Raw genomic sequence first — 57,671 nt, 5'->3', positions numbered from 1 at the left:
TCATCCCCTACCTCGCCACCCACCTCACCGACAACCTGGGCATGTCGGCGGCCGTGGTCGGCATCGTCCTGGGCGTGCGCAACCTCAGCCAGCAGGGGTTGTTCATCCTCGGCGGCTCCGCCTCCGACCGGATCGGCGCGCGCGGGGTCATCATCGCCGGCTGCGCCCTGCGCACCGTCGGGTTCGCGCTGTTCGCGCTCGGCGACGACCTGGCCGTACTGCTCGCCGCGTCCGTCCTCAGCGGGCTCGCCGGGGCGCTGTTCAACCCCGCCGTGCGCACCTACATCGCCCAGGAGGCCGCCGAGCGCAGGGCCGAGGCGTTCGCTCTGTTCAACGTGTTCGCCACCACCGGCGCGCTGATCGGTCCGCTGCTGGGCAGCGCGCTGCTGCTCGTGGACTTCCGCACGTCCGCGCTGACCGCAGCCGGTGTCTTCGCCGCCCTCACCGTTGCCCAGGCCATGGTGCTGCCCACCCGGACGGTCGAGCCGAGCAAGGGCACGGTCCTCGCGGACTGGCGCGAGGTCCTGGGCAACCGCGCCTTCCTCGCCTTCGCGCTCGCCATGGTCGGCATGTTCACCCTGGAGAACCAGCTGTACCTGCTGCTGCCCGACGGAGCCCGGCAGGCCACGGGCTGGGACGGCGCCGCCGGACTCGTCTTCCTCGTCGGTGCCTTCGCCAACCTGGCGTTCCAACTGCGCGTCACCCGCGCCCTCAAGGAGCGCGGAGACAGGGCACGTTGGATCGCGACCGGGCTCGGCCTCATGGCAGCTGCGTTCCTGCCGCCCGACCTGGTCACGGGCTCCTCCGGCAACCCGGTGCTGCGCGCCCTGCCCGTCGTGATCGGCGCCCTGCTGCTCCACCTCGGCGTGATGGTCGCCCAGCCGTTCGTGTTGGAGCTGATCCCCGGCTTCGGCCGGCCCGAGCTGACCGGCACCTACTTCGGCATCTTCTACGTGGTCTCCGGCGTCGCCGCCGCCGTCGGCAACACCGTCGTCGGCTGGGCCATGGACATCGGGAAGCGGGGCGACGCCGACTGGCTGCCGTGGGCGTGCTGCGCCCTGTTCGGAGTCGCGTCCGCGCTGGGCGTCGCCTGGCTGCGCCGGCTCGGGTCGCTGCCGACGCCGTCGAAGCCCGCCGTACCGGCCGCGGCCTGAGGAAGGAAGCGCCATGACCGCTACGAACCTGCTCACCGACAACCCCGAGCTGTACGAGGCCCGCTTCCCCGACCCCGACCGGCTGGCCGCACGCTGGACCGAGGGCTGCCTCCGTCGGCACCGCGCGGGCCGGCGCGTCCTCGACATGGGCTGCGGCACCGGCCGCGACGCCGCCCACCTCCACGCCGTCGGCCGCACGGTCACGGGTGCGGACATCTCCGAGGCGATGCTCGCCCACGCCCGAGCCCACCACCCCGGACCCGCATACGTCCACGCCGACCTGCATGGCTTCGACCTGGGCCGGGACGTGTTCGACGCTGTCGTGTGCCTGGACAGCGCTCTGCTGTACTGCCACACCAACGACCAGCTCGATGCCTTCCTGACCTCCTGCCGCCGCGCCCTGGCCCCCGGCGGACTGCTGGTCGCGGAGATGCGCAACGGCGCGTACTTCCTCGGCCGCACCGACCTGCTGGATGCGCCCACGGTCAATTCCTTCACCTGGCAGGGCACCGCCTACCGGTCCCACACCACGCTCACCGTGGACCGCACCGCCCAACTCCTGCACCGTACGCGCGTATGGACCGCGGACGACGGCTCGGAGCCTGTCGAGCAGCGTTCCGCATGGCGGCTGCTGTTCCCCCAGGAGCTGCGCCACCTGCTGACCGCGCACGGCTTCGAGGTCCTCGAACTCCACGACGGGCCCGGCCCACGCACCGAACCGCCGTGGCAGGACGGTCAGTTGGCCGGCGACAGGACGGACAAGGACCGGCTGCACGTCGTCGCACGCCTGAACACCACCCACTGACACCCACACCCCGAGGACGGTCATGTACGACAATCGTTTCCCCGGCCTGCACCGACGCGGCTTCCTTGCCGCCACGGGCGCCGCCTCGCTCGGCGCGCTCGCCCTCACCGGGTGCGGCGACTCCGGCAACGAGGACTCCGACGCCAAGGGCGCCGGTACACCGAAGCGAGGCGGCCGACTGCGCGCCGCCTTCGCGGGCGGCGGCGCCGGCGAGACCCTCGACCCCCACCTGGCCAACCTGTTCGCCGACGTCGCCCGCGCCAAGGCACTGTTCGACAAGCTCGCCGACTACGGCGCAGACCTGTCCGCCGAGCCCCGTCTCGCGGAGAAGTGGGAGGCGAACAAGGCACTGGACCGCTGGCAGGTCACCCTGCGCGAGGCGACCTTCCACGACGGCAGGCCGGTCACCGCCGCGGACGTGCTCTACAGCTACCGCCGCATCGCCGACCCGAAGCAGGCGTTCCGCGCCAGGGCGTCGCTGGAGCCCATCGACCTCGACGCCAGCCGCGCCACCGGCGAGCGGAGCATCGAGTTCGTCCTCAAGCGCCCCACGGCCGAATTCCCCAACATCCTCGCTGCGTTCGGCGCCTACATCGTCCCGCAGGACGCCTCCGACTTCGACAAGAAGCCGATCGGCTCCGGCCCCTTCCGGTTCGTCTCGTTCGCGCCCGGACGTTCCGCCGTCTTCCGCCGCTACGACGGCCACTGGGACGGTGCCCCGCACCTCGACGAGGTCGAGTTCGTCGTCGCCAACGAGGAGTCCGCCCGCGTCAACGCACTCCTCGGCGGACAGGTCGACTACGCCCACGAGCTCAACCCCACCACCGCCCGCGCCCACGAGGGCAAGGGACAGATCGAGATCGTGAGGCTGCGCAACAGCGCCATGCAGGCGTTCTGCATGAAGACCGACCGGGCCCCCTTCGACGACAAGCGCGTGCGCGAGGCGTTCTTCCTCATCGCTGACCGCCGGGAACTCGTCGACGGTGCCCTGTCCGGCGCCGGTGTGGTGGGCAACGACCTGTTCGGCAAGGGCTACGAGTACTACGCCGGCACCCTCCCCCAGCGCGAACAGGATCTCGACAAGGCCCGCGCCCTGCTCAAGCAGGCCGGCGCCGAGAACCTGAAGGTCACCCTCGACACCTCGGCCGTCGCCGCCGGATTCACCGAGGCCGCCAGTATCTTCCGCGACCAGGCGAAGAAGGCGGGCGTCACCATCGACGTCAAGATGGGCAGCAAGGACTCCTACTGGGCCGACATCCTCGACAACGGCACCCTGTGCTGCTACCGCTCCGGGGCCATGCCCATCGAGGCCCACATCTCCCAGCGCCTGCTGTCCGACTCCACCACCAACGCCACCAAGTGGAAGCACAAGGACTTCGACGCCCTCTACCAGCAGGCCCAGTCCACCCGCGACAAGACCGAACGGGCCGCCGTCTACGAGCGCATGCAGCGTCGCCTCCACGCCGAGGGCGGCTTCCTCATCTGGGGCTTCGCCGACTGGATCCTCGGAACCGCCCGCAATGTGAAGGGAGTTGAGACCAAGGCGCCCGCCAACACGCTCGACTGGGCCCGCTTCGACAAGGTCTGGCTCGCGTGAGCGGACTGCGTTCCTTCGTCGCCCGGCGGCTGCTCCTCGGCGCCCTGCAGACCGTGGCCGTCGTGCTGCTGGTCTTCGCGCTCACCGAGGCGCTGCCGGGCGACGCCGCCGTCGCCCTGGCCGGCGACCAGCCCGACCCGGCCCGGATCGCCGCGATCCGCGAGGCCATGCACCTCGACCGGCCCGCGTACGAACGGCTCGCCGCATGGGCGACGGGCCTGCTCCACGGTGACCTGGGCACCTCCCTGACCTCCGGCCGTCCGGTCAGCCAGTACATCGCCGACGGCTTCGGCCCGACGCTCCTGCTGGCCACGCTCACCGTGGCCCTGCTCGTCCCGCTCGCCTTCGGCCTCGGCGTGCTCGCCGCCCGCCAGGAAGGACGCCTCGTCGACCGGCTGATCAGCTCGGTCACGCTCGCCGTCTACGCGGTGCCGGAATTCGCCCTCGGAGTCCTGCTGGTGACCGTCCTCGCGCTGAAGCTGGCCTGGCTGCCGCCGACCGCCGTCGGCTACGGCACCGACCTGCTCGGCCATCCGGCCGCGCTCGTCCTGCCCGTACTGGTCCTGCTGTCCCGCCCGGTCTGCTCCCTGTCCCGCCTGGTGCGGGCCGCAATGATCGACGCGCTCGCCTCCCCCTACGTGACGCAGGCCCGCCGCTACGGCATCTCGGGCGCCCGTATCCGCTACGGCCACGCCCTTCCCAACGCCCTCGCCCCCGCCGCCCAGCAACTCGCCCGCACCATCGACTGGCTGCTGTGTGGCGTCATCGTCGTGGAGGCCCTGTACGTGATCCCCGGACTGGGCACCGTCCTGCTGGGCGCCGTCGCCGAACGCGACGTGCCGGTGATGCAGGGGCTCGCCGTGGTGTTCGGCGTGCTGACCGTCGTACTGAATCTGGGCGCGGACGTCGTCGCCCACCGGCTCACGCCCCGCGCGGGGGTGGCCGCATGACGAAATCGCGCACGGGCCGCTTCACCCTCGGTGTCACGGTCGTCGCCGTACCCCTCGTACTCGCCCTGCTGGGCCCGCTGTTCGTAGGCGAAGCGGGGCCGCGGTCGGCGTCCTTCACGCTCGGCGAGGGACACTGGCTCGGCACCGACTTCGTGGGCCGGGACGTGTGGCAGCAGGTGCTGCACGGCGGCCGGCCAGTCGTGCTGACCGCCCTCGCCGCCACCGCCCTGTCGTATCTCGTCGCACTCCCGGTCGGCCTGGTCGGCGCGCTCACCCACCGGCGCTGGCTGGAGGAACTGCTGATGCGACCCCTGGACGTCCTGCTCGCCGTGCCGTCCCTGTTGCTGATCCTGCTGGCTGCCACGGTCTTCACCCCCGGCGCCGTCGGTCTCGCCCTCCTCGTCGCGCTGATCAACGTGCCCGACGCGGCCCGCCTGGTACGCGCCGCCGCCACCGAGGCCGCCGCCCGCCCCGCCGTCGAGGCGCTGCGCATGCAGGGCGAGACCTGGTGGCGCATGGCCGTCGGCTACGTCGGCCGTTCCATGCTGCGTACCCTGTCCGCCGACGTCGGCATCCGCCTGACCGGCGTGCTGTACCTCGTCGCCACGGCCGCCTTCCTCGGCGTCGGGGTCGCCCCGGACGCCGCCGACTGGGCGGTCATGGTCGACCGCAACCGCACCGGCCTGTTCGTCCAGCCCTGGGCGGTCGTCGTCCCCGCCCTGCTGATCGTCGCTCTGACGATGGGCACCAACCTCCTCTTCGACGCCGCGCTGGCGGGCGACCGCCGAAGCGGCCGGAACCATCCGCAGCCCGGCAGGGAGTGAAGCGCACTCGTGAACCACACAGACGACGCCTCCGGGGAGCCCGTGGCCGAGGTCCGGGATCTGCGTGTCGAGGTCGGCGGCAGGGCGATCGTGGACGGCGTCAGCCTCAGGGCCCTGCCCGGCAAGGTCACCGCCCTGGTCGGCGCCTCCGGCAGCGGCAAGACCACTACCGGCCTCGCCCTGCTCGGCGAGTACCCGTCCGGCGCCCATGTCACCGGCGATGTGCGCCTGACGGCCGACGGCCCGGCCGGCTACATCCCCCAGCACCCGGCCGCCGTCCTCAACCCCGCCCGCCGCATCTCCGCCCTCCTGACGGACATCGCCCGCACCCAGGTACGCCACCTGCCCCGCAACCGTCGCCGGGCAGCGGCACGCGAAAGCGTCCTGCACGCCCTGACCGAGGCCCAACTCCCTGACGACGAAGCCCTGTTGGGCCGCTACCCACACCAGCTCTCCGGCGGTCAGCAGCAACGCGTCGTCCTCGCCCAGGCCCTGCTGCTGGGCGCCCGGCTGATCATCGCCGACGAACCCACCACCGGTCAGGACGCCCTGACCAAGAGCCGTGTCGTCGATCAACTGGCGGCCGTCGCGGCACGTGGCATCGCCGTCGTCCTGCTCAGCCATGACCTGGACGTCGTACGGGCACTCGCCGACGAGGTGCTCGTCATGCGCGCGGGCCGAGTCGTCGAAGCGGGCCCGGCACACCGCCTGTGGCTCGCGCCCCAGCACGCATGGACACGCGAACTGCTCGCGGAGTCGCCGCAGTTCACGGAACGGGGCAGCACGACCGGTCACCCTGTCCTGCGCATACGTGACCTGACTGCCCGCCACCACAACAGCACACGCGGCACGACCGAAGTGCTACGCACCCCCGAACTCGACCTGCACGCCGGCGAATGCCTGGCCGTCATCGGCCGCTCCGGCAGCGGCAAGACCACTCTCGCCCGCTGCCTCGCCGGGCTCCACCGCGACCACGGCGGAGAGATCCTCCTCGACGGCACCCCACTGCCGCGCAGCCTGCGCGACCGCGGCCGCGCACAGCTGGCGGCCGTGCAGTACGTCTTCCAGGACGCACGCGCCGCCTTCGACGAACACCGTCCCATCCTGCACCAGATCGCCCGCACCGCGATCCGACTGCGCGGCACCGAGACCTCCGCCGCGACACAGGAGGCCCTGGCCACCCTGGCCGGCCTCGGCCTCCCCGAGAACCTAGCGCACCGACGCCCCGGACAGCTCTCCGGCGGCGAACTCCAACGCGCCGCCCTCGCCCGCGCCCTCCTCGCCCACCCCCGCGTCCTCATCTGCGACGAGATCACCTCCGGCCTCGACACGATCACCCGCCGGAGCATCCTCGACATCCTCACCACCCTGCTCCATGACCGCGACGACCTGTCCCTCGTCCTGATCACCCACGACCTCGACACCGCCGCCCTGGCCCACCGCATCGCCGTCCTGGACGCCGGCACACTCGTCGAACAGGGGCCGGCCCGACGAGTCCTCACCGCACCGAGCCATCCGTTCACCGTGTCACTCATGGAGACCACGACACGCCTGGGGGCGGGAACACCGCGGGCCCCGGCGTCGTCGACCACCAGGACCAGCACGACGCATTGAGCAAGGCCGAGGCGCGGATGCAATGGGCCTGCGCCGACCCGGCCCGACTCGGCCGCCGGCGGCACGGCGTACAGGTCCTCGCCTCCCCCACGCCCAGCGGTCTCCCGCCCGGGATGTGCGACGAACTGCCGCCCGCGTACCAGGACACGCCTGCCGGACTTGGTGCTCAACGCCTGCCCCAGGTCGAGGAGTGCCGGCTCAGCCTCGTCCGGTTGTTCTGACTTCCGCGGGGCAGCCCCCGGACCGCGCGGCGCAGCCGGCCCCTCACGCGCCCGGTCGCGGCGGGGTGGCAGGCGCCGCGGACGACGAGGGTGAAAGGACGGCCCCGAGGGTCGTGTGCAGCTTCACCAAATTAGTAATGGGATTCATTTTCATGTAGCGTGTGGTGCCGCGCCGTTCACCCATCCAGGAGGAGCCATGGCCGTCCCCAAGCGGAAGATGTCCCGCAGCAACACCCGCCACCGCCGCGCCCAGTGGAAGGCGGTCACGCCCACACTTGTGCCGATCACGGTCGACGGCGTCCAGCACCTGGTGCCGCAGCGGCTGATGAAGGCGTACGAGCGCCGGCTGCTGCGTCCCGAGGGCTGACCGTTCATGCCTCACGACCGACTGCCCGTCACCGTCCTGTCCGGATTCCTCGGCGCGGGCAAGACCACCCTCCTCAACCACGTCCTCGGCAACCGCGACGGACTGCGCGTCGCGGTCATCGTCAACGACATGAGCGAGATCACCCTGCGCGACGACCTGCTCCAGGAGGTCGACCGACTGGCCCGCGAGGGCCGGTTCGACTACCTGCTCATCGAGTCGTCCGGCATCTCCGAACCCATGCCGGTGGCCGCGACCTTCGCCTTCGCCCGCGACGACGGCGCCACGCTCGGCGAGATCGCCCGCCTGGACACCATGGTGACGGTCGTCGACGCCGCCAACTTCCTGCCCGAACTGGCAGGCGGCGACGAGCTGGCCGAGCGCGGCCTGGACCAGTACGAGGACGACGAACGCACCGTCAGCGACCTGCTGATGGACCAGATCGAGTTCGCCGACGTCATCGTCCTCAACAAACTCGACCTCGTCGACGAGGAGTCGGCCGACCGGCTGCGAGCAACGCTCAACCGCCTCAACCCGGGTGCACGCATCGTCCCTGCCGTCCACGGCCGTGTGCGGGTCGACGAGGTACTGGGCACCAGTCTGTTCGACCTCGAACGCGCCCAACAGGCCCCCGGCTGGGTGATGGAGCTCAACGGCGACCATGTGCCCGAGACGGAGGAGTACGGTATCTCCTCGACCGTTTTCCGCTCCCAACTTCCCTTCCACCGCGGTCGGCTGTGGACGTTCGTAACCCGGTTCTTCACCCTGGCCGGCCGCCCGCACGTGACGGGCCTGTGGTCACAGGCCGGCTCCGCCGCACGCGACACCGACAGCCCCGTCGCCCAGGAGCTGGTCTTCATCGGCACGCACCTGCACGGAGATGCGCTGCACGCGGCACTGACCGACTGCCTCGTGATCGACGGCGAGAGCTTGCCGCCCGTCGACCCGTTTCCCGCCTGGGACACCTACGGCATCGACGACGCCTGCGTCCACGAGCGCCCGGAACTTGCAACGGGCGCCTGAAGATCCCCCTTAGGGTGGTGGACGCAGCCACGGCGCCGCGCGGCTCGGACACCGCTTCGGAAGTATCGCAGCCGGCCGTCGCTCACAGGTTGCTTTGAGGAAGAACCCGACCGGCACACAGGTCGCCTCACTACCGTGGGCACGTTGTTGGCGTCGTACAGCAAGCGGGTGGCGTGAGCGATCAGGAGTACACCGAGCCCAGGTACGGGTTCTTCGACGCCGCGCGCCTGGCCGCCCGGACCCTCGTGCATGTCGTCCTCGGCGGCGTCGCGCTCGTCGCCATCGCCACGGTCGTACAGGTCCTCGGCCCTCTGGTCGCCCTCGATCTCTACACTCCGCCCGTCGCCGCCTGGTGGACGGTCTTCACGGCCGTCGTCGTCCAGGGTGTTCCTTTCCTGCTGCTCGGGGCACTCGTCTCCGCAGCCATCGGTGCCTTCGTGCCCGAGCGCGTGTTCAGTCGGCTGCTGCCGCGCAGCCCCGCGCTCGCCGTGCCCGTCGCGGGCGTGGCCGGTGCCGTACTGCCGGGCTGCGAGTGCGCATCCGTACCGGTGGCCGGAAGCCTCATGCGGCGCGGGGTGGCCCCGGCTGCCGCACTCGCGTTCCTGCTCTCCGCGCCCGCGATCAATCCCGTGGTCCTCGTCGCCACCTCCATCGCCTTCCCGGGCCAGCCACTGATGGTGGCGGCCAGGCTCGTCGCCTCCCTCACCGCAGCCGTCGTCATGGGCTGGCTGTGGGCCCGCTTCGGGCTCAAGGAGTGGCTGCAGCTACCCGCGACGCGTACGGCCGGCACGGCCACCTCACGCGCACGGGCCTTCACCTCCGGGCTTCAGCACGACTTCCTGCACGCTGGGGGCTTCCTCGTGCTCGGCTCGGCGGCCGCGGCGACCTTCAACCTCACGGTGCCGCGCTCATTCCTGAACGTCTTCACGGGATCTGCCTGGCTGTCGGTGCCCCTGCTGGCGCTGCTCGCCGTGGTGCTGTGCGTGTGCAGCGAGGCCGATGCATTCGTGGCAGCGTCTCTGAGCGGCTTCTCGCCGACCGCTCGGCTGGCGTTCATGGTGGTCGGGCCGATGGTCGACCTGAAGCTGATCGCCCTGCAGGCGGGCACGTTCGGGCGCACCTTCGCCGTCCGGTTCTCGTCGGCGACCTGGGTGGTCGCGGTGGTGAGCAGTGTGCTCGTGGGGTGGTGGCTGCTGTGAGGAGGTACAGGCCGGCCGTGCTGTTGCTGCTGGTGGGCGCCGCGGTACTGCGGATCTCGCTGTTCAGCGACCTGTACCTGCGGTACGTGCAGACAGGACTGCGGCCCTACCTGATCGCGTCCGGGATGCTGCTGGGGCTTCTCGGGCTGGTGACGGCGGGGATGGCAACGCACGCGGCCCGAGACGGCGCCCTGTCCGCGGACGGGGATGCGCACCCGGACGAGGACGCGCACGACCACGGCCACTCCCACCCGGGCGGCCCGCGCTTCGCCTGGCTGCTCACGCTCCCCGCCGCCGCCCTGCTCCTCTTCCCGCCACCAGCGCTCGGTTCCTACAGCGCCGCCCGCGAAGACGCCCAGCACGCGGCGGAGGGTGTCGGCGCCTTCCCGGCGCTGCCGGCCGGCGACCCCGTGGACCTGAGTGTGGCCGCCTTCTCCTCCCGCGCCATTTACGACAGCGGACACTCGCTGAAGGGCCGCACGGTCCGGCTGACCGGCTTCGTCGCCCACGCAGACGACGGCATCTGGTACGTGACCCGGCTCCTGGTCTCATGCTGCGCGGCCGACGCGACGACGAGCAAGGTACAGGTCCGGGGCGCGGACGCACCGGAGACGGACACCTGGGTGACCGTGACGGGCACCTGGCACCCCAAGGGCAGGCTGGGATCGTCAGCGGCCTGGCCGCCACTGCTGGACGCCAGGACGGTCAGACAGGTCGCCGAGCCGTCGGATCCGTACGAGAAGCGCTGACGCGGGACGGCGCGGGCCGCCCGCAGACGCCCCGCGGCGGGGGCGCGGGGAGCGCCTATGTCGTCCACTGAGGCGCGCTGCCGGAACAGACCCTGGCCCAGGAAAGGGGTCCCGGCATGCTCGCGCCAACTGCCAGGTGGCGGTCAGTGTCCACACCGCGACCCACACCACCTCCTGCCCGCTGCAGTGGCGGCGGTTCCTGCGCGAAGAGTGGGGACGGGATCCTGCCCGGCTGCCGGCTGGCTGCTGATCGAATGGCCGGCCGCTGCCGAGGCGCCGACCGATTTCTGGCTGTCCAGCCTGCCCGCCGACACGCCGATCGCTGACCTGGTCCGTTCAGTGGCGTCCGTCAAAAGCGCGGGGCGTGTTCGACGTTCACGACGTCTCCGCGCGGACCGTACGTGAGTACGGTGCCCTCCCACTGGCCGAAGTCCAGGCCTGATCCGGCCGAGCCGAGGGTGTACTGCTGCGTCGCCGTGGAAGCCCGGACCGACGTGTTCAGCGTCTGTGCCATTCTGGAGCAGAACACGTTGCCGTCGTTTGGCCCGGGACCGATGAACGCCGCAGAGCAGCTGAAGAGATCGACGCCCGCGCGGAACTTGTCCCGCAGCACGGCCAACAGCGGCAGGTTGGCCAGTGACAGGTTCTCGCGGCAGAACTGTACGAACGCGGGCGCGCCGTGGGCCATGAGCTTGAGTCGCACGGGCTCCGCAGTGTGCGCAACCGTGTCGGCGGCACTGTCCAGGAACCACTGCAGTGGGGTGTCGAAGTTGACCTCGATCACCGTGTCACCCGCTGGCCGGTTGCCGAGCAGCCGTACGTCCCGATACACGAGCCGATGCTGGCGGATCGCGGCGGGACCAGCAACAGCCTCGTCCGGGAACGCATCTGGTGCGGTGAAGAATTCCTTGAGGGTTCTGAAGGTGAGCCGGCCCGGTTCAACGAGTCCGTCCTGGAAACCGAGTCGAACTTGTTGGAATCTGCGGATCGCCCCAATCGTGTTCGGACCCACGAGCCCGTCGACTTGCAAGGGCGGGTTTGGCCCACCCGATCCTGGGCCCACGTGGTTCATCAGCATCTGAACCGTGAAGACGTCGTCGGCTGCGTTGACGCCCGATTCCCCCACGCTCCCGGACAGTTCTCTCACACTCACTTGGCACTCCGTTCCCCGAAGTTTCCGCAGTCCCGCCGGATCCCTCAGCGCAGCATGTCGGGCCCGTTCCTCGCAAGTCGTTCCGCATAAGACACACCGCACGGGTAGGCATACAGTCATCGAACCGCCGGCGATCTGGTGGTCACTGCCGATTGCCTCGCAGCCCCCATCACCAAGGGCCGACCGGAAGCGTCACCACGTCCACGAAGACCACACGTTCAGCGAGCTCATCCGATGTGCCACCCAGGGCGGAGGATGCGGAGTCCACCGGGATCGGCTCAATTTCACGCACGTACAGCCGCACTGCCTCGCCGACACGAGGCACAACGGCTTCGATCTCTTGGTCCAGCTCGGTGACGTGTGAGCCCTGTGGGTAGCGCCGCCAGGCCCGTAGCTCTGCCGCGCCGTCTCCCAGGAACGTCACGTGCGCTTCCGGAGCCGGGCTCGTCTCGACGTACATCTCGACCCGCGAGGATCCCGGTGCTGGGCGCGCGCTGCCCTCAAGCCTGGCCGCGACCCGGTCGGGCCGGGACTGGGTCACTGTCAACGTTCGGCCCGGCAGAAGGGTGACCGGTTCGGTGGTCGTGACGGACGAGAGCGCACACGTGGGCAGGCTGTGCTCCTGGTAGCGAGCGAGCGCCAGGCGCAGGAAGGGGCGGTAGGAACCCGCCGTCACTTGCGGATCGAATTCAATGTCGGCGTAACAGCGCTTGTCCTTGAACCACACGTCATGGGGCACCAAAGTGACGTGGCCGCCGTCGGTGCCGAGCGTCACGGTCGGCCCCCCGGACCGGATGTCATCGGCGGTCGGCCAGCGCTTCGGCGGCGGGGATGTCCAGATCGGGTCCCGCCCCAGTTCCGTCACGGGAACGCCGGAAGGTGCTGCCATGCCGTCCGGCAATACCAGCACCGCAAGACGCTCCCCGGCACCGGTGCCGAACCATGGCGTGGCCAGTTCGACGCGCACCGAGTTGCTGAAGCGGGATCGCGTCACCTCGAAGGGCGCTTTGCTCTCCCTCCATCGGAAAGTCGGCAGCACCGACCGGACAACAGGAGCCACAGGCGGGGCCGAGCTCGGAATGTCGACCTGCTCGGGCTCCGTCCCCTCGAGCTGGAAGTCATCTGGTTCGCCCTCGTGGAAATATTGGCGGAACCGGCTTGAGGCGGTAAGCCCGTAGGACACACAGCGGTGGCGAGTGTCCCCGAATTCCTGTCGCAGCACGCCGTCGACCACCACACCACTCTCTCCCACCATAAGTGCGTGCACGTGCTGCGAGATCTTCGTCGGCTCACCCGTGGAACCGTCGACCTCCACCCATCCGGCTACGACGTCGACCGTGCCGGTACTCGCCGCGTCCACCTCCAGTCGGGGTTCGAAGACCACATGGGTCTGGCCGATGTCGACGCGTGCGGGGTTCATCGTCCCGCGGGGACGGGCCAGCGGCTTGCGCACGGCGTGGACGAGGTCCAGACGGAGCGGAGGCGTCACCATCGGATGCCGCCCGCTGATCACGGCTGCGGGGCCGACTCCGTCCAGGGCGGCGACATGGAAGTCGCCGGCCTGTACACGACCAGCAAGATCCGGACTGGAGGAGAGTTCGAGGACACGGTGCTCAGCCGGGCGCAGTCCGACATGCACCGTCTGGTCCCCTTCGGCGGACAGGACGGGTCGCTGCGGACTCCACTCGCTCAGGCGGAGTGTTTTGACCGGCACATCCGGATAGTCGTCATGGGCCCACGTAAGGATCGTGATGCCGTCCACGCCTGCGATACGGCCGTGCATCCGCGCGGCCGCGGGGTCTGGGAGCCCGCGCGGAACCCGTCCCGTTTGCGCGTCATGACGAGCGGTCGCCGAGGCGCGACGGAAGCAGGCGAGGGCCAGGTCGTCGGAGTCGTCGAGGACACCGTGAAGCTCCACGATCGACAAGGTCGTTTCCGGCGGGTGGAGGATCCGACGGTCGTTGGCCGGATAGTCCGGATGGGTGGCCCGGAACTCGGCCGCCGGCGGTGCGTCGAGTCCGCCCTCACTGCGGATGACGAGCCGGTGCACCGCGCCACCCGGGCCGAGAGCGAGTTGTTCGGCGGCTCCTGTCGTGTTGGGGATGTACGCCAGGTCTTCGGGCAGCTCGATCAGCGGAGGAGCCAGTGGCTCATGCCGCAGGAAGGCGACCAACTCGCTGGCGTATTCCTCGCGTTGATCCGTGTGGCTGCGACCGCCCCCGGCGATGTCCGCGATCCGTACACGCAGCCGGTACTCGGTCCCGAATCGCAGACGTGGCTGGGGGGCGTCCACCCGGTCGTAGCGCCAACCGAAGGGCAGCGGCTTGCGGTGGCCCGGTTGTGTCGCGGGAGGGCGCGCGAACGCAGAGGGCAGGGCAAGGCTCCAGCCGTTCCACCGGACGACGACCTCGTCGCCCCGCAGAATCGCGGTCGTGGCCTGCCTCTCCTGCTGATGCCCGGCACGGGCCGGGGCGACGTGCTGTACAGCGAGCGCATTGGCTTTGACGTGGGCCTCCTCCGCGACCGGAGCTCCTAGTGAGCGTTCGCCCTCGCCAGTTTCGAGCAGGTATTCCGCGGTCCGCCGACACACCGACGTCCAGCCGAGGTCCGGCTGCCAGATGTCCAGCCGATAGCCGAGCACCAAGTCTTCCGCGGTCAGCCCCGCGTCGTTCAGCGTCCCGAGCGAAGCGTTGACGGCGGCCGCACGATTCCTCGCTTCCAGGTCCGCGTCACGCCCGGCTCGCAGCAACAGGATCCCAGCCGAGCGCAGGCCGGGGAGAGCCGCGCGGTCGGTACTGGTGAGCGTGGTCTTGGCGGAGCCGAGGGCGTCGGTCGCGGCGTCCACGTCGAAGGTCACGACACTCCAGGCCGGCGGTTCACCCGGTGCCAGCAGGCCCGCTCCGGCAATGTCGAGGAACCCGTCGTACACGGCATCCGAGCGCCGTACCTGATCCGGTGTCGTGGGCAGGAACATGCCGTCCCGGAGCTCGAACCAGGTCGCGGGCGACCGAACCGTGAACTCCGGTGGCACCCCGGCACAGGACACCCGGATTCGCCCCGTTCCCCGCGGGACGTCCGGCGGCAGCGGCAGGTCGACGACAAGCCCCAGTACCCGCTGCAGCGCCGGATGCTCCCGCAGAATCGACACGGCCTGGTGGAACTCGATCGGTCGATCGGTGCGGGCTGCGTCCTCTTGATCCGCCCTCACGCCGCTGACGGGCATGCGCCCTTCCCAGCTTCCCGCTCGCAGCCGCTCGCGTACGACTGCCGGATCCCCAAGGGCCCGCGCACATGTCTGGTAGGTGCCGACAATGTCCGCAGCGCGCCGGGAGGTTGGGTGGACCTCGCGGTTGAGGGCCCCGTAGTCGGGCCGCGCCCCCAGGGCGACAGGCGTGGTGCGCGGGAACACCGTTTGCCACGTGTGGGAGTCCGGAACGGTGAGCCCGGCCGGAACGTCCCACTCCCACTCGACGTCGGTTGAGACATGCACGGAGAAGCGCAGACGGCGAACGGTGTCGGGCCAGTCGAGGAGCGCCGGATGGTCGGCCAGGGTCGCGCCGTCCGCCAGCTTCGGGACCATGACCACGGCGAGTGACGCCGTGCCGTTCCCGAATGGGCCGGAGGGTACCGAAACCACCACCAACTCGTTCATCGCCTCATCCCCGCCTCGTGAAGTGCTGCCGGTAGCGCTCGAAGGCCGCCTCGTCCGCATCCGCCCGGTCCAACTCGCGGACATTGTCGCCCGAGGGGCCGGGTCCGCCGCCGGCGAGCCGCCACACACCGGAGTCGATCTCGACCGAGGTGGCATAGAGCGTCAAGTCGATCTCGAGCACGAGGGTCGCCCGGCCCAGGAGCTCACGGGTCGCGCTGTCGTAGGTGAGCCCGACGGTGAGCTCCACCGAGACCGACACCAACCCCAGTACCTGGATCACACCACCGAACCTGATGTAACCGCTCAGCCTCAGGTCGTCGCCCACCACCACCGCACGCACGCCGCCCAGTGCGTGCACCTCGCCGCTGGCGACGACGAAGTCCACCGCGACGAGGGCGCCGAATTCGAGGCAGAGTTCCGCCCTGCGGATTCCTGCGGGGCCCAACTCAAGGTACGCGTATCCGCCTCCGCCGAACATCAGAACGCTCAGGCTGAAGGGATTCTCACGGCTCGCGAACGCCAGGGAGACCGAGATCGGCCGGTCGGGTGTCGGCTGGAACGGTACGACCAGCTCCGCCCGGAAACGGATGTTCCGCAGCACCAACGCGCCCGCCGGTGCACTGGGCAGAGCGAGCTCGAACCTGCCGGTGACCCCGCTCGGGCCGACATCGACAAGGGGCGCCGCGCTGCCCAGACCGAATGCGGCGAGCGCATCTGTCAGACCGGCGAGGAACTTGAGGTCGGAGCCGAACTCTGCCCGGACGTTGCGGATCCTCACCTCCGGATCCGTCCCCGGCCGGTGCTCGAAGGAGACCTCGTCGAACCACAGGTCGATCACCGGCAGTGACAGCCCGAAATTGGTGATCAGGCAGCTCACCTTGGCGTCGATCGCCTCCGGCGAGGGCAACTGTGCGTCGAGTGATGTGGCGGACGGGCCGGGCACGGCCAGGCGTACGTCCAGGACGACCTCCGACACGGACGGCGCCTCCGCCACGACGAAAGGCCCTGTGCCCTTCAGCCGTGCCGTGAACCGCAGTGACGTCGTAGGACCGTCCGCCAGTATGGTCGGAGCGTCGAACCGGGCAGCGGTGTCGATCAGGTCGGCCAGAGGGAACCCGAAGAGCGTCGCCTGGTCCAGGAAGAGCCGCCTCGGATCGAGGGATATCAGGCCCGCCCGGTTGCACAGCCCCCGCTCGCGGGAGATCCCGTCCGCCACGAAGGTGGGCACGACCAGCCCCCCAGCCCGTTCGGCGTTCTTCGCGAAGTCCACGGTCAGCCCAGCAGCCTCCTCGCCGGTTCGGGCGATGTCGAAAGGAATGGTCAGGTCGCCTTGGGTGAGATACGCGTCGTTGTAGACGAGAGGCACGGTCAGGGCCTGCTCGGTCAGTGCGCGCAGGGCCGGAAGGGCTACTTCGAAGCGTGAAATACGGGGCCAGACCTCGCCGGTGGCGTGGTCCCGGCCGGCCTCGACGGCGAGCCGATGTACCTCCAGGACATCTGCGGGGGCAGCTCCGTCGCGATGCGCGACCAGGTCGATCCGAGTGCCCGGCAACGGAATGTCCCCAAGGGATGCGTAGAGATTCGCCAGCTTGTCTGCGATCTCGTCATCGGTCAGGGACGAGAAAGGCTCAGGGACCTCGGCGTCGGGCGCGAGGCGGATGTCCGCAACGAAGATCATCGGCACGACGGTGTCGATGTCGCCGTTCGCGCCCGACAACCGCACGGGCAGCTCCAGCCCATGCCCGTCTTCGGGGAAGAAGACGTCGATCCTGTACGGCGCTTCAGCGGCCGCCTGCTGCTCCAGGCGGTCAACGGCCTCCTTGAGCGGTGCCCACTGAGCGACCACAGCGGCATGGAGCTCATGGCTCGGGTCCGTCAGGATCGTCTCACCCAGCGCCAGCATTCCTTCGGGACCGAAGAATTCGATGAGATGCTGCGGGGTTTCCCCCGTCGTCGGTGCAGCCAGTTCCGCCAGAACCCGGATTGCCTGGTCCTGCGCTTGCCGGATGCGCCGACGCAGGACGCCGGTCGCATTCGCGGGTAGATGGTGCTGGTACCACGTGTGGCCCTGCACCGACAGATCTACAACGGTCCGAACCACCTCCGCCTGGGAGAAGGGGAACTGACGACGGACGGCCGGGTCTTCAGCTGTCGTCCGCACCGGTTCGGTTACGACCAACCGCTTCACCTTGCGCAGAGCCGCCACGGCTTGGCCCTCGGCCGGGTCGAACCGGCGCTCGGTCAGTTCCTGGTAGACCGCCCGGTGACCGAAGGGGTACAGGATCCCCTTCCATTGCACCTCCACTTCGGCGTCCCGCCCGAGTGCCGTCCGGTGTTTCCACTGGAACCCGGGCCAATCCCCCTCTCCTACGAGCGTCCCGCCGAGGGCGGTGAGCTCGAGCCGGGACGCGGACGCCGGTCGGAGTCGACCGTGCTGGGCCACATTGGTCCGGCCGGCGCGGGACAGCGGTGGGGTCAGGCCCGGAGGATCGTCGGACGCCGCGAGGCCGGGGTCGACCGGGCGAAGGAACACGCGTTCCGATTCGTGGGGACCGGACCGGCCGGACAGCCGCGTGACCCACAGCCCGACGGCCCCTGAGGCCGGGTGTTCAACCGGGGTGGTCGCGTGCGTGCACCGCACCGCTTCGTTGCCCTCGGCACCGGGCGCCATCCGCATCCGAAACGGAATCTCCACCACACTGCGGATCGCGAGATCGGCCTGGCCCGGCTCGGCGAGGACCAGCGGCCCCTCGGCAAGCGCGGTGAGAATGCCCTCCTCTGTCAGGGGAATCGGGGTGTCGCCCTGCACGTCGAAGGCCAGCCAGCTGAGTCCGGCGAGACGTGCCTCCGCGTGCCCGGTCTCGCGATCGAGTTCGTAACCGGGCCCGAAGGTGTTCTCGGCGACATGCTGTGGCGGGAAGCTCACCACCACGCGTGCGTCGGGATCGGTGCGAACCAGACTGGCCGTGTTTCCGGAGTTACGGACCTCCATCCCACGCCATCGGATCCCGAGTACGACCATGTCGTGCGGGCGGACCAACAGCAGGTCCGGCGGCGTGGGGAAGAGCCGGACCTCGGGCGTGCGCGGCAGTGGCTCCTGCCAGCCGTCCCAGTTCATCCAGTGGAGGACGGCACCGTCCTCGCCACGGGCGAACACCTCGATGCCGAAGTCCTCAGCGCCGGAGCTGTAGGCGACAGCCGCGGGTGCAGAGTCCAGCGCCATACCGAGATCGTCGGGCTCCGGCCAGGAGTACGGCGGCGACGCCAGAGCCGCGTCGCTGAGCTCGGGTGACTCCCAGGCCCAGTGCAGGAGGGTGCCCGTGTCGCTCCGCGCGAAGACGTCGATCCAGTCCTGCCCCCGGGACACCGCGCTCGGGGACAGCGTCACCGCACCGGGGAGAGTGTCGTTCCACGGGCCGTGCTCGCCCTCCCATGCGAATTTGTAGAGCTTCCCGACTCCGCCGGGCGACCACTCGTCGGGGAGCTTGAGGATCACATCGGCCCTGCCGGGGAACTCCGCCACGGCGGTGGGGGCGTTGAGCTCGCCGAAGTCCGGCCCATGGAAACTGCCGCCGTGTTCGCGCAACGACGTCATTCCCTCGCCGTACCACTCGACCAGGACGTGGTCGAGGCCCAGAGCGAAGACCCGGGTGCCGGCCATGTCCGCATGCCCGGTGATGATCGCCGGGTCGGTGGCGAGGTACCCACCAAGGTTTTCCGGGCCGATCCATGCGTGCCCATCGTGGCGCCACCGCTGCAACGACGCATCCGCACCGCGGGCGTACACCACGTTCCGGTCGGCAACCGGACTTCCGACGACGACACCGCCCAGGCTTTCGATCTGCCATCCCTGCGGCGTACGCCGCCAGCACCGCAGGCTGCCTCTCGGCAGGGCGGAGCCGTCATCGAGCCGCACGCCGTCGTCGACGACGGCGAACGCGGTGAGTGTGCCATCGGGAAGGACCGCCGCGGCAGGCGCCGACAGCAGGCGGCCGCCGAGATTCTCGACCCGCCACGTCCCGTCGTCGCGCCACCAGTGTTGCAGTGAGCCATCCGATTCCCGCCCGAAGAGCTCGACAGTGCCATACCCGGTCAGCACCACGGCCGGCGTCAACGAGGAATCCATGGTCAGCGGCCTCGGATCATCGGCGGCCCAGACGGCTCAGGGCGATACCGACAAGGGTGCTTGCCTCCACCTCCAAGGAGGACGCCGCCTCCACGCGACCCACCGCCTCGAACGCCCGCGCGTGATCCACGAGGTCAGCGGAGAGGAGGAGCATCTGGGCTGGGCTCGCGGTCGTCTTCAGAGACTCCATCGACTCACGCAACGCGCCGACGGATTCATCCGTGATCGTGGCGTAGTCGATGTCCGTGCGGTCGACGCCTGTCAGGGGATGTGGGTCCGGGATCACCCACTTGATCACCCAGGTGCCAGTGACCGGGTCGAACACCACCACTGGTTGTGGCTCCTCCGCGGGAACGGCGCGAAGATCGCGAACTATGTTGCCGACATCTGTGATCGTGAGCTCGAACTTGTCCATGAGGCGTCTCCTCCTCAGATGGAGTCAGCACGACGGCTGAGGCTGCCCGGACGGATGAGGAACGCAGATGCCCGTGCCAAGGCGCTGCTGCCGACGCTTCGCTGATAAATACCACAATTCATCAGCCTCCCAAGCAAAATCGCCATAACGTATGCGGACGACGTGCCTTCCGCATGGCGCCGAACGACGTGTCAGCCCTCGATTACAGTGCCGTGGGCCCCCAACCCCAGATCGGGGGGCTGCCCATTGATCCCCGCTCCCGCACCCAGCTGCTGCGTACGGGGCACAGCGACTCCGGATGCCATCCAACCTGCTGCCCGAGCTGATCCGCCTCGTCGTGGCCTACCTGGCGAGCGCGGAGCCCTGCCCATTCGGAATTCGCGTATGGGTTCCCATGTGCTGCGGCTCAGAATTCCGGGACCCGCACGTAGTGAGCACGCGCGGGTTCCCAGAGGCAACCTGGGAGCGGAGAACCACTTTCAACAGGTAGATCGCACAGTCAGCGCCGTTCTCCCGTTGACGTGGATTCTCGGCAGTAACTCGTAGAGTCTGCCAGTTGCTGTCACAAGTTGCGGGATCATGCAAGATTCCGAAAGTCGAATGGTTGATTGAACTTCTTCGAGCCGGCCGCCGATCAGGTGAACGTCCACAAAGCGCAACGAGCGAGGCCCCGGGCTGTTGATCGAGATGCCTGACGTCTCAACCACGCTGCTCGGGCGCCTCGTTGGTCATCTGTCCTGCCGCACTCAATGTCGCCCATGCACTCGCGCGATGGCGGCACTGGCGAACGTGCGCCAGGGCTGCTCAAGGTCCTGCGGGAGGGGCGAGGCGGACTTCGTCCCGCTGGACGGCACTCTCGCCGAGTGCTCCGGGCAGGCGGCTGTTGTGGCCCGGGGGCCGAGCCGTGGGGACGCCGGCCGCGGCACGAGTACCGGTCGAGCGTGGCGTCGCGCACCTGAAGTCCTGACGGATCTTGAGCAGATCACGGTGCAGTCCGAACCGTATGACGTCATTCGTCAAAGGTGTCCTCACCTTGGAGCGGCAACGCTGAGGAAGCTCATTCACCGGCGGGCCCTGCGCAGCCCATCGGCCAAGCTCAGGGCCGCCGACCGGTCGGCGGCGAAACCAGCGGTCAGCCGTTCCAGATGCATGCGGGCTCCGTGTGCGGCATAGACATCGATGGCGGCCTCCACCGCGGCACGAAGACCGTCAGGCGCGAGGAAGACCCCGTCCAGCAACTCGATCGCCTGGAGTAGGTCGTTGGTTTGCGCCCGCGGCAGGTCGGGCGTCTGCGCACCGTCGGTGAAGTAGTAGACGTCGCTGAGTTCACCCCTCGGGGTTATGTCGTCGATGTGGATCGAACATCTACCAGCACGGCTCAACGTCGCTGGGAGGCCGTGGACGGCGTGCAGGGTGGCGAACAGCCGCTCGGCGAACCCGCGCGGGTGCACCTCGGACGGACTCGTCCCGAGCGGCTGCAGCGATGAGATGACTGCCGTCAGGGTCGCCAACTCGGCGTACTCCGGCAGGGGCAGGGGTGAGCGGACATCCAGGGCCTCGACCTCGGCGACGTGCAAGAAGACCGGCACATGTGGCCGATCGGCCGATGCTCCGATGGCGCCCGCGAGTCGCTGCATCAATCCGGCGAGAGACACAGCCCGGCTACGGGACATCAGTGAGGTCCGCGCCCACCTGCCGTCCAGTGGATGGATGTGATCGACCCCGACGAGCCGGTCGAGGTCCGGCTCATAGATGATGTCGAGCGTCTCTTGGCCGCTGTCCCGCAGCACGGCCAGCAGTTCGGCGTCCGAGGCCGAAGCTACGGCCAGGATCGCCAGATCGGGCGCGAACAGCTCGCCGAGCAGCCGCGGGACCAGCGGCGAGTCAAGTTCGGTGAGCGCCAGGCGCTCCTCGTGGGCGTCGACGACCGTGATCGGGTCGGCCGCCAGATCGTAGACGAACAGTTGCAGGACGGCGTGCCCGGTGGGATGGAGCAACTTCGCTGTCCACACGGTGGAGTACTGGCGGGCATGGGCGAACAACAGCCCTGCCGCGAGCGAGCCGAACCCTTCGTCGGCCAGGAAGGCGCGCAGTCGTTCGGCCATGCGCTCCCGCGGGCCGGTCCGCTCATCGTTCACCGGTACCGCCGATCGCGACGTAGGAGCCCCAGTAGTGGGGGTGGGAGAACCGAGGCGATGCGAGCAAAGCCAGTTGACCGGCTCGCAAGGCGGCGGCAGGATCGTGCGGGTCGCGCGCGTAGGCATCGTAGAACGACGCCATCAGCGCGGTGGTCGAGGCGTCGGGCACCTCCCACAGTGCGGCGACCACGGCCCCCGCGCCCAGCGACAGGAACGGCCGGATCAGCCCCAGCATCTCATCGCCTGGCAGCCGTTCGGCCAGGGCCGTCTCGCAGGCGCTGAATACAACCAGCCGCGGACGCACCCGCAGGTCCGCCAGCTCATACCCATAGACCGGCCCGTCGGACAGGTAGAACCGCGACAACAGCGGGTCACGGGCGTCGAACTCGGCGTGACAGGCGAAGTGCAGGACATCCACGGGGCCGTCGAGTGACAGCAGCGCCCGCCGGTCGGCCCGGCCGCGTTCGAGCCGCTCCAGCCTGGGCAACACCCGCTCCAGCGCGTCGAGTTCCTCGGGTACGCACGGCAGCGCGGGAAGCGGCAGGTAGGACACGCTCTCCAGGCCCAGCGCGCACGACCCCGCCCCGTCCGGCCTCTCGCCGAGCCGACGGCCGGCCCGGACGGCCACCGCCGTACTGGGTGCCAGCACGACCGTCCTATGCTCGATGAGATACCCGCTGCAGCCGCGGAGCGCGGCAAACGGCACTGCGTGCAGGACACCGTGCGGCACAACCAGCAGACGCCGCATCGCGGCCAGCAGGCCTTCAGCTGGTGCGATCAGCCCCTCATACAGCGCGGCAAGGCTGTGCGGCGTGGCTCGGATCCGCCGTTCGGCGTCCCATACCTCCAGGTGGTCACGCACGTCCTGCGGCGTGATGTCCAGCCGCACCTGACGGGCGACCTGATCGACCACGACGACCAGGGTGATCCGATCGGGCCCGCAGAAGTAGTGCAGGACTGCGGTTCCGTCCGTCGCCGCCTCGACAGCCTCGCGAGGCGTGGCCGCCGCGCGGGCACCGAGCGGGCGCCGCTGCCGCCCCCGGTACAGCGAAGCCAGTCGCCGGGTCAGTGCCTCGACTTCCGAGGACTCCCATGGACGCCCGAACCCGCGATGCAGTGCTCGGATGATCCGCCCGCGCAGGGCCTCGGCCTCACCTGCTTCGGCCGCTCCCAGTCTCTGCAGACCTGGGCCGCCTGCCTCTGCCTGGTCGAACAGCGTCCGTGCCTTGGCCCGTTCGAGTACGCGCAGCGCCTCATTCAGGTCGCCGTCGGCCAGCGCGGCCTCCAGCAGCTGGGCGTACACCATGTCCTGCTCGGGCAGGGCGTAGAGCCGCAATTGCTCGTCCCTCAGCCGATCTCGCAGCCCCTCGATCAGATCGGCGGCACGCTCCAGGTCGGCCCGCCACCTGGGCAGGCCGGCTCGCTCGTTCCAGCGGGCTGAGGCGAGCAGCGCTGCGAAGGAGACCGCGTGGTTGTTACGGACGGACGCCGCCTCCAGGGCTCGGCTCAAGGACTGCGACGGGTCCTGGCCCAAAGCCTCCTGGGCAGCTGCACAGCGTAACCACAGATCCGCGCCGAGGCCGGACCCGGTTCGGATCGCCCGCTCGGTGGACAGGCGTACTAGCCGGTCCGCAACGGTGTCGGGGAGGCCGGACCACATCTCGCGCCAGCCTTTCACCTCCACAGGGGTGAGGACCTCCTCCAGCGCGGCCGTGAAGTGCTTCAACGCCCCTGCGGCGTCGCCATGCGCCATGCACACCTCGCCGCGTACGCGATGCCAGACCGCGACCAAGCCTCGGTCGCCCAGATCGTCCGGGCTGATGTCGGGAAACTGTGCCGCGGCCGGATCACTCAGAGCCACCGCGTGCACCCACGTCAGCCGTGCCCAGTGGACGTCGTCGGGGTCGTGAGGACCTTCTTCGCCGAGATCCGAGGCGTGCACCGGCACATGCAACGACGCCTCCGCGAGCGCCCGCAGGCTTCGCATTAGCATGCTCGAACGCGGCTCCTCCGAGAGGACGTTGAGTGCCTCCGCCGGCTCGCCCTCGCTGATCAGCAGGCTCGCCGCCTGCGCCTTCACCCGGCTCCGCAGTTCTGGTTCACGATCGCTGGACAGCCAGTGGAACTTCGACAGCGCGCTGTCGGACCGGCCTGTGCGCTGCAGGGACACGGCGTACCAGAACCGGGCGCGTGCAAGGACAGCTGCCCCTTCGGCCGAACGCGGCCGTACAGCCAGGTGGTCGCGAAGCACGCTCAGCGCCGACTCCGGTGCGCCCAGTCGGGCCAGCAGCACACCCAGGTGGTGCGCGCACGCGGTGGACAGGTCCTCCCATCCGCTCTCCCGCAGCATCTTGTGCATGCGGGCGATGGCCACCGCGCCGGATGGGCGAGGACAGGGGGCGTTGCTCAGCGTCCCAGCGAGCACGAGCAGCCGGGGGACAGCCAGACTTCCGGGCAGCAGAGGAGCGGCCATGGTGGACTGTCCAGCCTGCGCCAAGGCACCTGGCACGGACTGCAGCGTATCCATCACGCGGTGAGCGCGGAGGGAGCTGTCGTCGATCAGTCCCCGCTCGGCCAGGGAGACCGCTGCGTGCAGCCGGGCGTCTGCCGCCCGCAGCGGCTCGCCGACGGCGTCGAGCGCAGCCGCTGTCTCATCAACCCGTTCCAGTGCCTTGTCGGAGTGCCGGCGATCGAGGTCCATCGCCGATAGCAGCGCGTCACGTCGCAGACGGGCTGTCGCTGCCAGTTCCTCGGCGCCCGCGGCCCGGGCCGCACGGACGGCGAGCTCCAACACGGTGATCATGGCGCTCGGCGAGAACATCTCTTCCAGCCGATCGGCCAGATCGAGGAGATGCCGGGTCGGCGCAGTATCGTCGCCTAGGCCCGACAGCACCGTCTCCAGCTCGGTCTCCGACGCGGCGGCCGCCATGTGGGCCCATACCTCGTTCATTCGGCGTCACCATCGATCTGTCGGGTAATGAAGGCGAGCGCGCCCGTGAACCGACCCTCGTCCGGCTCCAGCGCGGCGGCCTGGGCGAAGCACGCCTGCGCCCGTTCCAGGTCGCCGGCTGATCGCGTCAAGAACTGTCCCAGCTGGTAGAGCACCTCTGGGTGCGGCGGGTGCTCCTCCAGATAGATCTCCAACGAGGTGATTGCCCGTTCCCAATCTCCTGCGTCCGACATGCCGATCGCGAAGTGCACCCAGACCAGCGGGTCGTCCGGCGACCCCACTGTGCGGAGCACGTCGAGGAAGGCCTCCTCCATGCCGGCTTGGGGTGCCAGGACCGCCGCGGATGCGAACGCCGCGGCCGCGTGCCCCAGTAGCCAGGCCTCTCGGCTGTCAATCATCGAGCCAAGGATCGTGTGATTGGCGAACACCGACCGATGGGCCATCCGGTAGCAACGTTCGCCCTTGAGTTTCAGTGCCGAGGGACGGAACTCCTCGTCCATTGCGACCAGCCGGTCGAGCTCGACCACGGACTCTTCGACCCACGACCACGCGCTCTCCCACGCCTGAAGCCGTGCGGTGCGGTCCTCCTCGACGGCGGGACCGAGTCGAGCATCGTCCATGACTCCCGGATCGGCCTCCGGATCGCTCTCGTCGGGCAGGGAGTCGAACAGGCCTGCCAGCTGGGACTGATAGGCCTCCAATGGGGCCTCGATCTCCTCGTCCGTGACGGGCATAAGTTGCGTCGCGGTATCCGACAGAATCTGGCACAGCGCGTACTGGTAGTCCCACACCTCGCTGTCCAGGCGGACCGCCTCCCGTGCCTCCCGCACGGCGTCCTCGTGCCGGCCGAGGCTCACCAGGAGCACGGCCAGGATGAGGCGCGGGAACGGATCGAACGGGTCATCGGCGATCGCCATTCGGTAGGTCCACAGGGGGGTGTCCAGATCGCCCAGTCCCCTCCAGGAGTTCAGCATGTTGCGGTGCAGGCGCGTCAACCGCGGCGCCAGGGCCCGGCACCGGTCGTAGGCCTCCAGCGAGGCTTCATAATCGCCGGATTCGTTGAGGACGAGCCCGAGCTGGAACAGCCCTGCCACGTTGTCGGGATGTGCCCTGACGAACCGCTCGGCGACCTGCCGGGCCTGGGCGTGCTCCTGCGCTGCGATCAGCGCGCTGGTCTCCCGGACCATAGCCAGCTCAAAGTCCGTCGGCTCGATCCGTGTCGGAGGAGGCCTGCGCGGTACCGGTGCCTCGGGCTGCGGCGCCGGCACGACGCCGGGTGGGGCGGCAAGTGGCACCACCTGGTTGAGCAGCTCATCGATAGCCACCGCCCGTCGCCACTGGCCCAGATGCAGAAACAGATCGCGCAGCCGCCGGTGCTCTTCGGCGAGCCGCTCGGCGTCGCCGCTGTTCTCGGCGACCCGGATCGCCTCCTGCCGCAGCTCGATCGCACGATCCCACTGACCCAGCGAGGTGTGCGCGGTTGCCAGGTTTCCCAGGTCCATACCGACTGACTCGGGGTTCGCAGTGCGGTGCGACAGCGCCAATGCCTCGCTGTGCAGCCTTACGGCCTCCTCCGCGTCACCCTCCAACAGCGCAATGCTGCCGAGGTTGCCGAGCCAGTCGCTCTCGTCCTGGGCCCTGCCGGCCAAGCGGGCGTAGTCGAGCGCTCGGCCAGAGGCCTCACGCGCGTCCGGAAGCAGACCCAGTTGCATCCTGACCAGGCCGATCAGCCCCCAGGACGAGCTGAGCAACGCAGGGTCCTCCAGCCGCAGCGCTACCTCGAGCAGACGCCCGACGACGAAGTCATGTGCCCGGACAAAATCGCCCAGCCGCAAGAAGCAGTCGGCTGCCAAGCGCAGCAGGCGCCAGGTCGTGGCCGATTCGGGATCCGCTGCCCGCGCGCCCTCCAGGAAGGCGCCCAGCGCTTCGGAGAGGCGTTCCTGCGCCTGCAGTGCCCCACCGAGAACTTCGTAACTCGCAGCCGACAGCCCCGAAGCATGATGTCGGCGGTAGGCGAGCAAGGTCTCCTCAGCCGTCCGCGGATCGCCCAGCTCCACATATGCACCGGCCACACACCGCATCGCGCCCTCAGCCAGCTCGGAATCGCCGCCGACCAGGGCAAGTACCGCCTCAGCCAGCGCGATGGCCCGGGCCGGCGAGTTCCGAACCGTGGACCGCTCGACCTCGGCCAACAGCCGGCCCAGAAGCTCCGACCCGAGCCCGTCCAGTAGGAATACCTCCGCCGGAAGCCCCCCAGACAGGTCGCCGCCGCCAAACAGAGCCACGTCCGCGACGATCGACGCTGCGATCGTTTGCCCAACTGTCCCCTCGGCGAACAGATCGACCGTCGGCTGGCTCACGACACGCTCAAAGAGACCACGCCGCCGCCCAGTCCGCTGCCGCTGCGCCGCGTCACCAAAGGCAACCGGAACGGGACGTCCCGCAGCTCTGCCTCGGCAGCCACCGTCAACGACGCCTCAGCCCGCACCCCGAACGGAACCGCGATGACCAGTGACAAGAGAAGATCACCGGTGACCTCGGGTGCAGCGCTCGTCTGAGCGAAATGCCACGCGGGCTGCGAACCGAACCGGCCGAACGTCATGACACGGTGCTGCAGGCGAGCCACCTCCGACGTTGTGGTCGCCGTCCTGCTCAGCCCCGGACCGACGGGAATCCCGAGCGCCTCCACCGACAGATCCGCGCTCCACTCCAGCGTCCGCACCTCCGGTACTCGGTCATCGGTCCGCTCGGGAAAGAACCCGCACGCCACCGGGCGCGGCGCACCAGCAGGAACATCGTCGCCCAGCGACACCTCCACCCGTACCCAGGCGAACCTGCATGCCGGATCCGGCACGCAGGCGACCGAGGCCAGCAGCACCACGAATCGTGGATCCGCAAAACCCACCCGCTCCAGGATCCCAGGATCAGGCACATCCTCAAACGGCCGAACCACCGGTCCCGCGACCGCCACCCGGTTCCGCTTGCCCAGCAACAGCCGCAGCTCCCTTTGCCGGTCGCTCCCTCGCACCTCCTCCAGAACCTCGTCGAGCGGCTCCAACTCAACCTCACGTCGCCGTTCCCCCAACACGGAAACATCGACCAGCACCGGGCCTCCCCACCCCTCCGTTGTCGCCGCTTGACCCCTTCGCGGTCTCTCCCATCTCCGATTTTCACGGTTTTTCCCGCTCTCCGTCGCTAATCTCCGAAAAGACATAGATGCAGCCGCGCGCTCCTGGAGGCCGGCGACTGGGCAGCCCTGACCGTGGCGGCCGGCTTCCAGCAGCTCGGCAACCTTCTCCATCGCGAAGCCCAGCCATTGGGCAGCCTTGATCCCGCGCAGCGCGGTCACCGCCTCGCCCCCTACGAGCGGCGGCCGGACGGGCTGCGTTCGGGTTCGGCCAGCAGGCCACGCCGCTCGCAGGAACGCAGGTGCTTCCTCACCGGTAGCGCCCGCCCGGGCCGCCAGGGCCTCCGGGACCGGTGCATGCACCTCGTCCACCGCGATGTCCAGCAGCAGGGCACCGGCGTCCGTGGTGAAGGTGAAGGTGGTTGCAGCCGCACTCGCGTTCCGCGCCAGTGCAGGTCAGAGGCACATCGAAGGTGGCGAACCCGGTCGTGGTCGCCGCGGTGAACGCCGTGGACGCCCAGAACGCCGAGGCAGGCGACCATCCAAGGCCGGCAGTGGCATCGCGACTGCTGCCTCGCGTTCGTACGCCTCAGGGTCCGCCACGCGGCCCCGCAGCCACAACAACACCCCGAGCGTGGCAACCCCAGGCAGGGCCAGCATGCCCAGGGCCGGACTATAACCGTCAGAGCAGGGTGCCCTTGGCTGGGGGCGCACCGCCTTACCGACCCGCGCAGAGATGACCAGCACGCACCCCGCCCTGATCCCCCGCCGCGCCGAGCAGCGGCGCACCGTCGCGGAGTTCACCCCCATACCGCCTGGGCCAAGGCCGCGCCCACGAACGCCGCGCCCAGGCCGGCGACCACACTGGCGATCACGTTGGCGGCGGCGAGGAACCGTGCCCCGCTCTCCGCCAGGCGCAGGGTCTCGTAGGAGAAGGTCGAGTAGGTGGTCAGGGCTCCGCAGAAGCCGGTACCGAGCAGCAGCTGCACCCGGTGCGAGGCGGCACCGTAGGTGACGGCACCGGACAGCAGGCCGAGGACGAGACAGCCGACCACGTTGACCGCGAAGGTGCCCCAGGGAAAGACGGTGTCGTGCCGGGCCTGCACGGCACGGTCGGTCAGGTAGCGCAGCGGTGCTCCCACCACCGCCCCGGCTATGATCAGGAGCCAGTTCATTTGCTCTTCTTCTCCTTCTCCCGGCCGACATAGCGGATGACCTCGCAGTCGTCGAGGATGACCAGCCCTTCGGTGACCAGCTCGTCCAGCTGGGGAAGGAAACCACGGACGCGGGCTTCGTCGTCGACGATGACGATCGCCACCGGCAGGTCTTCGCTCAGCGACAACAGTCTGCTGGTGTGGATCAGGGAAGAGGCGCCGAAACCCTCGATGCCCTTGAACACGCTCGCGCCGGCCAGCCCGGCCTTGTGGGCGCGGTGGACGATCTCGCTGTAGAGCGGCTTGTGCCGGAAGGTGTCGTCGTCGCCGATGAAGATGGTCACGCGCAGGGCGAAACCGTGCAGTCGTGTCACTTCGTCCTCCCAGAGATCAGGCGGCGGGTCGCCGCGGCCGCGCACCACACTGCGGCGAGGGCAGCGATCAGCGTGGCGGCCAGGTAGGCCAGGCCGGTGCGGGCGTGGTCGATCTGCACCAGGTGCTGGATGTCGACCGTGTAGGTGGAGAAGGTCGTGAAACCGCCCAGCACGCCAGTGCCGAAGAACGGGCGCACGAGCCGATGAGCGGCCCATACCTCCGTGATGAGGACCATGAGGACGCCGATCATCGCGCAGCCGACCGTGTTCACCGTGAGTGTGGTCCAGGGGAAGGCGCCGGTGGCGGTAGGCCACAGCAGGGAGGCTCCGTAGCGGGCTGCTGCCCCCATGGCGCCGCCGACCGCGACGACCGCGATCACGGATGCCTGCCCGCGAACCAGTTCGCGGCGCTGGGCAGGCACATGCAGGTCAACGTCGGGATCCATGGGCTCGGTGATCTGATCGCGTGGGGCCGTCATCGACATTCGTCTCCTACTCGTGGGGCGCCCGGGCATGCAGACGCGTCTTCATCACAAGTAGGGACTGTTGGCGGCACCGATGCCGCGGTTCGGGTACGGCGAGCCCCACCACCGCGCAGCAACCACAGCAGGCTGCCGCAGGCCACCAGCTTACCGGTGTGCCAGCCACATGACGTCGAACAGGCATGCTCCAGAGCCGCCCCTCCCCCAGTCGTGAGGTCGCGAGCCCCCACGGGCTGTGCGTCCTCGCCGGATTCGTCCGGAGCCCATACGGCGGCGAACACCGCAAGGCCCTCGCCGCTGCCGCTTCCTCCCGCCTCCCGCTCACCCCGTCGGCGCCCGGGGCGTCGACGTCGACTCCGGCCGCTCCGGCGCCCCACCGGCACCGCGAAGCGAGACCCGTGCCACCGACCCCGGGCTCGGCGGCCTCGGGGACCGGGCAGGTGTGAAGCGGCTCAAGGACCCTCGTGGCCGCCGCTGTCCTGGAAGGCCTCGTTCCCTCTCGCCCTCGCGCCACGCCGTGGACCCCGGCACCATGAGACGGCTCAGCCAGGCGCATCCACGAGAGCCCAAAAAAAATCCGACGGCGATGTCGAGAAAGCGTGACCGGCTCCGTCCCCGAGGTGAACGCGACCACAATGGGTCGCACCAGCACCGAGGAGAACCACGATGGCCAAGTACCTGCTGCTCAAGCACTACCGCGGCGCCCCGGCTCCGGTGAACAACGTGCCGATGGACCAGTGGACGCCGGAGGAGATCTCGGCGCACATGCAGTACATGAACGACTTCGCGGCCCGGCTGGAGAAGACCGGCGAGTTCGTCGACGGCCAGGCGCTCGCCCCCGAGGGGACCTGGGTCCGCTACGACGGGGAGGGGCGCCCGCCGGTCACCGACGGCCCGTTCGCCGAGACCAAGGACCTCATCGCCGGCTGGATGGTGATCGACGTCGACAGCTACGAGCGCGCCGTCGAGCTGGCCGGGGAGCTCTCGGCCGCTCCCGGGGCGGGCGGGAAGCCGATCCACGAGTGGCTCGAGGTGCGCCCGTTCCTGGCCGCGTCACCCTCCACCACCGAGTGCCCTCACCGATGAACGAGGCCCTGCTCCGCAGCCTCACGCCGAGCGTTCTCACCATCCTCGTCCGCCGCGGAGCCGACTTCGCGGCGGCAGAGGACGCCGTGCAGGACGCGCTGGTCGAGGCGGTCCGCGGCTGGCCCGCCGACCCTCCGCGAGATGCCAAGGGCTGGCTGGTCACCGTCGCCTGGCGCAAGTTCCTCGACCAGGCCCGTGCGGGCGCCGCCCGCCGCCGGCGTGAGGACCTCCTCGACCAGGAACCGGCGCCCGGGCCCGCGGCCGCGGTGGACGACACACTGCAGCTGTACTTCCTGTGCGCCCACCCGTCGCTGACGCCGTCGTCGGCGGTCGCGCTCACCCTGCGCGCCGTCGGCGGGCTCACCACCCGCCAGATCGCCCACGCCTACCTGGTGCCCGAGGCCACCATGGCGCAGCGCATCAGCCGGGCCAAGCGCACCGTCGCCGGCGTGCGCTTCGACCAGCCCGGCGACGTCGCCACCGTGCTGCGCGTCCTCTACCTGGTCTTCAACGAGGGCTACTCCGGTGACGTCGACCTCGCCGCCGAAGCCATCCGGCTCACCCGGCAGCTCGCCGCCGCCATCGACCACCCCGAGGTGGCCGGGCTGCTCGCCCTCATGCTGCTCCACCACGCCCGGCGCGTCGCCCGGACCGCTCCCGACGGCGGCCTGGTGCCGCTCGCCGAGCAGGACCGTAGCCGCTGGGACACCGTTTCGATCGCCGAGGGCGTCGAGATCCTGCAGGCGGCCCTCGCCCGCGACCGGCTGGGCGAGTTCCAGGCCCAGGCCGCCATCGCCGCCCTCCACGCCGACGCACCCACCGCCGAGGAGACCGACTGGGTGCAGATCGTCGAGTGGTACGACGAACTCGTGCGCCTGACCGACAGCCCCGTCGTCCGGCTCAACCGCGCAGTCGCCGTCGGCGAGGCCGACGGACCACGCGCCGGGCTGGCGGCGCTCGCGGCGCTGGACGCCTCACTGCCCCGCCACGCCGCGGTGGCCGCGTACCTCCACGAACGCGACGGCGACCTGGCGACAGCGGCGCGGCTGTACGCCGAAGCCGCCCACAAGGCACCCAACCTCGCCGAACGCCACCACCTCACACGCCAGGCCGCCCGGCTCAACACCCACCGACACAGCTGACAGGCCCCGCCGAAGCCTTCCCACACCCCTGCCGCGGCCCCGTGGCCACAGCCGTCGCCGCACAGTGAGGTTTTCTCAGAGGCCAGGTCCGACGTCTTGGCGGGATCAGGGGTGGACCGCTTCGAGTATGCGCGGCCTTCGCCGGTGGGCCGTCACACCGGGTCCGGCAGGTCCATGAGCGCGAGTTCGGCCGGGTCGACCACGGCGGTGATCTCGGTGATGCGGCCGTCGGCGACGGTGAAGGCCAGGAGGGAAAGCGGGGTGCCGTCCTCGCTCCAGGAGATGACGCCGGGGCGGCCGTTGACGGTCGCCGCATGTGCTCGTGCCGCGCTGCCGGCCACTCGTGCGCGGGTGGCGACTTCGGTGGCTCCGAGCGTGACGAACCGGCCGTTCGGGGTGTGGACGGTGAACTTCACCTCGGGGTGGAGAACCTGCAGCAGCTGCTCGAACCGGCCCTCGCGTGCCGCGCCCAGGAAGGCCTGGACCACCTCGCGTTGTCGTCGTCCCACGCTTGCCGGCTGCTGGGCGGCTCGTGCTTTCCTGCGGGCGCGGCTGGCGAGCATTTTGGTCGCGTCGGCGGACTTGCCGAGAATGGTGCCGATCTCCGCGAAGGGCACCGCGAACACGTCGTGCAGCACGAACGCCAGTCGTTCGTCCGGACGCAGCGAGTCGAGGACCGTGAGGAGCGCGAGGCCGACGAAGTCCCCCAGTGCCACAACGTCTTCCGGCGCGGGAGCGTCGTCGAGCGTCACCGTGAATTCGGGCAGCCGGTCGTCGAAAGAGACTTCCGGGCGGGTCCGGCCGGACCTGAGGACATCGAGGCTGATGCGGCCGACCACGGTGGTCAGCCAGCCGCCGAGGTTGTCGATGGTGCCGGTGTCCTGGCGGGACAGACGCAGCCACGCCTCCTGGACCACGTCGTCCGCGTCGGCGTGCGATCCGAGCACGCGGTAGGCGACGGCCCGCAGCCGGTCGCGGTGGGACTCGAAGGCATCGGTGATCGGATCCGTGGGATGGGTGCCCGGCATGTTGTTACCTCCATGGAAGCTGCTCCGTCATAGGGGTGACGGGCGCAAGCCCCGCAAGGTAACCCGATGAAGGAGAGCACCTCACATGGAAAACCGGCTCAAGAACAAGAACACGAACAACCCCGATGTGTGGACCGCGATCCAGCACCTGCAGAAGGCGATCGCCGCCGGGGGCGTCGACCCGAAGCTGCTCGCACTGGTCCACCTGCGCGTCAGCCAGATCAACAGCTGCTCGGCGTGCGTCCACGCCAGTGTCGCCGGAGGGAAGAAGGCCGGTGACACCGACGAGCGGCTGCACAACGTGGCGGCGTGGCGCGAGGCGCCGTTCTACACCGATGCAGAGCGCGCGGCACTGGCGCTGGCAGAGGCCGCCACCCGGTTGCAGGACGGTGCGCAGGGCGTCACCGACGCGATCTGGGAAGAGGCCAACGCCCATTTCACAGAGGAGGAGATCGGCGCGATCAACCTGGAGATCGCGTTGACCAACTTCTTCAACCGGATCAACCGCACCATCAAGGAACCGGCCGGCCAGACCTGGGGCTGAGCCCGGAGCGGCTCTTTCCGGGAGATCCCCGTCTCGGCGGGGACGTGGGCGATCGGGCGGTTCTGGCAACGCTGCACGAGACGCAACCCACCCTCCGGGGACAGCGGGGTGTTTCGGTGAGTCGCGGCCGGTTCCTAGAGCCACGGATCGAGGGCGTGCTTGCCACGGGTCCGGCCCGCTTCGAGTTCCTGAACGACGGCCGGTCCCTCGGCCAGGGGGTGGACCTGGGGGGTGCCGGGCGTGTACACGCCGTCGGCGATGAGTGCCTCGATCTCGGCGAGCAGCTCGTCATAGATGGATGGGGCTGCGGATGCCAGCGCGCCGATGTGCAGGCCCTTGACCTGGACCTGGTGAGTGAAGACCAGGTCGTGTGTGGTCAGGCCGGCGTCGCCGGAGGCGGCTCCGAACACGACGACGCGCCCGGTGAAGGGCTTCGTGACCGCCAGGCTGACCTGGAAGGTGGCTTGTCCCACGGACTCCAGTACCAGGTCCACGCCGCCGGTCAGGTGGGTGATCTCCGCGGCCAGATCGGGGTGTGCGCTGTCCAGGACCGCGTCGGCGCCGAGCGCTTTGACGGTGTCGTGCTTGGACGGTGAGGTCGTGGCGATCACCCGCGCGCCATAGTGACGTGCGAGGCGGACAGCGGCCTGTCCCACACCGCCTGCCGCGGCATGAATGAGCACCGCCTCGCCTGCCCTGATCTCACCCAGCGGTTTCAGTGCCGCCAACGCGGTGGCCCAGTTCAGCACCAGGCCGAGGGATTCGGCGTCCGTCCAGCCGGACGGGACGGGAAGCACCTGCGCGGCCGGCATCGTCATGTACTGCGCGAAGGCGCCTGGGCCGGCCCCGACGACATGGCTGCCGACCTGGAGGGGACTTTCGACCTCCGGCCCGACGCCCACGATCTCGCCGGCGGCTTCGAAGCCCGCCACGTAGGGCGCCTGTGGTCCTCCTGCGTAGGTTCCATGGGTCTGCATGACATCCGCGAAGTTGACCCCGGCGGCGCCGACACGGATCAAATACTCGCCCGGCCCCGGGATGGGGCGGCGCTGTTCCGTCGTGTGGCTCAGGTCCTTCGGCCCGCGGTGCGAGTGCTGGACCAGGGCCCGCATCGTCTGCTCGGGGCTGTGTTGCTGCTCGTCGATCTCCATGTACTGGAACGTAGAAGCTTCACACTGGCGTCAAGGTCAAGCGGTGATCATGCGTCAGTGGATCGGGCCTCTCGCAAGTAGGCGTCGAGTGCTGACTGTTGAGCACAGAGATCGGCAATGCGGGCAGTGAGCCGATCGCGATAGCTCTGCACCTCGCGGAGGAACTCCGCGCACAGCACGTCCGTGCCGCCATCATCGCGACCGTGGTTGAGGTGGGGCAGGATCTCCTTGATCAACCGCACGGGCAGTCCGGACTCCAGCAGCGAGCGGACGGCGAGGACCCGGTCGATGGTCGACCGGCAGTAATCGCGGTATCCATTGCTGAAACGACCAGGGACGATCAAGCCCTCGTCCTCGTAGTACCGCAACGACCTCGCACTCACGCCGCTGATCCTGGACGCTTCGCCGATCTTCATGTCTGGAAGCAACAGCCGGGCGCTCCGCGATCTTCCACGCACCGGCAACCTCCCGTCCCGGAACAGCCAGCCACCGCTGCCGCCAGGTGGACGAACTCAGGACAGCACTCTTACGGGTGTACACGTAGTAGAAGTACACACGGCGACCCGGCAGAAAACCTGTCGTGGCGACAGTAGACATCGGCTCGTCCCAGAGGTACTGTTTTCGTCGTAGCCAGGAAGTCGAAGTAGGCACGGCAGACACGAACTGCCGTGCAAGCAGTCAAGAAGGACACGGCCCCAGCGGGCCGTGAGCAGTACCCGCGATATCCAGCAGTACAGCCGAGTAACCGAAAGTAAGGAGCCGAACGCCATCAGGATCGCCCGGGCGAGGAAGCAGTCCGCCCGGGTACCGCAGGCCCCGGATTGGAAGGTGGTCCCCGGTCAAGCATCCGCGATTCCCGCAGCCCCGCCCTCCCAGGCGGAACCTGCGGACGAAGAAGGCCGGCGCAGTGCGCCGGTAGATGGTGTTGAAAGCTCGGGGCCCCGGGGGGCCGCCCCCCCCCCCGCCCCCCCCCGCCGCCCCCCCCCAAAAAGGGGGCGGGGGGGGGGGGGGGTGGGGGGGCCCGGGGGGGGGGGGGCCCCCCCCCCCCCCCCCCCCCCCCCCGACGCGTCCCCGAAAGAAGAGGTCTATGCCCCCTGCCGCTTCCCGCCCCGTCGACAATCTCGACGATGACGACTACCCCGCCTACACCATGGGCCGGGCCGCCGAGATGCTCGGCACCACCCCTGCCTTCCTCCGAGCCCTGGGCGAACACCGCCTGATCAGCCCGCTCCGCTCCCAGGGCGGGCACCGCCGCTACTCCCGCCACCAGCTGCGCATCGCAGCCCGCGCCCGCGAGCTCGTCGACGATGGCACCCCCATAGAGGCCGCTTGCCGCATCGTCATCCTCGAAGACCAGCTCGAAGAAGCCCAGCGCATCAACGAGCAACTGCGCACCCAAGGCGACACGTCGCAGCCGCAGACCTAGCTTGATCAGGACGCCAGGGCGCCACCCGAACCCCGACCGTCAGCGCACGAGGCCCGCCGTCATGGGCCGACTCTCCGGCCACGCACAGCACGCCATCGCGACCTACCCGCAGCGCCAGCCAGACCTGCGGCCCGTTCGTCACGATCGGGGTCTGCCCCAGAAGAACACCGAGGACCCCGACACACCCGTCGGGGCCCCCACCACTTCAAGATCAACCACTAATTCCAGCGGTAGCCCATGACCACAGCGATTGCGCTGCTTGGACGCTCCCAGGGCTCTCACATCGCCGCCCGGCTCCATGCTCACAACGGCGTCGTGGACGAATGCTTGGCGCACCGGGTCAGTATGCACCCGGATGGACGCCCCCAGCTCATTTTTCCGGGTGGCTGGTCGCCGGTGCGGCAAGGGGGTGGGCGGGGCGTCATGGAGAAGGGGCGGTTGCGGACGGAGAGTGGTTGGGAACTGCCGGTGAGCACGGACGGGAGCGGACTGTCGGCGCAGCACCCGAGGATGCGGGGGCTGTTCCTGCTGGTGGAGACAGTGCGGAGGGAGGCAGGTGCGCGCCAGGTGCGGAGGGGGGCTGCCTCGGCTGGGGGGTGTCGGGGACGGGGGTGGTTCTGCTCGTCCGGGGCGGTGGTGCTTGGCCGGAACTGATCGGCGGGCACACGGAGGAGGGAAGGCAGGTCGGGACGTCCGATGTTGGCCGTGATGACCTCACCGAGCGAGCCGCTGGAGGAGACCGAAATGCCCTTGAGCCGTGAAGAGCGGGAGCAGTTCCTGGCGGAGCCGCACGTCGCCGCGCTGTCGGTGGATGCAGGGTCCGGACGAGCGCCGTTGAGCGTGCCGATCTGGTACCAGTACGCGCCGGGCGGAGATGTCTGGATCATGACAGGGCCGGCGTCCCGGAAGTACAGCCTGATCAGCGAGGCGGGCCGCTTCACGTTGCTGGTCGACCGCATCGAGCCCACGATCAGGTACGTGTCCGTGGAGGGCCCGGTGGTGAAGACGACGCCGGCGACGATCGAGGAGCTGAGGGAGATCTCGGCGCGGTACCTGCCGGCCGACAAGGTGGACGCATACGTGGATTTCGCCTGGAAGAACCACGGCGAGCAGGCCGTGATCCACATGCGCCCCGAACGATGGGTGTCCTCGGACCTGGGCCAGGTCTGACCATCCGGGGCCGTTGGGTCTGGCCATCGGGGAGCCAGGTCTGACCATCGGGGCATGGCACCGATCTTCACCCACTGCTCAGATCGCTCCGGTCCGGCCCCTGGGACGGCCACCGTCCCGCCCTTCGACCCGGCGGCGCCCCCCCGCTGCCCCTCCTCACGACCTGGTTACGGGAAGGGGTGGCGGCGGGCGAGCGCGAGCCGCACTGTCCCGGACCGACCCGGTGCCCGGCCACCCTGCGGAACCTGACCTGTCCAGTGACCGAAGACGTCAACCGACACCAGCAGCGGATCATGGAGATGCTCCACCGACTCACGCCCGGTCGGCGAACGATGGCCGCCTGGCAGGTCGTCAGTGTCTCCTCAGCGGTCCGAGGCCCCGGCGGGCGGAAGCAGGGGCCAGGCCAGCTCCGCTCGGCCGGCGCCCGCGCTGACCCACTGCTCGCCGTGAGCGTCGATGTGAAGCCGGTAGCACGCTGGTTCACCGGCGGCCCGCCAGCGGGCGGCGACGCTCTGGAGCTCGTCCCAGATGTCCCGTGGCCCACAGGCCGCGAGATCCCACTCACCGGCCTCGGCGGGGCGGACGGTGAGCCAGGACCCGCACGCCGGCGCCCCGTTCTCGAGCCGGGCCACCATCGCCGCACGCGCGGCGGCGGCACGGTTCACGGCCTGGTCCGAATCGGCTGGAGAAGGGTCAGGGATCATTCCCACCCCATCTCGGTGTACCGGTGACCCTCACGGAGGCGTTCGACAGCTGTGCGGGTGTAGGCCACGATCGGCTCCGGCAAGGCACTCGGGCTCCACCAGCGCCAGGCCAGGCACTTGTCGGGCTCGCGGATCACCGGCTGTCCCTCCCACCGCCGTACGCGGAAGACGAGTTGCAGGCGCGGCTGGGTGCCCGGCACGTCGCAGAGGTGCACCGTGTGCACGAGCTCGGCGTCTTCGGGGTGAATCAGCAGGCCCGCTTCCTCGTACGCCTCCCGCACGAGGCACGCGACCGCGCTCTCCTGCTCACAGTGCCCTGCCAGGAAGTGCCAGGTCTCGCCGGCGTACGCGCAGTCGGGGTGGCGCAGGCCCAGCAGGACGTCGCCCCGCGCGTTCTCGAGGTAGAGATGGACACCGACCACGTTGGGGACGGTTCCGCGGTCCGTGTTCGGAACAGGCCGCCGTACCCGAGGCAGGGCAGCGGGATCCGGTACGGCGCTCCGCGGGCCGGTCGGCCGCCGCGCGGCGTGGGCGCGCACCAGGTCGAGGGTCGAAGGGCTCATCCGCAGACGCGACATGATCTGCGGGGCGAACCAGCGCAGCATGATCCCTTCGGTGAGGTGAAGAGCCTCGGGGTCGCCGTTCCAGCGGGCCGCGAACACCTGGATGGGCACGGTCGCCCCGTCGAGACCCACCGCGTACTCCGTTCGGAAGGGCTCGAGAACCGGCAGCACGAGTCCGGCTTCCTCCCACAGCTCCCGGCGAGCTGTCTCCTCCAGGGACCGGTCGCCGGGCTCCCGTCCCCCGCCGAGCAGGGACCAAGCTCCCGGCTCCCAGATGCCAGGGACCTGATCCCGTAGATGCAGGAGGTACTCGCCGCTGTCGTTGACGATCAGGACCGATGCGTTCTCCGGCTCGGGTACGGAGGAGTCGGAGTCGAGTGGTCCGGTAGGTGCAGTAGCTCCGTCGTGAGCCGAGGCCAACACGTCCCCCAGAAGTCGCGCGAGAGTTCATCGTCGCCCAGCTCAACGACCCAGCACGTCTGTCGAACGCACGTTTTTCAGACGTGTTGTCCGGCCACCACTCCCGCAGGTGCTCGGGGCCAACGTCGCATGATCAGTGGGCGCTGGACTTCGCCGTCGGGGGTGACGCGGACCCGATGGTCTTCTTGCCGAAGCGTTTGCCCGACTCCAGGTGGCCCCGTTGGGCTGAGCCCCGTCCGTCAGTCCGCGTGTCATACCCCGCAAGACCCCCCCATTTCGTTTGGCACCGGGCGAACTTGGGGATGCCGTGACACGCCGCCAGGCGGCAGGGGATCATGAAACACATGCCTCACACGTCTCGGCGAAGACTCCTCGCCGCCTTCGCTGCCTCTGCCGCCGCTGCCCCGCTCACCGGTCTGGCCGCCGCCCCGGCTCGCGCCGCCACGGCGGCGGACGTTCCGGCCTTCCCGGGACCGGGCGGCCTGTCCTCGGCCCGTTCGTGGGTGACCATGGCGCCGCTGGGCGCCTCGTACTTCACCCCGGTGGCCCTCACCACCCCACTCACCACCACCGTGCTCTCCGGCACCCCGGCCCGCACCGAGGTCACCTCCGGCGGCAAGCGCGTCGCGCTGCTGACGCACGGCGCGCGAACCGTCGTACTGCCCGGCCCGCAGCGGACGTTCGGGGAGAACAAGCGGCCCTTCGTGGACGACTTCCAGCGGACACTGCCGGACCTCACGCTGGACGAGGAGAACCGGGTGTACTGGGGCACCTCGCCGGGCGGCGGCAAGTGGGTCACGTCCGAAACCTTCAGGACCGACTTCTCGGTGGTGCCGGGCACCGGAATCATCGACCTCACGACCGCCGGGTACAGCCGGCACGCCAGCCTGCGCGACGACGAGATCACCGACGTCGACGTGCGCTGCACGGCCAGGTTCGACAAGGTCCCGACGGGTCAGGCCTGTTCGTTCGCGTTGAGCTTCGGCTATGTCAGCACCCAGAACCACTACCGGGCCCGGCTGTCCTTCCTCACCTCCGGGGCGGTCGAGATGCGGTTGGAGAAGGAGGTCGACAACGCCGTGACCCAGCTGGCGACGGCGGTCACCCTGGCCACCGGCGTGCCGGCGGGCACCGACTGGACGATCCGGGTGCGGCGGGAGGGCACCCGGATCCAGGCGAAGGCCTGGCAGTCCGCGTCGGCGGAACCGTCTTCGTGGGCCTTCGACCTCACCGACTCCACGCCCACGTTGACCAAGGGCCGGGTGGGTCTGCGCGCCTTGGCCAACGAAGGCTGCACCAATCTGCCGGTCCGACTGTCCGTGAGCCGCCTCGAGGTGGACGCCGCGAACTGGGCGGTTCTGCCGACCGTCACCCACGGCGACTGGGTGCGCCTGCTGCCCGAGCCGTTCGACGGCAATTGGACGGCCGGGCTGGAGCAGACGATCCGCGGCTGGGCCGGTTCCACCGTCCCGGACGTACTCGCGTACGCCGCGATGTTCCTCGGCGGCGCTCCGGCGGTCACGGCCGGCTCCGGACCGGCCCAAGGCAAGCAAGTACTGGGCGAAGCCGGGTACGGCTATCTCGACACGCAGGGCTATCGGCTCGAGGGCGCCGACTTCCACGAGTACATGAAGGTGGGCTGGACCTTCCCGGACGGCACGTACAAGGGGCCGTCCAGCAAACAGGTCGGCAACCTCGACTGCTCGGGCTACACACGCATGGTCTACGGCTACCACCTGGGTGTCCCCCTGGCCGCCGACGAGGACACCTCGGGCACCCGGATACCGCGCAAGTCCCGGCACATCGCCGACTACGCACCGGGCGTGGTCGTCGACCGCGCTACCGGGACCACCCCGCCCGCCGCGGCCCTGCTCCAGCCCGGCGACCTGGTGTTGTTCAACGCCGACTCCAGTGACGACGCAGTCAGCCTGACCGTCGACCACGTCGGCATCTACCTGGGTCTCGACCAGGGCGGCAGACGCCGCTTCCTCTCCAGCCGCAAGACGGTCAACGGACCCACCATGTCCGACCTCGGCGGCGCGTCCCTCCTCGACGGCTCGGGCACCTACGCCAAGACACTGCACACCGTCCGCCGTATCTGAGCCAGACCAGGAGCCACTCAACGGACTCCCACAGGGACCGGCGGGTGCGGATACCGAAATACCGGAACGACTGCACCTGCCGGCCACCCTCGACTTCTCCCTGCCCCTGGGCGGCGTACGCAGCCATCCTCCTCACCTCGATCGCCCGACAGCCTGAGGTGCGCGTGAGCAAGCCACTGCCGAACACCCTGACCCAGCTCGCCGGCGAACTTCTCCTCAAGAGCCCGGAGTTCGCCCGACTCTGGGAACGCTACGACGTCAAGAGCCGCAGCCACGGCCGCAAGACCTTCCACCACCCCGAGGTCGGCGATCTCACCCTCGGCTACCAGTCCATGCAGCTCGAAGGCACCCCGGGCCACCGCCTCACCACGTACTACGCCGAACCGGGCACCGCCGAGCACGACGCCCTGGTACTCCTTGACATGCTCGGCTCCCAGTCCTCGCCCCAGAAACCGGCGAGCGGCGCCCCGTCGACCGCCGGTCAGGACGAGTCCGAGCCGTCCGCCTCCCTGACAACACCAGCACCCACGAGCAGCAGTACGGCACCGGTGGCCAGGAGATGGCGACCTGACGGCGCAGCCCCCGGTCACCGCGGGCGAGCAGCCCGTAGACGACGAGGTGCACGCAGCGCACGAACAGGTAGGCGCCGGCCAGCACCAGCGGATCGGCTCGGAGGTGACCGAGCACGCCGTCGGCGACCGCGTGGGCGTGGGCTGCATGGCCGACTCCTGCCGCGAGTGCGTCAACTGTCTCCAGGGCGAGGAGCAGTACTGCCTGAAGGGCCACACCCTGGTGTTCGGCAGCGTCGGACGGGACGGGCAGATCACCCAGGGCGGCTACTCCACCCACGTGGTGGTGACCGAGGACTTCGTACTGCGGATCCCCGACGGCCTTCCCCTCGACACGGCCGCGCCGCTGCTGTGCGCGGGCATCACGACATACTCCCCGCTGCGGCACTGGGGCGCGGGCCCCGGCAAGAAGGTCGCGATGGTGGGACTCGGCGGCCTGGGCCATCTCGCCGTGAAGATCGCCAAAGCGATGGGCGCCGAGGTCACCGTCCTGTCGCAGTCGCTGAAGAAGCAGGACGACGGCCTGCGTCTGGGCGCCGACCGCTACCACGCCACCAGCGACCCGACGACCTTCGAAAACCTCGCCGGCAGCTTCGACGTCATCCTCAACACGATCAGCGCCAAGATCGACGTCGACGCGTATCTGTCCCTGCCGGCCCTCGACGGCGCCCTGATCAACCTCGGTGCCCCCAGCGAATCGCTCCCGGTCAACGTGCCCTCCCTGTTCGCCAACCGCCGCTCCTACGCCGGCTCGCTCTTCGGCGGCATCCGCGAAACCCAGGAAATGCTCGACTTCTGCGCCCGGCACGGCATCGGCGCCGACATCGAGGTCATCCCGGCGGAGAAGATCAACGAGGCGTTCGAGCGGCTCCTCGCCTCCGACGTGCGCTACCGGTTCGTGGTGGACACCACCTCGCTGGCCTGACACACGCGACCAGTGACTACGGGTCCCGCCTCCCTCGGGTGCGGGACCCGTAATCGTCCGATACGCCGGTGCCGACAGCTACCTGGTGCCCTGTGCGGCGTACTGCTCGATGGCGGCAATGTTCGGTCGCTGCAGGCGGGGTGTCGCTCCGGCGTCCGGTCAGCGGGTGGCGAGGAGCTCGAGCGTGTCGATCACGCGGTTCGAGAAGCCCCACTCGTTGTCGTACCAGGCGACCACCTTGATGTGGCGGCCGTCGACGCGGGTGAGGGCCGAGTCGAAGATCGACGAGGCGGGATTGCCCGTGATGTCGGACGACACGAGCGGCTCGTCCGAGTACTCGAGGATGCCGGCGAGCGGCCCCTCCGCCGCGGCGCGGTACGCCGCCAGCACCTCGTCGCGCGTCACGTCGCGGGCGACGGCCGTGTTGAGTTCGACGATCGAACCCACCGGCACCGGTACGCGGATCGAGTCGCCCGACAGCTTGCCGTCGAGGTTCGGCAGCACCAGGCCGATCGCCTTGGCGGCGCCGGTCGTGGTCGGCACGATGTTGACGCCGGCGGCGCGGGCACGACGGGCGTCGCGGTGCGGACCGTCCTGCAGGTTCTGCTCCTGCGTGTAGGCGTGCACGGTCGTCATGAACCCGTGCTCGATGCCGGCGAGTTCGTCAAGGACCGCTGCCAGGGGCGCGAGCGCGTTGGTGGTGCAGGAGGCGTTCGAGACGATCGTGTGCACGTCCGGGTCGTAGGCGTCGGTGTTGACCCCGAACGCGAGCGTGACGTCGGCGCCGTCCGACGGCGCACTGACGAGCACCTTCTTCGCGCCCGCGTCGAGGTGGGCGCGGGCAGCCTTGGCCGAGGTGAAGCGGCCGGTGGCTTCCAGGACGATGTCGACGCCGAGGTCGGCCCACGGCAGCTGCGCCGGTTCGCGCTCGGCCAGCACCGTGATCCGACGGCCGTCGACGACGAGGGCGTCCCCGTCGACGGTCACCGGACGCCCGAGCCGGCCGGCCGTGCTGTCGTAGGCGAGCAGCCGGGCCAGCGTGGCGGGCTCCGTCAGGTCGTTGACGGCGACGATCTCGAGGGCGCTGTCGCGTTCGAGCAGTGCGCGCAGCACATTGCGTCCGATGCGGCCGAATCCGTTGATGGCGATGCGAGTCATGAGTGATGTCCCTTCCCTTCGCCACCAGGCTCGCCCGCGGCTCGCGCCGCTGACAGTGGCGAGATCGCCATCGTTCAAAAGGATCCTGCCACGGTGCTATTCGCCCCGGGTGAAGGTGCGCCGGTACTCGCTCGGTGTGGTGCCGAGGACGCGCTGGAAGTGCAGGCGCAGGTTCGCGCCGGTGCCGAGGCCGACGTCGGCGGCGATCTGTTCGACGCTGCGCTGCGACCGCTCGAGCAGTTCGCGGGCCAGGTCGATGCGGGCGCGCATCACCCACTGCATCGGCGTGTAGCCGGTCTCCTCGACGAAGCGTCGGGAGAACGTGCGCGGCGAGACCGCGGCCTGCCGCGCCAGTATGTCGAGGGTGAGGGGCTCGTCTAGCCGGTGCAGCGCCCACTCGCGGGTGGCGCCGAAGCGCTCGCCGAGCGGCTCGGGGACGCTGCGCGGCACGTACTGGGCCTGGCCGCCGCTGCGGTAGGGGGCCGCGACCAGGCGGCGGGCCGCGTGGTTGGACGCGGCCACCCCGAGGTCGCCGCGCAGGATGTGCAGGCACAGGTCGATGCCGGAGGCGGCGCCGGCCGAGGTGAGCACGCTGCCCTCGTCGACGAACAGCACGTTCTCGTCGACCTGGACGAGCGGATGCCTGACCATGAGTTCCCGCGTGTAGTGCCAGTGCGTCGTGGCGCGCCTGCCGTCGAGCAGGCCCGTGGCGGCGAGCGCGAAGGCGCCGGTCGAGATGGCGGCGAGCCGCGCGCCCCGAGCGTGGGCGGCGATCAGTGCGTCGACGACGGCCTGCGGCGGGTCGTCGCGGTCCGGGAACCGGTAGCCGGGGACGAAGACGATGTCGGCCCACGCAAGCGCGTCGAGGCCGTGGGCGACGTAGTACGACAGGCCATCGCCGCCGGTCACGAGACCGGGCGTCGCCCCGCACACCCGCACCTCGTACGGCATGCTCGTGCGGGTCGTGAAGACCTGTGCGGGAATTCCGACATCGAGCGGCTTCGCACCCTCGAGCACAAGGACGGCGACGCGATGCAGGCGGGAGGCTGGCATGGGCAAGAGGCTACGCGGGGCGTGACTTCGATCTCCGGCTGCAGACACCGCACCGCCGCCGCTGAAGCCGCCCGCCGTCCGGAGAACCTCGGGCAACGAGCCCGCTTCCAGGGCGCCGTCGTCCTCGACGACCGCAGACTCAGGCGGATCATGAACCCCAACGACCCCGCGGTCCATCCCGGCACTCCCGTCACCTGCGTCCACGACCCCGCCAAAGCCCTGTCCGAACGGGCCCGCCAAAGAGCCTCTGGAGCTCCTCGGCCCCATCCTCGGCACACCGCTCGGATCGGTCGTCCTCGCGGGCGAGGTGGTGCAGGAAGAGCGCCAGTCCGGAGCGGCCGTGGAACAGCCCGCGGGCGGCAGACAGATGCACCCGGCGCTGCCGCGCGGAGGTCGCGGCCGGCACAAGCCGGGCTTCCGCAGCCCTGGGCATCGGAGGCCCGGCCGGCTCTGACGCCGCCGGGCGATCTGTCCGCCCGTGGCGATGCCGCCGTAGAAGGCTCCGTGGCCGTGGCGCCGGTGCCGGCCCTGGCCGGGATTCTGCCCGGCAAGGGCCGGCACACGGCCCGGCGTACATCGCCTAGTTGGAGAAGTAGAAGTACTTCCAAGCTCCGTGAGTGGTGGAGTTCACCGTGTCCCCGGAACTCCTGTCGATGTAGGAGGAGCGAACCCGGGCGCGGATGCCGGACTGACCGGCGTGGCCCAGGTTGACGACCGACTTGCCGTTGGTGCTGAGGGCGAAGTACTGGGTGGCGGTGTCGTACCACTTGCCGCCCGAGTACACCTGGAGCTGGATCCGCTGCATGCGGCCCTTGTAGTAGCTCATCGTCGTGGTGCAGATGACGTCGGTGTTCTTGTGGAAGTACTGGTATGTCGTGTTGCCGATCTTGCCGGTCTTGTAGTGCCTGGAGAGGGTCGTCGAGACCTTCACCTTGGCGTAGGCCGTGGCAGTGACCGACTTCGGGGCATAGCGTGCGTCGCCCTTGAACACCGCGGTGATCGTGGTGTCACGGCTCATGTCGAGGGTGACCGACAGGTTGCCGCTGGAGTTGACCTTGCCGGTCTTGACGAGCTTCTTCGGCTTGTCGGCGCCGGCCGGGTCGGCCCAGATCTCCACGGAACGGTTCGTGTACGTGGTGCCGAGGCGCGCGGTGAAGGCGATGTCGGCACCGTAGGCGTAGAGCTTGCCGTTGTTGTTCAGGGTCAGGCTCGGCGTGGCGCGCGAGACGGTGGCCGTGTCGGAGGCGGTGACGGTGGTGTGGGACGCGTCGCCCGCGTAGGTCACCGTGTACGTGACGGCGCCGCCGGCCGGCGGGGTGTCGGTGAAGGAGAAGCTGCCACCCGATCCGAGGGGCTTGGTGCCGAGTGACTTGCCGTTCGGCGACTCCACGTCGGTCCGGGTGACGGCCAGTGGGGTCCCGGCGGGCAGGGCCAAGCCGGAGGTGAGACTGCCCTTGACGGTGAGGGGCTTGGCTCGGGTGGCCGTGGCGGGGGCGTCGACCGTCAGCCTGGCGACGTACTTGCGGGGGGTGTCGACGGCGTGGAACCGGGTGGAGTCGTTGGACCCGGTCAGCACGAACAACTGGGTGCCGTCGTGCGACCAGTTCATCGAGTGCCCGAACCAGGGCATCCATCCGGACGACAGGTTACGGATGCTGGGCGGGCGGCCGGGGTCGTTGCTGAAGACGTAGGTGTCGCCGAGGTTGTCGGTGTCGAGGACGGTGGCCGCGACCGTGCCGTCCTCGGCGATGCTGACCGTCTCCGGTTCGGAGGCGACCGGGTAGGTGCGCACCTGCTCCAGGTCGGAGAGCCGGTACTCGGTGAGCGCCCGGTTGCCCGGGCCCGCCACGACGACGTTCTGGCCGTCCGGGGTGAGGGCCGCGTCGTTGTAGAAGCCGCCCTTGTTCGCGGAGACGCGGATGGCCGGGGTGCCGGTCGAGATGTCGTAGACGATGATCGGGCCGGAGCTGATGCCCGAGTCGAGGGCCAGCAGTGTGCCCGGGTTGTCGGGGTCGGCGTACAGCTCGGGCGGAGTGGCGAAGTCGTGCCCGGCAGCCAGGTCGAGCGTCACCGTCGGGCTCTGGGCCGTCAGGTCCACGACGCCGAGTCCGGAGTCCCACTGGTCGCCGTAGCCGAACCACAACTTGCCTTCTGCATAGGCGAGTCGGGAGGGAGCGGTCTTCTCACCGGTTGGGTATTCGGCGCTCCGGGTGAGGGTCGCCGTGTCGAAGGCGACGATCTTGTCGGCCCCTTGGACCGCGGCGTACAGCGTCCCGGAGTCCGGGCTCAGCTCCAGGTCCCGGACCTGCGGCAGGTCGGTGAGGGTGGCGGTGACCTTACCGGTGTAGTCGGTGACGACGATCCGGTTCTGGTACCGGTCGCTGAAGTACAACTGCCGGTGCAGGCCGTCGACGACGGTGTCGTCCGCGTCCGAGACGGCGATGGGCCTGCTGGTGTCGGCGGTTGCCGGTGTGGTGTTGAGCGCCACTGAGCCCAAGACGATCGCCAGCGTCGTAGCGGCCGTGAGAGTGCGTCTGTGCACGGTGTTTTCGAACCCCCCGGAACGAAAATTGTCTGGTGCCACCGCACCCGGCGGCCGCAGCGAAATGGGTGTGGCCGGTGAAGTACGTGTGGCGAATGAGTGCAGGTTAAGTCATGCCACCGACAAGCCGACCGGTGGGATCCCCCTCTGACGCCCCACGGCGTGTCGCGGACCGGGCGCCGGCCCGGTGACGCCGGCCGGTTCGTGCGGGCATCAGGTGGGCCGACCACCACCTGACCGTCACGCTGCAGCCCAGGGGCCCGGAAGGTCCGTGTGGACTCCCGGGCCCCGGCGCAGTGCGGGCCCCCGCCGCAGTGCGGGCGCCCTTTGATCACCTGTTCAGCAGTTCCGGATGTGCCACACAGGCGTCCAGTCGTAGTCGTAGGCGACCCTGTCCGGCAGGACGGCATCCAGCACCTCGCCGTTCTGGCCGTAGAAGAACGCGGCGGCGCCGATCTGGTTGTTGACCACTTGGCCCCGGCCGTTCCAGTTCGACAGGGAGTACCGGTTGCAGTAGTAGAGGAAGAAGACCTTGTACGCCCCTGCCGAGGGGTCCCAGACGGCGGGACACAGATAGCCCTCGTCACAGTCGACGGGATTGCCGGAAGTCGCGTGCACATAGTTGGCGGACGGGGAGATCGTCGGAGAGGCCGCGGCCACTCGGGAGGTCGGCGAGGGTGCGCCCTCCGACGCCGGCGGCATGATCATCGTGTGGCTGTCCTCCGCGCGGGGCGAGTCGGTGGCCGCCTGGACCGGCCCTGCGGCGAAGGCGGAGAGCAGCACCGACAAGAGGACGCCGAACACGCCGAGAGTGGTACACCTGGTACGCACCGTCACTGTTCTCTTGTTCGTCACGCGTACGTCCTTTCCGGTCACTGCTGATTCGGGCACAGCGGAACATCCGGCAGTTGGTTGTCCGGATGGCTGATGTAGATGTTGGAGATGTAGCCGCCGTATTGGGGCAGGTACGCCCACCACTCGTTGGTGTAAGGCGGAACGGAGACGACCTGGCCCTTCTTCTGGCACCCCACCAGCACTTCCACGCCGGCGGGAAGCCGTGTCAACACGTTGCCGTCCTCGATGAGCGGTTCCTCGCGGACGTTGACGCCCGAGCTCCAGGTTCCGTACCACTTTCCGGACGGCACGCTCGCGCCGGGTACGGTCAGCGAACGGGTCAGACGGCCGAGGTCGGTGAAGGCCTTGCCGTACGAAGTGCCTTCCGGATGCAGCGAGAAGACGGCCACGATGGAACGGTCGCCCGCGCCGACGGTGCCGGTCGTGTGCAGCGCCGGACGACGCAGGTCCGCGGTCGCGGCGGTCGGAGCACTCGGCCGGGAGACGGCCGCCGGTGCGGAGGCGGAACTCACGGGCCCGCAGGTGCCCGGCTCGAACCCGGTCGCCCCGCCGGACCAGCCCTGCTTCACGGCCCATGGACGGTCGAACGCGGCTGCGACACCGAAGTGCTGGTCGAACCCGTCCGACGCGCAGCGTGTCGACTGGCGCAGATTGCCCATGACGAGGTCGCGTACGGGCGCGGGCGCCCCCTCCAGGAGGTACCGGTAGACCTTCACCGTGTCACGGGCGGACGTGGCGGTGTAGCCCCACATCTGCTCCTGGCCGGCGGGGGGCGGCGCCGTGTCGGTGAGGCCGAGTCGGCTTGTCATCCGGTTGACGATCGCGGACCCGCCGTAATGCGACCAGTAGTGGTTGGCCGCGTCGTCGTCGCTGCTGCGGAGCATGACGTTCAGCCGGGTGCGGTCGGCGGCCGGGACCGTGTAGTCGGGGCCTCGGGTCCACAGGAAGTCGAGGGCCAGCAACAGTTTGACGATGGACGCCGACCGGAACTGTGTGCTCGCGTTGAGCTGCTCGGAGAAGGTGCCGGTCTGTCGGTCGAACACGGCGACACCGGCCGTCACACCGACGGGCACCTGGGCGTTCGACGCCTCGACGGACGAGGTGTCGTCGGTTCCATCCGGTAGTGCCGCGGCGGATTGCGGCCATGCGGCGCCGGCGAAGGTCAGAGAGAGAAACGCTGCTATGACGACGAGAAGATGTCCGGGTCTACGACTTGCGGAGGCCCAGGTGGAGACAGTGCTGCGTATCATCGGTCCTCGGGTTCGTCAGGCACCGACAAGGAGCCCTCTCGGAAGGCGAGGGCTCCGCCGGGCCGGGGGCGGCGGGACAACTCCCGTGACTTCAGGGAATGTTGCATTCCGTCATGCCGGGCCAGGGATCGGTCGAGGTCCACACGTCCACCGCCGGAACGAACCCCCAGCCGCGCTGCCTCTCCTCACCGGGGGCGATACGGTCGCCCAGGGTGTAGTACCAGATGTTGTTGCCTCCGGCGTGCGCGGCGCCCCTGCCCCAGCACACGAACCAGCTGGGCGAGGTGTCGATCCAGCCGATCACCCCACAGGCGGAGATGAAGCTGGCGCAGCCGTACAGGGGAGCCCCGGAACGATTGCCGCAGACCCAGTCACTGGTCCAGGTGCGCCCCGTGTAGGCGTCGTAGTGACTGACGTTGCGGTGGGTGCACGACGCCTGGACGGCCAGAGGATCGGCGGCGCCCGTGTGTTGCTCTTTCACTTGCACGGCGTTTGGGCCACCGGCCGGTGGCGACGATGCCTGGGCGGCACCTCCGCCCAACACCACGGCCAAGAGGGCGGCGACCACCGCCACGGTCTGTTTCACGGACATGCTTCGGCCCCCGATGTGTAGAAGTCGATGGTCATCGAGTCCTGTCCGCCCCCGCCAAGCGCCTGCGAAGGGCGTGCAGTTGCCAGGACGTCGCCTGTGAGCCTTACATCAAGGAACCGCTCTGTCACGACAGGCAACCATGCGACATCACAGTCGATCGATAAGGGATTCACCATGACCGCAGGCGGAGCAGCCGCTGACGACGCGTTACCGGCGGGCTCGGATTCACGCGCCCCAAGCCTTCACCAACTACGCCTCTTTGTCGCCCTGGCCGATGAACTCCACTTCTCGCGGGCCGCGGATCGCCTTTTCATCACGCAGTCGGCACTGAGCCAGCAGATCAAGGACCTGGAAAGACGCCTCGGCCTGAGGCTGTTCACCCGGACGAGCCGGGCCGTCAGCCTCACCGCGCCCGGTCAGGTACTGCTGGTGGACGCGCGTGAGGCGGTCGCGGCCGTGGACCGGCTGCGCCGCAGCGCCGAAACCCAGGCGCGTCGGGCCTCCGGCCGACTCGTCGTCGGCAGTATCGGCGCCGAGGCCGCGATGCCGCATACCCGCGCCGTGCTGCGCCTGTTGCACGACCGGCACCCACAGATACATGTCGAGGTACGCAGCCTGAACTTCGCCGACCACGTCGATGCCCTGTTCCGGCAGGAGGTCGATGTCGTCTTCCTACGGCCACCCGTACCGAAGGGCATCGACGTGCAGCACCTCGTCACCGAGCCACGGGTGGCCTGCCTGCCGGCGGACGACCCTCTCGCGAACCGAGAGTGGATCACGCTGGCCCAGCTGGCCCACCATCCGGTGATCGACGTGCCGCCGGAAGTGCCGAGGAACTGGTGGGACTTCTGGGTCGTCGATCCTCGCCCCGACAACACCCCCGTACGCTACGGGCCCGTCGCATCGGACATGGAAGGGCTTCTGCACCTCGTGGCCCAGGGCAAGGGAATGTGTTTCCTGCCGGCTGCCGCCCGTGACTTCTTCCCCCGCCCCGGTGTCCGGTACCTCGACGTCGTCGATCTGTCGCCCTCCACCGCGGCACTCGCGTGGCTCAAAACCCATCGGTCCCAGCCGATCATCGACGCCGTTCTCGAAGTAGCCAGGTCATTCAGCAGGGGCGAGGACTCTGGGCCTCGTGGCGCGTGACCACAGTCGAGTGATGCCAACACGCCTTGTAATCACTGGGATTGCCGGGCACCGGTCGGGCGGGCCGGTGCCGCCACGCCGCAGAGGGTCCGGGTCAGAACATGGTGTTGTCGTTGCCCGACTCCTCCGGGACGGGCTGGATGACGTCCCAGTGCTCGACGATCTTCCCGTCCCGGACCCGGAAGATGTCGACGACCATCTGCCTGGTGCCCGGCTCCAGCACGGCGTGGGAGTGGAGCAGGACCAGGTCGTCCTCGGCGATGACCCGCACGACGTCGTACTGGAGATTCGGGTAGCGGCCCCTGAAGCCGGTGACGAAACCGCGCAGCGCTTCGGTGCCGTTGGGAGCGTGCGGGTTGTGCTGGATGTACTCGTCCCCGACGTCGGAGCACTCTGATCGTCCTGCGGCTCGGGCAACGCACCCACCGATTCAACGAACTCCACCGCGAGATCGACGGAATAAGTCAGCGGATGCTGACCCTGACCCTGCGCGCACTCGTCCGCGACGGCCTGGTCAGCCGCACCGCCTACGCCACCGTCCCGCCGCGCGTCGACTACGAACTCACCGAACTGGGCCGCACCTTGCTCGGCCCGATCATCGCGCTCCACGAATGGGCCGTGGCCCACCGCGACGACATCCGCCAGGCACGCGTCGACCACGACGACGCCGCAGGTGCGGGGCTCGATTCCCTGCCTGCGCCCGCCTGATCGAGGCCACCCGCGACGGATGACGTAGGCGGGGCGGGACAAACCTCTGCCCGGTCAGAGCACTGGCCGGGGTGCGGGAGGCATTGGTCGTACTGCGACAGCAAGCTCGGGGGCTTACCGAGCCTCAGCTCTTGCCGGGGTGCCGCCGAAGGCGGCGGTGCGCCGGTCCCGGAGCTTGCCGGAGGCCGCCGGTCAGCGGTCCTCTCGATGTGCGTGTGCTTCGGCGAGGAGGAGGTAGCTGCTGGCGGTCCAGGTGTAGGCACGGTCGCGCAGACCCGTTCCGGTGAGGGCGTCGAAGTTCTCGGCGAAGCCGTGGGTCTCGCACAGGGCGCGGAAGCGGGCGCTGATGTCGTCGGCCAGCCGGTGGTGGCCGGCGCGACGCAGGCCGTCCTCGACGAGGACGGTGGCGGGGGCCCAGATCGGGCCGCGCCAGTAGCCATCGGCCAGGTAGTGCGGTGACGTGGTCACTTCGGTGGCCAGGCCGTACGGGGTCAGGTGGATTTTGATGTGGTCGGCCAGCGCGCTGCTGACCTCGCCGGGCAGGTGCTCGCCCAGCACGATGGGCATCAGGTCGAGGAGGCTGGAGCTGCTCCAGGTGTCCCCCGTGGCGACCCCTCGGGCGACGAATCTGTCGCCGGTCCAGAGCTGCTCGAACAGCGCCGTCTGGGTCTCCTCAGCCACTCGTATCCACCGGCGGCTGTCCTCGGGCTTACCCAACTCAGTTGCGAGAAAGGAGAGTTCACGTAGCTGGAGGACGAGGAAAGCGGCCAGGTCAGCGGTGACGATCACCCGCTCGGCGTCGAAGGTGGTGGCGTTGTCCCAGCCGCTGTCGTTGCCGTGCTGGTAGTGGGGCAGTCCGGTGCCGGGGGCTCGTCGTGCGGTGAGCCAGAAGTTGGTCCAGCGCTCCAGCCGCTCGTACGCCTCGGCCAGCTGGGCTTCCCCGAGAGGCGCCGGGAGGCGGCGGCGCAGGTGGCCGAGGGCCCAGCCGTGGATGGGCGGTTTGACGAAGTTGTAAAGCACCTCGGAGTGGGTGACCGAGTCCGGCAGGGCGCCGCTGTCGTCCTGGTGGTCGAAGGGCAGGTGGTACTGGTCCCAGGCGAGTTCGGGGCGTCCGGGGGCCAGGGCGAGGGCGTTGAAGCAGTGGTCCCAGCTCCAGACCTTGTCCATCCAGTGCTTGGACATCAGCACGCCGGGCCGGGTGACCAGGCCCGTCGGCCGTACGGTCGCCGACCAGACGACATAGGCGGCGAGTTCGGCCGCCGGGGTCGCGGACGAGCGCCAGGGGGCCACCGCGTCGACGAAGTCCGCGAACGCGCCGCGAGCGGACTCCACGACGTCGTCGAAGGCCGCCGGGGTCGCGTGCGGCGGGCGGGCGGCGTCGAGTTCCTCGATCGCGATCTCCCAGGCCCCGTCCGCCTGTGCGGTCACGGCGAGCCCCCGGTCGGCGCTGCCCAGGGCCTGGGCTCCGGCCGCCTCGGCGATGGTGCCGGACAGCACCGTGACGCGGTACCGGCGGCCGGTCTCGTACGACGTGAACACGTGCGCGTCCGCCGCCGGGTCGTGGAAGAAGTACGTTCCGCTGAACGGGGTCAGGGTGTGCACGGCGGCGAAGACGCCGATGTCGATACCGGTTCCCCGCAGGCGTACGGTGTCCGGCGACTCGTATGCGAGGTCGACGCGCCCGCCCGCGCCGATCCAGCTGAGCAGGCCCGGTGTCGCCTCGACGCCGGTCTCGGCACGGTCGCCCGTCTCCGAGTCCAGGGGGACCAGGCGCAGAACGGCGTGCATGCCGTTCTGATGCGAGACGAGGTGGAGGTCCTCGGCGTACGTCTTCTCCGCCACCACGGGCGAGATGTCGAACCAGGATCCGTATGTGCTGAACGGGATGTCGTGGACGGAGAAGGCCGGGCCGGACGGGGCGGCGGTCATGGTGGCGTGACTCGTTTCTGGAGCAGGGGACGGCAGCCGACTGGCGACTGGCCAGTCGCTCTGGCGAGTTGGGGCTCAGTCCTTGACGGCACCGGCGGTCACGCCGGCGGCGACGTAGCGCTGGGCGAGGACGAGGATCACCGCGGCGGGCAGCGAAGCCACGACGGCGGTGGCCATGATGGCGTTCCACTCCTGGTTGTTGTTGCCGATGTAGTGGTAGATGCCGAGGGTGATCGGCTCGTGGGCGCCGCCGTTGACCAGGGTGCTGGCGAAGACGAAGTCGGACCAGGACCACAGGAAGGCGAACAGGGACACCGTGACGACGGCATTGCGGCTCATCGGCAGCACGATCGACCAGAAGGTGCGCAGGGGTCTTGCTCCGTCCATCTGCGCGGCCTGGAGCAGTTCGCCGGGGATGCCGGACATGAACGCGGTGAAGATCAGCACGGCGAAGGGGACGGCCAGGGTGGAGTCGGCGACGATGAGGCCGGGGACGGACTGGAGCAGGCCGAGCTGGAGGTAGATGGCGTAGAAGCCCATCGCCATGATGATGCCGGGGATCATCTGGGCGGCCAGCAGGACGAAGCTCAGGACGCCGCCGCCGCGCGGGCGCAGCTTGGCCAGTGCGTAGCCGGCGGGTGCGGCGAGTGCCACGGTGAGGGCGACGGTACCGAGGCCGATGACCAGGCTGGTGCCGAGGTAGGGCAGCTGCTGGTCGAGGACGGCGCGGTAGCCGGTCAGGGTGCCGTGGACGGGGAACAGGTCGGGCGGGCTCTTGCGCATGTCCTGGTCACGGGTGAAGGACACGTTGAGCATCCAGTAGACCGGGAAGAGCATGATCCCGGTCAGCAGCAGACCGAGGGCTGTCTTCCACCACGTACGGCGGCTGCTTGGGTTCATGACAGCGCCTGCTTTCGCTGAACTCGGACGTAGACCAGGCCGAACACCAGGGCGGCGACGACGAGGAGGTTGCCGACGGCCGCGCCGGGGCCGAAGGCGGGCAGGAGGTTGCCGAAGCCGAGCTGGTAGGACCAGGTGGCGAAGGTGGTGGACGAGTCCGCGGGACCGCCCTTGGTCATGATCCAGATGATGTCGAAGACCTTGAGCGTGTAGATCAGCCCGAGCAGCAGGGTGATCGCGGAGACCGGGCGCAGCAGCGGGAAGGTGACGCGCCAGAAGCGCTGCCAGGCGTTCGCCCCGTCGAGGGCGGCGGCCTCGTACAGGCTCGCGGGGATGGACTGCAGGCCGCTGTAGAGCACGACCAGGTTGAACGGGACGCCGATCCATATATTGGCGACGATCACCGAGGTGAGCGACCAGGAGGGTGAGGTCAGCCAGTTCACCGGGTCGATGCCGATGACGTGCAGGGCGGCGTTGACGATGCCGGAGTCGCTGTTGAGCATCCACGACCACGTGGAGGCCGACACGATCAGCGGCAGCAGCCAGGGCACCAGGAACAGGGCGCGCAGGGTGGCCGAGAGCCGGAAGTGCTGGTTGAAGAAGACCGCGAGGGCGAGGCCGATGGCGTACTGGAAGACCAGGCACACGGCGGTGAACAGCACGGTGTGGAGCAGGGCCGGGGCGAACGTCGGGTCGTCGAGGACGGTCTGGTAGTTCTTCAGGCCTGTGAAGGGCGCGTCGCCCTGGACGAAGGAGCGGACGGTGTAGTGGCGCAGGCTCAGGTCGACGTTGCGCCAGAGCGGATAGGCGTAGAAGAGGGCGAGGTAAAGGGTCACCGGGGCGAGGAATCCCCAGGCGGCCCACTGCGGGGAGGTGGGCCGGCGGCGTTTCCCGGTACGGGCGCGGGGCGGGGCGGCGGTGGCCGCCCCGTCCTGGACGCGCACGGGCCGGTGGTCCGGCGGGTGTGTCGTCTGCTTCATCGGGCTCACGTCACTTGGCCGCGGCCTGCGCCGAAGTGAGCGCGTCCTTGGGCGACTTGGACCCGCTCAGGGCGGACTGGACGGCCTTCCACATCTGCTCGGAAATCTTGGGGTACTTGGTGCCCAGGTCGTCACTGGTGCGGCCCTTGGCCGCCTTGACCGCGTCCACCCAGGGCTTGAGCTCGGCGTTGGCGGCCACCTGCTTGTCCTGGACCTCGCTGGTGGGGGCCACGTAGGACAGGGTGGTGTCGGTGTCGTAGAGGTTGTCGGTGCTGGTCAGGCAGGTGGCCAGCTTCTGGGAGGTGGCGTAGCGGCCGGTGTCGTCCTGGACCGGGAGGGTGACGAACTCGCCGCCGGTCGGGGCCGCGGCGTTGCCTCCGCTCGAGGCGGGGATGGGCAGGACGCCGTACTCGAAACCGGCCTTCTTCGCGTTGGCGAGCTGCCAGGTGCCGTTCTCGGCGAAGGCGTAGTCGCCACTGGCGAACTCCTGCCAGCTGGTGGTCTGGGTGTTGTTGAGCACCGAGTTCGGGGCGTAGCCGTCCTTCAGCCAGTCCTGCCACAGGGAGAGGGCGGAGACGGCCTGTGCGGAGTCGAGTTCGGTCAGCTTCGCGCCCGAGCCCCAGAACCACGGCAGGAACTGGAAGCTGCCTTCCTCCGTGCCGATCGCGGAGAAGGTGATGCCCTTCTTGCCCGCCTTCTTGACCTTCTCCAGCGCTGCCGTCAGCGACTTCCAGTCCTTGACCGAGGCGATGTCCACGCCGGCGTCCGTCAGTACCTTCTTGTTGTAGTAGAGCGCGAGGGTGTTGGCGCCGATCGGCGTGCCGTACGTCTTCCCACCGGACTGGCCGGCCGCGAGCAGGTTGGGGTCGACCTTCGAGGTGTCCAGCTTGTTGTCGTCGGTCGTGGTGAGCACACCCGCCTCGGCCAGGGTCGACACGACCGGGTTGTCCACGATCAGGACGTCCGGGGAGTTGCCCTGCTGCGCGGCCAGCAGTGTCTTGTTGGCCAGGTCGCTGGTGTCGAAACCGGTCCGCTTGATCTTCACGCCGGCCTCGGTGCCGCACTTGTCCAGCAGCTCCGTCCAGGACGAGCCCTTGGCGAACTGCGGGTACGGGTCCCAGACGGTGTACGTGCCGCTGCCGGCGCCCTTGGTGTCGGCGCTGTCCGAGCCGGAGGAGCAGGCGGTGGCGCTGACGGCCACAGCGAGGGCGGTCAGGGCCGCGGCGGTCAGACGGCGCTGTCTGGAGGAGCTGTTCATTGCACGGGTTCCTTTGTTCTGGGCATGCGGGTGCCTGGGGCACGGGTTGCTGGGGAGGCAGGTGGTTGCTGGGCGACGGGCACGCCGAAGGGCACCGAGGTGCGCTTGGGACGTTTGGGGGTGATGAGGGAGGGCGGGGGTCACCCGTGGGGTGCGGTCAGGGTGTCGTACCGGGTCCGGTGTCGGCGGTGGGGGTGCCGCCGGCGGGTCCGGTGCTGGCCCGCAGGGAGATCGGGGGTGCGAGGAGGTGGTGCCGGGGCGGCGCGGTGGGATGGTCGAGCCGTTCGACGAGCAGGTCGACGGCTCGGCGGCCCATCTCCTCCGCCGGCACGTCCGCCGCGGTCAGCTGCGGGGTCACCGTCTCCGCCCACCGGCCGGCCACGACCCCCGTGACGGAGA

Annotated in this window: 48 protein-coding genes and 4 pseudogenes (1 of these 52 running past the window's edge); 24 read left to right on the top strand and 28 right to left on the bottom strand. The window is 69.5% G+C overall.

Going from position 1 to position 57,671, the window contains the following annotated elements:
* The 12 genes and pseudogenes from ACPT94_RS26115 to ACPT94_RS26060 all read left to right on the top strand — a co-directional run.
* Positions 1 to 1,154, top strand: partial view of an MFS transporter gene (locus ACPT94_RS26115; protein ID WP_425246956.1) — the 3' portion only. Its footprint begins 91 nt before the window's first position; only the last 1,154 of its 1,245 coding nucleotides appear in the window; its start codon lies off the left edge, out of view; its stop codon occupies positions 1,152 to 1,154.
* A gap of 13 nt (positions 1,155 to 1,167) precedes the next feature.
* Complete coding sequence (locus ACPT94_RS26110) at positions 1,168 to 1,959, top strand: class I SAM-dependent methyltransferase (protein WP_360346835.1); 792 nt, start codon at positions 1,168 to 1,170, stop codon at positions 1,957 to 1,959.
* Positions 1,960 to 1,981: 22 nt separating this feature from the next.
* Entirely contained in the window at positions 1,982 to 3,556 is a 1,575-nt protein-coding gene (locus ACPT94_RS26105) for an ABC transporter substrate-binding protein (RefSeq protein WP_425246955.1), read from the top strand.
* Entirely contained in the window at positions 3,553 to 4,506 is a 954-nt protein-coding gene (locus tag ACPT94_RS26100) for an ABC transporter permease (RefSeq protein ID WP_425246954.1), read from the top strand. Before ACPT94_RS26105 ends, ACPT94_RS26100 begins: the two co-directional genes overlap by 4 nt.
* A complete protein-coding gene (locus tag ACPT94_RS26095) occupies positions 4,503 to 5,330 on the top strand; it encodes an ABC transporter permease (RefSeq protein WP_360346841.1) in 828 nt (275 codons plus the stop codon). The genes ACPT94_RS26100 and ACPT94_RS26095 overlap by 4 nt, the downstream gene beginning before the upstream one ends.
* Positions 5,331 to 5,339: 9 nt before the next feature.
* Positions 5,340 to 6,944 carry an ABC transporter ATP-binding protein gene (locus tag ACPT94_RS26090; RefSeq protein WP_425246953.1) on the top strand — a complete coding sequence of 535 codons (1,605 nt, stop codon included), beginning with the start codon at positions 5,340 to 5,342 and terminating at the stop codon, positions 6,942 to 6,944.
* The gene (locus ACPT94_RS26085) at positions 6,941 to 7,165 is read left to right on the top strand and encodes a hypothetical protein (protein ID WP_425246952.1); all 225 of its coding nucleotides are present in this window, start codon (positions 6,941 to 6,943) and stop codon (positions 7,163 to 7,165) included. Before ACPT94_RS26090 ends, ACPT94_RS26085 begins: the two co-directional genes overlap by 4 nt.
* 196 nt (positions 7,166 to 7,361) lie before the next feature.
* A complete protein-coding gene (gene rpmF / locus ACPT94_RS26080) occupies positions 7,362 to 7,532 on the top strand; it encodes a 50S ribosomal protein L32 (protein WP_425246951.1) in 171 nt (56 codons plus the stop codon).
* Between the two features lie 6 nt (positions 7,533 to 7,538).
* Positions 7,539 to 8,552, top strand: a complete 1,014-nt coding sequence (locus ACPT94_RS26075; protein WP_425246950.1) for a GTP-binding protein — start codon at positions 7,539 to 7,541, stop codon at positions 8,550 to 8,552.
* Between the two features lie 173 nt (positions 8,553 to 8,725).
* A complete protein-coding gene (locus ACPT94_RS26070) occupies positions 8,726 to 9,751 on the top strand; it encodes a permease (RefSeq protein WP_425246949.1) in 1,026 nt (341 codons plus the stop codon).
* Positions 9,748 to 10,500 (top strand): TIGR03943 family putative permease subunit, encoded by a 753-nt coding sequence (locus ACPT94_RS26065; RefSeq protein ID WP_425246948.1) that lies wholly within the window; start codon positions 9,748 to 9,750, stop codon positions 10,498 to 10,500. Before ACPT94_RS26070 ends, ACPT94_RS26065 begins: the two co-directional genes overlap by 4 nt.
* 115 nt (positions 10,501 to 10,615) lie before the next feature.
* Positions 10,616 to 10,732 (top strand): annotated as a pseudogene (locus tag ACPT94_RS26060) (transposase); the annotation flags it as partial.
* Between the two features lie 117 nt (positions 10,733 to 10,849).
* On the opposite strand, the gene ACPT94_RS26055 reads toward ACPT94_RS26060, so the two are convergent.
* The 4 genes from ACPT94_RS26055 to ACPT94_RS26040 form a co-directional block, all read right to left on the bottom strand.
* The gene (locus ACPT94_RS26055) at positions 10,850 to 11,653 is read right to left on the bottom strand and encodes a hypothetical protein (RefSeq protein WP_425246947.1); all 804 of its coding nucleotides are present in this window, start codon (positions 11,651 to 11,653) and stop codon (positions 10,850 to 10,852) included.
* A 169-nt stretch (positions 11,654 to 11,822) separates the two neighbouring features.
* A complete protein-coding gene (locus ACPT94_RS26050; RefSeq protein WP_425246946.1) occupies positions 11,823 to 15,305 on the bottom strand; it encodes a hypothetical protein in 3,483 nt (1,160 codons plus the stop codon).
* Positions 15,306 to 15,309: 4 nt separating this feature from the next.
* Entirely contained in the window at positions 15,310 to 19,431 is a 4,122-nt protein-coding gene (locus ACPT94_RS26045) for a DUF8189 domain-containing protein (RefSeq protein ID WP_425246945.1), read from the bottom strand.
* A 16-nt stretch (positions 19,432 to 19,447) separates the two neighbouring features.
* Positions 19,448 to 19,846 (bottom strand): hypothetical protein, encoded by a 399-nt coding sequence (locus ACPT94_RS26040; RefSeq protein ID WP_425246944.1) that lies wholly within the window; start codon positions 19,844 to 19,846, stop codon positions 19,448 to 19,450.
* 916 nt (positions 19,847 to 20,762) lie between these two features.
* Between ACPT94_RS26040 and ACPT94_RS26035 the strand changes: the two are divergent.
* Positions 20,763 to 20,897, top strand: a pseudogene (locus tag ACPT94_RS26035) (IS5/IS1182 family transposase); the annotation flags it as partial.
* A 10-nt stretch (positions 20,898 to 20,907) separates the two neighbouring features.
* Here the strand turns inward: ACPT94_RS26035 and ACPT94_RS26030 are convergent.
* From ACPT94_RS26030 to crcB (ACPT94_RS26000), 7 genes are all read right to left on the bottom strand, one after another.
* Positions 20,908 to 21,951: a hypothetical protein gene (locus tag ACPT94_RS26030; RefSeq protein WP_425246943.1), complete on the bottom strand. Its 1,044-nt coding sequence runs from the start codon at positions 21,949 to 21,951 to the stop codon at positions 20,908 to 20,910.
* A 22-nt stretch (positions 21,952 to 21,973) separates the two neighbouring features.
* Positions 21,974 to 24,934: a CHAT domain-containing protein gene (locus tag ACPT94_RS26025; protein ID WP_425246942.1), complete on the bottom strand. Its 2,961-nt coding sequence runs from the start codon at positions 24,932 to 24,934 to the stop codon at positions 21,974 to 21,976.
* Positions 24,931 to 27,294, bottom strand: coding sequence for a tetratricopeptide repeat protein (locus tag ACPT94_RS26020; protein WP_425246941.1), 2,364 nt, complete (start codon positions 27,292 to 27,294; stop codon positions 24,931 to 24,933). Before ACPT94_RS26020 ends, ACPT94_RS26025 begins: the two co-directional genes overlap by 4 nt.
* The gene (locus tag ACPT94_RS26015) at positions 27,291 to 28,040 is read right to left on the bottom strand and encodes a hypothetical protein (protein WP_425246940.1); all 750 of its coding nucleotides are present in this window, start codon (positions 28,038 to 28,040) and stop codon (positions 27,291 to 27,293) included. The genes ACPT94_RS26020 and ACPT94_RS26015 overlap by 4 nt, the downstream gene beginning before the upstream one ends.
* An 821-nt stretch (positions 28,041 to 28,861) precedes the next feature.
* Positions 28,862 to 29,236, bottom strand: coding sequence for a fluoride efflux transporter CrcB (gene crcB, locus ACPT94_RS26010; protein WP_360346849.1), 375 nt, complete (start codon positions 29,234 to 29,236; stop codon positions 28,862 to 28,864).
* Positions 29,233 to 29,589 carry a DUF190 domain-containing protein gene (locus tag ACPT94_RS26005; RefSeq protein ID WP_360346851.1) on the bottom strand — a complete coding sequence of 119 codons (357 nt, stop codon included), beginning with the start codon at positions 29,587 to 29,589 and terminating at the stop codon, positions 29,233 to 29,235. The genes crcB (ACPT94_RS26010) and ACPT94_RS26005 overlap by 4 nt, the downstream gene beginning before the upstream one ends.
* Positions 29,586 to 30,068 (bottom strand): fluoride efflux transporter CrcB, encoded by a 483-nt coding sequence (crcB, locus tag ACPT94_RS26000; protein WP_360346853.1) that lies wholly within the window; start codon positions 30,066 to 30,068, stop codon positions 29,586 to 29,588. The genes ACPT94_RS26005 and crcB (ACPT94_RS26000) overlap by 4 nt, the downstream gene beginning before the upstream one ends.
* Before the next feature lie 669 nt (positions 30,069 to 30,737).
* Here crcB (ACPT94_RS26000) and ACPT94_RS25995 point away from each other — a divergent pair.
* Entirely contained in the window at positions 30,738 to 31,157 is a 420-nt protein-coding gene (locus tag ACPT94_RS25995; protein WP_425246939.1) for a YciI family protein, read from the top strand.
* Positions 31,154 to 32,299: an RNA polymerase sigma factor gene (locus tag ACPT94_RS25990; RefSeq protein WP_425247001.1), complete on the top strand. Its 1,146-nt coding sequence runs from the start codon at positions 31,154 to 31,156 to the stop codon at positions 32,297 to 32,299. Before ACPT94_RS25995 ends, ACPT94_RS25990 begins: the two co-directional genes overlap by 4 nt.
* Positions 32,300 to 32,451: 152 nt before the next feature.
* On the opposite strand, the gene ACPT94_RS25985 is transcribed toward ACPT94_RS25990, so the two are convergent.
* Positions 32,452 to 33,327, bottom strand: coding sequence for a sigma-70 family RNA polymerase sigma factor (locus tag ACPT94_RS25985; protein WP_425246938.1), 876 nt, complete (start codon positions 33,325 to 33,327; stop codon positions 32,452 to 32,454).
* Positions 33,328 to 33,412: 85 nt separating this feature from the next.
* On the opposite strand from ACPT94_RS25985, the gene ACPT94_RS25980 reads away from it, so the two are divergent.
* Positions 33,413 to 33,871: a carboxymuconolactone decarboxylase family protein gene (locus ACPT94_RS25980; protein ID WP_360346859.1), complete on the top strand. Its 459-nt coding sequence runs from the start codon at positions 33,413 to 33,415 to the stop codon at positions 33,869 to 33,871.
* Between the two features lie 134 nt (positions 33,872 to 34,005).
* On the opposite strand, the gene ACPT94_RS25975 is transcribed toward ACPT94_RS25980, so the two are convergent.
* Complete coding sequence (locus tag ACPT94_RS25975; protein ID WP_425246937.1) at positions 34,006 to 35,022, bottom strand: zinc-binding dehydrogenase; 1,017 nt, start codon at positions 35,020 to 35,022, stop codon at positions 34,006 to 34,008.
* Positions 35,023 to 35,069: 47 nt separating this feature from the next.
* Positions 35,070 to 35,438, bottom strand: coding sequence for a MerR family transcriptional regulator (locus tag ACPT94_RS25970; protein ID WP_360346863.1), 369 nt, complete (start codon positions 35,436 to 35,438; stop codon positions 35,070 to 35,072).
* Between the two features lie 671 nt (positions 35,439 to 36,109).
* Between ACPT94_RS25970 and ACPT94_RS25965 the strand changes: the two genes are divergently transcribed.
* The 3 genes and pseudogenes from ACPT94_RS25965 to ACPT94_RS25955 all read left to right on the top strand — a co-directional run bounded on the left by ACPT94_RS25965 (position 36,110) and on the right by ACPT94_RS25955 (position 37,618).
* Entirely contained in the window at positions 36,110 to 36,448 is a 339-nt protein-coding gene (locus ACPT94_RS25965; RefSeq protein WP_360346865.1) for a MerR family transcriptional regulator, read from the top strand.
* 397 nt (positions 36,449 to 36,845) lie between these two features.
* Positions 36,846 to 37,102: pseudogene (locus ACPT94_RS25960) on the top strand (thiolase C-terminal domain-containing protein); the annotation flags it as partial.
* A 90-nt stretch (positions 37,103 to 37,192) separates the two neighbouring features.
* The gene (locus ACPT94_RS25955; RefSeq protein ID WP_425247000.1) at positions 37,193 to 37,618 is read left to right on the top strand and encodes a pyridoxamine 5'-phosphate oxidase family protein; all 426 of its coding nucleotides are present in this window, start codon (positions 37,193 to 37,195) and stop codon (positions 37,616 to 37,618) included.
* Between the two features lie 362 nt (positions 37,619 to 37,980).
* On the opposite strand, the gene ACPT94_RS25950 is transcribed toward ACPT94_RS25955, so the two are convergent.
* Both ACPT94_RS25950 and ACPT94_RS25945 read right to left on the bottom strand, forming a co-directional pair.
* Positions 37,981 to 38,283 (bottom strand): hypothetical protein, encoded by a 303-nt coding sequence (locus ACPT94_RS25950; RefSeq protein WP_425246936.1) that lies wholly within the window; start codon positions 38,281 to 38,283, stop codon positions 37,981 to 37,983.
* A 35-nt stretch (positions 38,284 to 38,318) separates the two neighbouring features.
* Positions 38,319 to 39,305, bottom strand: a complete 987-nt coding sequence (locus tag ACPT94_RS25945) for an NUDIX hydrolase (RefSeq protein WP_425246935.1) — start codon at positions 39,303 to 39,305, stop codon at positions 38,319 to 38,321.
* Between the two features lie 344 nt (positions 39,306 to 39,649).
* On the opposite strand from ACPT94_RS25945, the gene ACPT94_RS25940 reads away from it, so the two are divergent.
* The 3 genes and pseudogenes from ACPT94_RS25940 (at position 39,650) to ACPT94_RS25930 (ending at position 42,901) form a co-directional block, all read left to right on the top strand.
* Positions 39,650 to 41,407 (top strand): NlpC/P60 family protein, encoded by a 1,758-nt coding sequence (locus ACPT94_RS25940; protein WP_425246933.1) that lies wholly within the window; start codon positions 39,650 to 39,652, stop codon positions 41,405 to 41,407.
* Positions 41,408 to 41,451: 44 nt separating this feature from the next.
* Positions 41,452 to 41,814: pseudogene (locus tag ACPT94_RS25935) on the top strand (MmyB family transcriptional regulator); the annotation flags it as partial.
* Positions 41,815 to 42,025: 211 nt separating this feature from the next.
* The gene (locus ACPT94_RS25930; RefSeq protein ID WP_425246932.1) at positions 42,026 to 42,901 is read left to right on the top strand and encodes an NAD(P)-dependent alcohol dehydrogenase; all 876 of its coding nucleotides are present in this window, start codon (positions 42,026 to 42,028) and stop codon (positions 42,899 to 42,901) included.
* Between the two features lie 159 nt (positions 42,902 to 43,060).
* On the opposite strand, the gene gap is transcribed toward ACPT94_RS25930, so the two are convergent.
* The 6 genes from gap to ACPT94_RS25900 form a co-directional block, all read right to left on the bottom strand.
* Entirely contained in the window at positions 43,061 to 44,059 is a 999-nt protein-coding gene (gene gap / locus ACPT94_RS25925; protein ID WP_360346873.1) for a type I glyceraldehyde-3-phosphate dehydrogenase, read from the bottom strand.
* A gap of 96 nt (positions 44,060 to 44,155) precedes the next feature.
* The gene (locus tag ACPT94_RS25920; RefSeq protein ID WP_425246931.1) at positions 44,156 to 45,112 is read right to left on the bottom strand and encodes a GlxA family transcriptional regulator; all 957 of its coding nucleotides are present in this window, start codon (positions 45,110 to 45,112) and stop codon (positions 44,156 to 44,158) included.
* Between the two features lie 580 nt (positions 45,113 to 45,692).
* On the bottom strand, positions 45,693 to 47,654 hold the full coding sequence (locus tag ACPT94_RS25915; protein ID WP_425246930.1) for a YncE family protein: 1,962 nt from the start codon (positions 47,652 to 47,654) through the stop codon (positions 45,693 to 45,695).
* A 339-nt stretch (positions 47,655 to 47,993) separates the two neighbouring features.
* Positions 47,994 to 48,509 carry a hypothetical protein gene (locus ACPT94_RS25910; RefSeq protein ID WP_425246929.1) on the bottom strand — a complete coding sequence of 172 codons (516 nt, stop codon included), beginning with the start codon at positions 48,507 to 48,509 and terminating at the stop codon, positions 47,994 to 47,996.
* Between the two features lie 17 nt (positions 48,510 to 48,526).
* A complete protein-coding gene (locus ACPT94_RS25905) occupies positions 48,527 to 49,570 on the bottom strand; it encodes a hypothetical protein (RefSeq protein WP_425246928.1) in 1,044 nt (347 codons plus the stop codon).
* Positions 49,571 to 49,850: 280 nt separating this feature from the next.
* Positions 49,851 to 50,240 (bottom strand): hypothetical protein, encoded by a 390-nt coding sequence (locus ACPT94_RS25900; RefSeq protein WP_360346881.1) that lies wholly within the window; start codon positions 50,238 to 50,240, stop codon positions 49,851 to 49,853.
* A gap of 285 nt (positions 50,241 to 50,525) precedes the next feature.
* Between ACPT94_RS25900 and ACPT94_RS25895 the strand changes: the two genes are divergently transcribed.
* A complete protein-coding gene (locus ACPT94_RS25895; protein ID WP_425246927.1) occupies positions 50,526 to 51,497 on the top strand; it encodes a LysR family transcriptional regulator in 972 nt (323 codons plus the stop codon).
* Positions 51,498 to 51,591: 94 nt separating this feature from the next.
* Here ACPT94_RS25895 and ACPT94_RS25890 read toward each other — a convergent pair whose 3' ends face one another.
* On the bottom strand, positions 51,592 to 51,864 hold the full coding sequence (locus tag ACPT94_RS25890) for a nuclear transport factor 2 family protein (RefSeq protein ID WP_425246999.1): 273 nt from the start codon (positions 51,862 to 51,864) through the stop codon (positions 51,592 to 51,594).
* Between the two features lie 26 nt (positions 51,865 to 51,890).
* Here ACPT94_RS25890 and ACPT94_RS25885 point away from each other — a divergent pair, with 26 nt between their 5' ends.
* Complete coding sequence (locus ACPT94_RS25885) at positions 51,891 to 52,205, top strand: winged helix-turn-helix transcriptional regulator (RefSeq protein ID WP_425246998.1); 315 nt, start codon at positions 51,891 to 51,893, stop codon at positions 52,203 to 52,205.
* Positions 52,206 to 52,397: 192 nt separating this feature from the next.
* Here the strand turns inward: ACPT94_RS25885 and ACPT94_RS25880 are convergent, their stop codons facing one another.
* The 5 genes from ACPT94_RS25880 to ACPT94_RS25860 all read right to left on the bottom strand — a co-directional run.
* Positions 52,398 to 54,134 (bottom strand): amylo-alpha-1,6-glucosidase, encoded by a 1,737-nt coding sequence (locus ACPT94_RS25880; RefSeq protein ID WP_425246926.1) that lies wholly within the window; start codon positions 54,132 to 54,134, stop codon positions 52,398 to 52,400.
* A 75-nt stretch (positions 54,135 to 54,209) separates the two neighbouring features.
* Positions 54,210 to 55,034, bottom strand: coding sequence for a carbohydrate ABC transporter permease (locus ACPT94_RS25875; protein WP_360346887.1), 825 nt, complete (start codon positions 55,032 to 55,034; stop codon positions 54,210 to 54,212).
* Positions 55,031 to 56,014: a carbohydrate ABC transporter permease gene (locus ACPT94_RS25870; RefSeq protein ID WP_360346889.1), complete on the bottom strand. Its 984-nt coding sequence runs from the start codon at positions 56,012 to 56,014 to the stop codon at positions 55,031 to 55,033. Before ACPT94_RS25870 ends, ACPT94_RS25875 begins: the two co-directional genes overlap by 4 nt.
* Positions 56,015 to 56,024: 10 nt before the next feature.
* Complete coding sequence (locus tag ACPT94_RS25865; protein WP_360346891.1) at positions 56,025 to 57,272, bottom strand: sugar ABC transporter substrate-binding protein; 1,248 nt, start codon at positions 57,270 to 57,272, stop codon at positions 56,025 to 56,027.
* 157 nt (positions 57,273 to 57,429) lie between these two features.
* A partial coding sequence (locus ACPT94_RS25860; protein WP_425246925.1) for a substrate-binding domain-containing protein occupies positions 57,430 to 57,671 on the bottom strand: 242 nt, incomplete at its 5' end.

The sequence above is a fragment of the Streptomyces aurantiaciflavus genome (assembly GCF_049808595.1).
GTDB lineage: Bacteria > Actinomycetota > Actinomycetes > Streptomycetales > Streptomycetaceae > Streptomyces.
This window is presented reverse-complemented; position numbering and strand designations above follow the sequence as displayed.

Coding starts and splice junctions, on each gene's coding strand:
- ACPT94_RS25970 (WP_360346863.1), bottom strand. CDS start 35,438: ATGAAGATCGGCGAAGCGTCCAGGATCAGCGGCGTGAGTGCGAGGTCG.
- crcB (WP_360346853.1), bottom strand. CDS start 30,068: ATGACGGCCCCACGCGATCAGATCACCGAGCCCATGGATCCCGACGTT.
- ACPT94_RS26050 (WP_425246946.1), bottom strand. CDS start 15,305: ATGAACGAGTTGGTGGTGGTTTCGGTACCCTCCGGCCCATTCGGGAAC.
- ACPT94_RS25975 (WP_425246937.1), bottom strand. CDS start 35,022: ATGGAGATCGACGAGCAGCAACACAGCCCCGAGCAGACGATGCGGGCC.
- ACPT94_RS25880 (WP_425246926.1), bottom strand. CDS start 54,134: ATGACCGCCGCCCCGTCCGGCCCGGCCTTCTCCGTCCACGACATCCCG.
- ACPT94_RS26110 (WP_360346835.1), top strand. CDS start 1,168: ATGACCGCTACGAACCTGCTCACCGACAACCCCGAGCTGTACGAGGCC.
- ACPT94_RS25875 (WP_360346887.1), bottom strand. CDS start 55,034: ATGAACCCAAGCAGCCGCCGTACGTGGTGGAAGACAGCCCTCGGTCTG.
- ACPT94_RS26045 (WP_425246945.1), bottom strand. CDS start 19,431: ATGGATTCCTCGTTGACGCCGGCCGTGGTGCTGACCGGGTATGGCACT.
- ACPT94_RS25940 (WP_425246933.1), top strand. CDS start 39,650: ATGCCTCACACGTCTCGGCGAAGACTCCTCGCCGCCTTCGCTGCCTCT.
- ACPT94_RS25995 (WP_425246939.1), top strand. CDS start 30,738: ATGGCCAAGTACCTGCTGCTCAAGCACTACCGCGGCGCCCCGGCTCCG.
- rpmF (WP_425246951.1), top strand. CDS start 7,362: ATGGCCGTCCCCAAGCGGAAGATGTCCCGCAGCAACACCCGCCACCGC.
- ACPT94_RS26075 (WP_425246950.1), top strand. CDS start 7,539: ATGCCTCACGACCGACTGCCCGTCACCGTCCTGTCCGGATTCCTCGGC.
- ACPT94_RS26095 (WP_360346841.1), top strand. CDS start 4,503: ATGACGAAATCGCGCACGGGCCGCTTCACCCTCGGTGTCACGGTCGTC.
- crcB (WP_360346849.1), bottom strand. CDS start 29,236: ATGAACTGGCTCCTGATCATAGCCGGGGCGGTGGTGGGAGCACCGCTG.
- ACPT94_RS25865 (WP_360346891.1), bottom strand. CDS start 57,272: ATGAACAGCTCCTCCAGACAGCGCCGTCTGACCGCCGCGGCCCTGACC.
- ACPT94_RS25955 (WP_425247000.1), top strand. CDS start 37,193: ATGCCCTTGAGCCGTGAAGAGCGGGAGCAGTTCCTGGCGGAGCCGCAC.
- ACPT94_RS25985 (WP_425246938.1), bottom strand. CDS start 33,327: ATGCCGGGCACCCATCCCACGGATCCGATCACCGATGCCTTCGAGTCC.
- ACPT94_RS26025 (WP_425246942.1), bottom strand. CDS start 24,934: ATGAACGAGGTATGGGCCCACATGGCGGCCGCCGCGTCGGAGACCGAG.
- ACPT94_RS25920 (WP_425246931.1), bottom strand. CDS start 45,112: ATGCCAGCCTCCCGCCTGCATCGCGTCGCCGTCCTTGTGCTCGAGGGT.
- ACPT94_RS25870 (WP_360346889.1), bottom strand. CDS start 56,014: ATGAAGCAGACGACACACCCGCCGGACCACCGGCCCGTGCGCGTCCAG.
- ACPT94_RS26030 (WP_425246943.1), bottom strand. CDS start 21,951: ATGGCCGAACGACTGCGCGCCTTCCTGGCCGACGAAGGGTTCGGCTCG.
- ACPT94_RS25980 (WP_360346859.1), top strand. CDS start 33,413: ATGGAAAACCGGCTCAAGAACAAGAACACGAACAACCCCGATGTGTGG.
- gap (WP_360346873.1), bottom strand. CDS start 44,059: ATGACTCGCATCGCCATCAACGGATTCGGCCGCATCGGACGCAATGTG.
- ACPT94_RS25965 (WP_360346865.1), top strand. CDS start 36,110: ATGCCCCCTGCCGCTTCCCGCCCCGTCGACAATCTCGACGATGACGAC.
- ACPT94_RS25895 (WP_425246927.1), top strand. CDS start 50,526: ATGACCGCAGGCGGAGCAGCCGCTGACGACGCGTTACCGGCGGGCTCG.
- ACPT94_RS25990 (WP_425247001.1), top strand. CDS start 31,154: ATGAACGAGGCCCTGCTCCGCAGCCTCACGCCGAGCGTTCTCACCATC.
- ACPT94_RS26105 (WP_425246955.1), top strand. CDS start 1,982: ATGTACGACAATCGTTTCCCCGGCCTGCACCGACGCGGCTTCCTTGCC.
- ACPT94_RS26040 (WP_425246944.1), bottom strand. CDS start 19,846: ATGGACAAGTTCGAGCTCACGATCACAGATGTCGGCAACATAGTTCGC.